The 57,671-nt window shown below is 55.7% G+C and carries 49 protein-coding genes (2 of these 49 running past the window's edge); 33 read left to right on the forward strand and 16 right to left on the reverse strand.

Annotated elements, in window-relative coordinates; genetic code table 11:
- From panC to thpR, 8 genes are all read right to left on the reverse strand, one after another.
- A protein-coding gene (panC, locus tag AC0TOY_RS20980) for a pantoate--beta-alanine ligase (protein ID WP_024907496.1) crosses the window boundary here: on the reverse strand, positions 1-364 show its beginning. The gene continues 488 nt to the left of window position 1, outside the view; 364 of the gene's 852 nt are visible here — the first part of the coding sequence; it begins with the start codon at positions 362-364; its stop codon lies off the left edge, out of view.
- Positions 365-375: 11 nt separating this feature from the next.
- The gene (gene panB / locus AC0TOY_RS20985; RefSeq protein ID WP_008501941.1) at positions 376-1,167 is read right to left on the reverse strand and encodes a 3-methyl-2-oxobutanoate hydroxymethyltransferase; all 792 of its coding nucleotides are present in this window, start codon (positions 1,165-1,167) and stop codon (positions 376-378) included.
- 123 nt (positions 1,168-1,290) lie between these two features.
- Positions 1,291-1,770, reverse strand: coding sequence for a 2-amino-4-hydroxy-6-hydroxymethyldihydropteridine diphosphokinase (folK, locus tag AC0TOY_RS20990; protein ID WP_473722493.1), 480 nt, complete (start codon positions 1,768-1,770; stop codon positions 1,291-1,293).
- Positions 1,767-3,164 carry a polynucleotide adenylyltransferase PcnB gene (pcnB, locus tag AC0TOY_RS20995; protein ID WP_073961632.1) on the reverse strand — a complete coding sequence of 466 codons (1,398 nt, stop codon included), beginning with the start codon at positions 3,162-3,164 and terminating at the stop codon, positions 1,767-1,769. Before pcnB ends, folK begins: the two co-directional genes overlap by 4 nt.
- A gap of 42 nt (positions 3,165-3,206) precedes the next feature.
- Positions 3,207-4,097 (reverse strand): tRNA glutamyl-Q(34) synthetase GluQRS, encoded by an 891-nt coding sequence (gene gluQRS / locus AC0TOY_RS21000; RefSeq protein ID WP_370884236.1) that lies wholly within the window; start codon positions 4,095-4,097, stop codon positions 3,207-3,209.
- A 59-nt stretch (positions 4,098-4,156) separates the two neighbouring features.
- Positions 4,157-4,612, reverse strand: coding sequence for an RNA polymerase-binding protein DksA (gene dksA, locus AC0TOY_RS21005; protein ID WP_001155232.1), 456 nt, complete (start codon positions 4,610-4,612; stop codon positions 4,157-4,159).
- Positions 4,613-4,788: 176 nt separating this feature from the next.
- On the reverse strand, positions 4,789-5,493 hold the full coding sequence (sfsA, locus tag AC0TOY_RS21010; protein ID WP_024907500.1) for a DNA/RNA nuclease SfsA: 705 nt from the start codon (positions 5,491-5,493) through the stop codon (positions 4,789-4,791).
- Complete coding sequence (gene thpR, locus AC0TOY_RS21015; RefSeq protein WP_032649754.1) at positions 5,483-6,037, reverse strand: RNA 2',3'-cyclic phosphodiesterase; 555 nt, start codon at positions 6,035-6,037, stop codon at positions 5,483-5,485. Before thpR ends, sfsA begins: the two co-directional genes overlap by 11 nt.
- Positions 6,038-6,110: 73 nt before the next feature.
- Between thpR and hrpB the strand changes: the two genes are divergently transcribed.
- From hrpB to fhuB, 10 genes are all read left to right on the forward strand, one after another.
- Positions 6,111-8,540 (forward strand): ATP-dependent helicase HrpB, encoded by a 2,430-nt coding sequence (gene hrpB / locus AC0TOY_RS21020; RefSeq protein WP_473722495.1) that lies wholly within the window; start codon positions 6,111-6,113, stop codon positions 8,538-8,540.
- Positions 8,541-8,684: 144 nt separating this feature from the next.
- A complete protein-coding gene (gene mrcB, locus AC0TOY_RS21025; protein WP_024907503.1) occupies positions 8,685-11,210 on the forward strand; it encodes a bifunctional glycosyl transferase/transpeptidase in 2,526 nt (841 codons plus the stop codon).
- A gap of 347 nt (positions 11,211-11,557) precedes the next feature.
- Positions 11,558-12,130, forward strand: a complete 573-nt coding sequence (locus tag AC0TOY_RS21030) for a fimbrial protein (RefSeq protein WP_175557801.1) — start codon at positions 11,558-11,560, stop codon at positions 12,128-12,130.
- Between the two features lie 42 nt (positions 12,131-12,172).
- Positions 12,173-12,886 (forward strand): fimbrial biogenesis chaperone, encoded by a 714-nt coding sequence (locus AC0TOY_RS21035; protein WP_048990247.1) that lies wholly within the window; start codon positions 12,173-12,175, stop codon positions 12,884-12,886.
- Positions 12,887-12,906: 20 nt separating this feature from the next.
- Positions 12,907-15,384, forward strand: coding sequence for a fimbria/pilus outer membrane usher protein (locus AC0TOY_RS21040; protein WP_473722496.1), 2,478 nt, complete (start codon positions 12,907-12,909; stop codon positions 15,382-15,384).
- A gap of 12 nt (positions 15,385-15,396) precedes the next feature.
- Positions 15,397-16,401 carry a fimbrial protein gene (locus AC0TOY_RS21045; protein ID WP_473712518.1) on the forward strand — a complete coding sequence of 335 codons (1,005 nt, stop codon included), beginning with the start codon at positions 15,397-15,399 and terminating at the stop codon, positions 16,399-16,401.
- Between the two features lie 205 nt (positions 16,402-16,606).
- A complete protein-coding gene (gene fhuA, locus AC0TOY_RS21050) occupies positions 16,607-18,856 on the forward strand; it encodes a ferrichrome porin FhuA (RefSeq protein WP_473702175.1) in 2,250 nt (749 codons plus the stop codon).
- Positions 18,857-18,906: 50 nt separating this feature from the next.
- A complete protein-coding gene (gene fhuC, locus AC0TOY_RS21055) occupies positions 18,907-19,704 on the forward strand; it encodes a Fe3+-hydroxamate ABC transporter ATP-binding protein FhuC (protein ID WP_047346397.1) in 798 nt (265 codons plus the stop codon).
- A complete protein-coding gene (fhuD, locus tag AC0TOY_RS21060; RefSeq protein ID WP_473722497.1) occupies positions 19,704-20,594 on the forward strand; it encodes a Fe(3+)-hydroxamate ABC transporter substrate-binding protein FhuD in 891 nt (296 codons plus the stop codon). Before fhuC ends, fhuD begins: the two co-directional genes overlap by 1 nt.
- Positions 20,591-22,573: a Fe(3+)-hydroxamate ABC transporter permease FhuB gene (fhuB, locus tag AC0TOY_RS21065; protein WP_473722498.1), complete on the forward strand. Its 1,983-nt coding sequence runs from the start codon at positions 20,591-20,593 to the stop codon at positions 22,571-22,573. The genes fhuD and fhuB overlap by 4 nt, the downstream gene beginning before the upstream one ends.
- A 96-nt stretch (positions 22,574-22,669) precedes the next feature.
- Here fhuB and hemL read toward each other — a convergent pair whose 3' ends face one another.
- Positions 22,670-23,950: a glutamate-1-semialdehyde 2,1-aminomutase gene (gene hemL, locus AC0TOY_RS21070; RefSeq protein ID WP_473722499.1), complete on the reverse strand. Its 1,281-nt coding sequence runs from the start codon at positions 23,948-23,950 to the stop codon at positions 22,670-22,672.
- A gap of 177 nt (positions 23,951-24,127) precedes the next feature.
- Here hemL and clcA point away from each other — a divergent pair, with 177 nt between their 5' ends.
- Both clcA and erpA read left to right on the forward strand, forming a co-directional pair.
- Entirely contained in the window at positions 24,128-25,528 is a 1,401-nt protein-coding gene (gene clcA, locus AC0TOY_RS21075; protein WP_048990258.1) for a H(+)/Cl(-) exchange transporter ClcA, read from the forward strand.
- 85 nt (positions 25,529-25,613) lie between these two features.
- Positions 25,614-25,958 carry an iron-sulfur cluster insertion protein ErpA gene (gene erpA / locus AC0TOY_RS21080; RefSeq protein WP_013095643.1) on the forward strand — a complete coding sequence of 115 codons (345 nt, stop codon included), beginning with the start codon at positions 25,614-25,616 and terminating at the stop codon, positions 25,956-25,958.
- Positions 25,959-26,051: 93 nt separating this feature from the next.
- On the opposite strand, the gene AC0TOY_RS21085 is transcribed toward erpA, so the two are convergent.
- Genes AC0TOY_RS21085 through mtnN form a run of 3 tightly spaced genes read right to left on the reverse strand, consistent with a single transcriptional unit; the run spans position 26,052 to position 28,188 of the window.
- Entirely contained in the window at positions 26,052-26,669 is a 618-nt protein-coding gene (locus AC0TOY_RS21085; RefSeq protein WP_024907514.1) for a TRIC cation channel family protein, read from the reverse strand.
- A 27-nt stretch (positions 26,670-26,696) separates the two neighbouring features.
- Positions 26,697-27,497, reverse strand: coding sequence for a vitamin B12 ABC transporter substrate-binding protein BtuF (gene btuF, locus AC0TOY_RS21090; protein WP_024907515.1), 801 nt, complete (start codon positions 27,495-27,497; stop codon positions 26,697-26,699).
- Positions 27,490-28,188, reverse strand: coding sequence for a 5'-methylthioadenosine/S-adenosylhomocysteine nucleosidase (gene mtnN, locus AC0TOY_RS21095; RefSeq protein WP_024907516.1), 699 nt, complete (start codon positions 28,186-28,188; stop codon positions 27,490-27,492). The genes btuF and mtnN overlap by 8 nt, the downstream gene beginning before the upstream one ends.
- Before the next feature lie 82 nt (positions 28,189-28,270).
- On the opposite strand from mtnN, the gene dgt reads away from it, so the two are divergent.
- From dgt to cdaR, 3 genes are all read left to right on the forward strand, one after another.
- The gene (gene dgt / locus AC0TOY_RS21100) at positions 28,271-29,785 is read left to right on the forward strand and encodes a dGTPase (protein ID WP_473722500.1); all 1,515 of its coding nucleotides are present in this window, start codon (positions 28,271-28,273) and stop codon (positions 29,783-29,785) included.
- A 131-nt stretch (positions 29,786-29,916) separates the two neighbouring features.
- The gene (gene degP, locus AC0TOY_RS21105) at positions 29,917-31,353 is read left to right on the forward strand and encodes a serine endoprotease DegP (RefSeq protein WP_024907518.1); all 1,437 of its coding nucleotides are present in this window, start codon (positions 29,917-29,919) and stop codon (positions 31,351-31,353) included.
- A gap of 146 nt (positions 31,354-31,499) precedes the next feature.
- Complete coding sequence (gene cdaR / locus AC0TOY_RS21110) at positions 31,500-32,657, forward strand: DNA-binding transcriptional regulator CdaR (RefSeq protein ID WP_045327810.1); 1,158 nt, start codon at positions 31,500-31,502, stop codon at positions 32,655-32,657.
- 59 nt (positions 32,658-32,716) lie between these two features.
- On the opposite strand, the gene AC0TOY_RS21115 is transcribed toward cdaR, so the two are convergent.
- The 4 genes from AC0TOY_RS21115 to map all read right to left on the reverse strand — a co-directional run bounded on the left by AC0TOY_RS21115 (position 32,717) and on the right by map (position 37,608).
- On the reverse strand, positions 32,717-33,106 hold the full coding sequence (locus AC0TOY_RS21115) for a DUF3461 family protein (protein ID WP_202770847.1): 390 nt from the start codon (positions 33,104-33,106) through the stop codon (positions 32,717-32,719).
- Between the two features lie 111 nt (positions 33,107-33,217).
- Positions 33,218-34,042 (reverse strand): 2,3,4,5-tetrahydropyridine-2,6-dicarboxylate N-succinyltransferase, encoded by an 825-nt coding sequence (gene dapD, locus AC0TOY_RS21120; RefSeq protein ID WP_008501915.1) that lies wholly within the window; start codon positions 34,040-34,042, stop codon positions 33,218-33,220.
- 32 nt (positions 34,043-34,074) lie between these two features.
- Positions 34,075-36,750 carry a bifunctional uridylyltransferase/uridylyl-removing protein GlnD gene (gene glnD, locus AC0TOY_RS21125; RefSeq protein ID WP_024907520.1) on the reverse strand — a complete coding sequence of 892 codons (2,676 nt, stop codon included), beginning with the start codon at positions 36,748-36,750 and terminating at the stop codon, positions 34,075-34,077.
- 63 nt (positions 36,751-36,813) lie between these two features.
- Positions 36,814-37,608 (reverse strand): type I methionyl aminopeptidase, encoded by a 795-nt coding sequence (gene map / locus AC0TOY_RS21130; protein ID WP_023310454.1) that lies wholly within the window; start codon positions 37,606-37,608, stop codon positions 36,814-36,816.
- 321 nt (positions 37,609-37,929) lie between these two features.
- On the opposite strand from map, the gene rpsB reads away from it, so the two are divergent.
- The 18 genes from rpsB to AC0TOY_RS21220 all read left to right on the forward strand — a co-directional run.
- A complete protein-coding gene (gene rpsB, locus AC0TOY_RS21135; RefSeq protein WP_003856207.1) occupies positions 37,930-38,655 on the forward strand; it encodes a 30S ribosomal protein S2 in 726 nt (241 codons plus the stop codon).
- Between the two features lie 117 nt (positions 38,656-38,772).
- Entirely contained in the window at positions 38,773-39,624 is an 852-nt protein-coding gene (tsf, locus tag AC0TOY_RS21140; protein WP_014830708.1) for a translation elongation factor Ts, read from the forward strand.
- Positions 39,625-39,774: 150 nt separating this feature from the next.
- Positions 39,775-40,500 carry a UMP kinase gene (gene pyrH / locus AC0TOY_RS21145; protein ID WP_008501910.1) on the forward strand — a complete coding sequence of 242 codons (726 nt, stop codon included), beginning with the start codon at positions 39,775-39,777 and terminating at the stop codon, positions 40,498-40,500.
- Positions 40,501-40,667: 167 nt separating this feature from the next.
- Positions 40,668-41,225 carry a ribosome recycling factor gene (frr, locus tag AC0TOY_RS21150; protein WP_014882629.1) on the forward strand — a complete coding sequence of 186 codons (558 nt, stop codon included), beginning with the start codon at positions 40,668-40,670 and terminating at the stop codon, positions 41,223-41,225.
- A gap of 95 nt (positions 41,226-41,320) precedes the next feature.
- Positions 41,321-42,520 (forward strand): 1-deoxy-D-xylulose-5-phosphate reductoisomerase, encoded by a 1,200-nt coding sequence (gene ispC / locus AC0TOY_RS21155; protein WP_473722501.1) that lies wholly within the window; start codon positions 41,321-41,323, stop codon positions 42,518-42,520.
- Positions 42,521-42,706: 186 nt separating this feature from the next.
- Entirely contained in the window at positions 42,707-43,465 is a 759-nt protein-coding gene (gene ispU, locus AC0TOY_RS21160; RefSeq protein ID WP_024907522.1) for a (2E,6E)-farnesyl-diphosphate-specific ditrans,polycis-undecaprenyl-diphosphate synthase, read from the forward strand.
- A 12-nt stretch (positions 43,466-43,477) separates the two neighbouring features.
- The gene (gene cdsA / locus AC0TOY_RS21165) at positions 43,478-44,335 is read left to right on the forward strand and encodes a phosphatidate cytidylyltransferase (RefSeq protein WP_024907523.1); all 858 of its coding nucleotides are present in this window, start codon (positions 43,478-43,480) and stop codon (positions 44,333-44,335) included.
- Between the two features lie 11 nt (positions 44,336-44,346).
- Positions 44,347-45,699: a sigma E protease regulator RseP gene (gene rseP, locus AC0TOY_RS21170; protein ID WP_024907524.1), complete on the forward strand. Its 1,353-nt coding sequence runs from the start codon at positions 44,347-44,349 to the stop codon at positions 45,697-45,699.
- Positions 45,700-45,728: 29 nt separating this feature from the next.
- Positions 45,729-48,155, forward strand: a complete 2,427-nt coding sequence (gene bamA / locus AC0TOY_RS21175; protein ID WP_267215219.1) for an outer membrane protein assembly factor BamA — start codon at positions 45,729-45,731, stop codon at positions 48,153-48,155.
- A gap of 122 nt (positions 48,156-48,277) precedes the next feature.
- Entirely contained in the window at positions 48,278-48,772 is a 495-nt protein-coding gene (skp, locus tag AC0TOY_RS21180) for a molecular chaperone Skp (RefSeq protein ID WP_008501902.1), read from the forward strand.
- A gap of 3 nt (positions 48,773-48,775) precedes the next feature.
- Positions 48,776-49,801, forward strand: a complete 1,026-nt coding sequence (gene lpxD, locus AC0TOY_RS21185) for a UDP-3-O-(3-hydroxymyristoyl)glucosamine N-acyltransferase (protein WP_032644136.1) — start codon at positions 48,776-48,778, stop codon at positions 49,799-49,801.
- A gap of 102 nt (positions 49,802-49,903) precedes the next feature.
- Positions 49,904-50,359, forward strand: coding sequence for a 3-hydroxyacyl-ACP dehydratase FabZ (fabZ, locus tag AC0TOY_RS21190; protein WP_010426706.1), 456 nt, complete (start codon positions 49,904-49,906; stop codon positions 50,357-50,359).
- 3 nt (positions 50,360-50,362) lie between these two features.
- Positions 50,363-51,151 carry an acyl-ACP--UDP-N-acetylglucosamine O-acyltransferase gene (lpxA, locus tag AC0TOY_RS21195; protein WP_023310462.1) on the forward strand — a complete coding sequence of 263 codons (789 nt, stop codon included), beginning with the start codon at positions 50,363-50,365 and terminating at the stop codon, positions 51,149-51,151.
- Entirely contained in the window at positions 51,151-52,299 is a 1,149-nt protein-coding gene (gene lpxB / locus AC0TOY_RS21200; RefSeq protein WP_024907527.1) for a lipid-A-disaccharide synthase, read from the forward strand. Before lpxA ends, lpxB begins: the two co-directional genes overlap by 1 nt.
- On the forward strand, positions 52,296-52,892 hold the full coding sequence (gene rnhB / locus AC0TOY_RS21205; RefSeq protein ID WP_045907841.1) for a ribonuclease HII: 597 nt from the start codon (positions 52,296-52,298) through the stop codon (positions 52,890-52,892). Before lpxB ends, rnhB begins: the two co-directional genes overlap by 4 nt.
- A 38-nt stretch (positions 52,893-52,930) precedes the next feature.
- Positions 52,931-56,413, forward strand: a complete 3,483-nt coding sequence (gene dnaE / locus AC0TOY_RS21210; protein WP_024907529.1) for a DNA polymerase III subunit alpha — start codon at positions 52,931-52,933, stop codon at positions 56,411-56,413.
- Between the two features lie 12 nt (positions 56,414-56,425).
- Positions 56,426-57,385 carry an acetyl-CoA carboxylase carboxyl transferase subunit alpha gene (gene accA, locus AC0TOY_RS21215; RefSeq protein WP_008501895.1) on the forward strand — a complete coding sequence of 320 codons (960 nt, stop codon included), beginning with the start codon at positions 56,426-56,428 and terminating at the stop codon, positions 57,383-57,385.
- A 100-nt stretch (positions 57,386-57,485) separates the two neighbouring features.
- Positions 57,486-57,671, forward strand: the beginning of a protein-coding gene (locus tag AC0TOY_RS21220) for a lysine decarboxylase LdcC (protein WP_473722502.1). 1,947 nt of this gene lie beyond the right edge of the window; 186 of the gene's 2,133 nt are visible here — the first part of the coding sequence; its start codon is at positions 57,486-57,488; its stop codon lies beyond the right edge, outside the window.

Consider the following 57,671-nt stretch of genomic DNA (forward strand, 5'->3'; position numbering starts at 1 on the left):
TGGCACCTTCGAGCATGGTGGAAATCCCCGGGACGTCAACGTAGGTTGCCTCTTCAGTACCCTGCGGGTAAACATCCGCCGGTGCAGGTGAGAAGACGATATCCGCATGGCGTTTTTTGAGCTTCTCGCAATCTTCCTGCAGGGTGCGCGGATAGCGCGCCAGATCGTCGGCGCGGTCAAACTGCATGGGGTTCACGAAGATACTGACCACCACGATATCTGCCCGCGCGCGGGCTTCGTCGACGAGCTTCATGTGGCCGTCATGCAGATTGCCCATGGTTGGGACCAGTGCGATACGTTTACCTTCCTGACGCGCGCGGCGGATATGCTGGCGCAGCAGCGGCAGGGTTTCAATGATTAGCACAACGAGACTCCTTAATGGAAACTGTGTTCTTCACCCGGGTAAACACCGGATTCAACGTCGGCAATATACTGCCTGACCGCAGCGCGCATGTCGCCCGCTTCGGCGAGGAAATTTTTAGCAAATTTCGGGATGTGTCCGCCGGTGATACCGAAGGCGTCGTGCATCACCAGAATCTGACCGTCGGTGACGTTGCCTGCACCAATACCAATCACCGGAATGGACAGCGCGTCGGTGATGCGTTTCGCCAGCTCAACCGGCACGCACTCCAGCACCAGCAGCTGGGCACCTGCGGCTTCCAGCGCCAGGGCATCATCCAGCAGCGTCTGGGCTGCATCGCCGCGGCCCTGCACCTTATAGCCGCCGAAGATATTCACGGACTGCGGCGTCAGGCCTAAATGGCCGCAGACCGGCACGGCGCGCTCGGTGAGCATCTTCACCGTATCAACCAGCCAGGCGCCGCCTTCAATTTTGACCATATTGGCACCGGCGCGCATCACTGCCGCCGCGTTTTCGAATGCCTGTTCCGGGGTGGCATAGGCCATGAACGGCAGATCGGAAAGCAGCAGGCAGGCTGGGGCGCCACGGCGCACGGCGCGGGTATGGTAAGCGATATCCTCAACCGTCACCGGCAGGGTGGAATCATGTCCTTGTACCGTCATCCCTAACGAATCTCCGACCAGCATGACGTTGATCCCCTCTTCGGCAAACAGTTTGGCGAAGCTGTAGTCATACGCGGTGATGGTGGCGAAGCGTTTTTTTTCCTGTTTGCATTTCTGCAGTAAGGAGATGGTGGTTGGTTTCATACTGTTTCCTGATAGCCCAAAAGCGAATCTTTGCGCATTCTAACAGTAACATTCGAGGGAACAATGATTTTAGGTAAACGATTAGCCACAATTATTTTGAGGCTAACTGACAGGGGAACCCGATCACCAGCAAGCGGGTTTTTCCGCGTTGAGGTTGTCCAGAATGGACTTAAGTGAGGTGCCATCCGGGAAGATGAGATCGGGGGCGACTTCAAACAGCGGCCAGAGCATAAACCCGCGATTTTTCATGTCGTAATGCGGAACGGTGAGACGTTCAGTGTTAATCGTCTCGTGACCAAACAGCATAATGTCGAGGTCCAGCGTGCGCGGTCCCCAGCGTTCGGCTTTGCGTACGCGGCCCTGCTGCAGTTCGATGCGCTGGGTATTGTCCAGCAGTGTTTCGGCATCAAGGGCAGTTTCCAGTACCACGGCGGCGTTGAGGTAATCGGGCTGATCCTGCGGCCCCAGCGGCGGCGTGCGGTAGAACGAGGAGACCGCCACGATCTTGCTTTGCGGAATCTCGCCCAGCGCCTGTACGGCAGCATTCACCTGCTCCAGCGGAGAGGCTAAATTGCTGCCGATGGCGATATACGCGAGGGTCATGCTGTCCCTTCACGACGCGGCGCGCGTTTGCGCGGACGACGATGACGGCGACGCGGTTCCGGCTCTTCATCCAGCCCGGTAAGCATATCTTTCTGCTCCGGCGGGGCGGAGACCTGGAATTCAGCCCACCACTGCGCCAGACGCTGCAGCTCCTGGTTGCGTTCAATTTCCGCACGCAGCGACAGGAGATCGAAGGCAGCGCGGAATTTAGGATGCTCCATCAGCTTCCAGGCGCGTTTGCCCTGACGACGGGACATGCGCAGCTGAAGCTGCCAGATGTCGCGCACCAGGGTGGTAATACGTTTCGGAATGGCGAGCGTGCGGCAGCCTTCGTCCAGCACGTCGTTGGCGGCCAGCGCGAAGGCATCGTAATAGGCGAGCCCGCTCTCCTGGGTGATGCGCTGGGCCGTTTCCAGCAGCGGATACCAGAACATCGCGGCAAACAGGAACGCCGGATTGACGCGCATGTCGTTGCGGATACGGGTATCGGTATTCTTCAGCACCTGCGCAATCATCCGCTCCATTGGGCTGTCACCGTTTTCGGTGAAGTAGCGGGTAATGGTCGGGAACAGCGGCTGGAACAGGTTGTATTCGCGCAGCAGATTATAGGTTTCAAAGCCGTGGCCGGCCTGCAGCAGCTTCAGCGCCTCTTCAAACAGGCGAGCAGGCGGCACGTCGTTAATCAGCGTCGCCAGCCGCGGGATCGGCTCTGCCGTTTCCGGGCTGATGCGCATATCCAGCTTGGCGGCGAAACGCACGGCGCGCAGCATACGCACGGGATCTTCACGGTAGCGCGTTTCCGGCGTGCCGATCAGACGGATCAGACCTTCTTTCAGGTCCTGCATGCCGCCGACGTAATCGCGCACGGTGAAATCCGCCACGCTGTAATAAAGGCTATTGATGGTGAAGTCGCGACGCTGGGCATCTTCTTCGATAGAGCCGAAGATATTGTCGCGCAGCAGCATACCGTTCTGGCCGCGCTGTGACGTGGTGCGATCGGACGCGCCCGCTTCGTGGTGGCCGCGGAAGGTCGCCACTTCGATAATTTCCGGCCCAAACATCACGTGAGCCAGACGGAAACGGCGGCCAACGAGACGACAGTTACGGAATAATTTGCGCACCTGCTCAGGCGTGGCGCTGGTCGTCACGTCGAAATCTTTTGGTTTTTTGCCCAGCAGTAAATCACGCACTCCACCGCCCACGAGATAGGCCTCGTAGCCCGCTTTATTCAGTCGATAGAGCACCTTGAGGGCATTTTCACTGATATCTTTGCGGGAAATAGTGTGCTGCTCACGCGGAATAACCGACATGTGTGGCTGTGCAATAGCATCGTTCGCCATGCTCTCTTCGCGGCTTAGCACTTTACGGCAAAAATTAGCGACTCGGGTAAAAATGGTACACCTCGTAGTGTGTTTTGTTATGAAAAAAGCGGCTAATCATAGCTCAGCGCAACGCATTTGAGAATGCTGGATTTTTGGCACTGCCGCGAGCGTCCAGTTGGCAACGGCCATTTTCAGCAGTTCGTCAATACGCAGATCCTGCCATTCGTTGGTTACATTCTGGTTGAGAAATCGCAGCGCGTCGATCAAAACAGGACGCGGATCGCCGTCTGGCAGGGCCGGGGCGTGGTTCTGCTTTGACAATTTAAAGCCTTGCGCATTGACCGCCAGCGGCAGATGAATGTAGTCCGGCGCCGTCCAGCCAAACTGGTGATACAGCGAGATTTGTCGAACGGTCGGCTCGACCAGATCCGCCCCGCGCACAATTTCCGTCACGCCCTGGAAATGATCGTCCACCACAACGGCCAGGTTATAGGCGAACAGGCCATCGCGACGGTGAATAATAAAATCCTCACGCGCCAGACGTTCATCGGCATGAATCTCACCGGAGAGTAAATCGGTAAAGCGCGTCACCGGGGAGCGCTGATTGATACGCACGGCGGCATTTTCCGGAGGGAGATTAAGCGTGCGGCAGTGGCCGTCATAGACGCCGCCTGCGCTCTGGATACGCGCGCGGGTGCAGGTGCAGTTATAGGAAAGTCCCTGTGCGCGAAGCCAGGCCAGACGTTCCCGATACGCCTCGTGACGTTTTGACTGCCACAGAACCTCATCATCCCAGTGAAGACCGTAATGTTCCAGCTGACGCAGAATCGTCTCTGCAGCACCGGGAACTTCACGCGGAGGGTCAATATCTTCTATGCGGACGAGCCATTTTCCCTGGCGGGCGTGAGCCTGCAGGTAGCTGCCGAGCGCGGCAATTAATGAGCCGAAGTGTAATTCACCGGAAGGAGATGGCGCGAAGCGCCCAATATAGTGTGATTCAGACATATCAACAGTAACAAGGCGGGAGAGACTCCCGCCTTTAGAGTGTGTAAACAGCGCTGGTATTAACCGGCCATCTGTTTTTCGCGGATTTCGGCCAGCGTTTTACAGTCGATGCACAGATCGGCGGTTGGACGCGCTTCCAGGCGACGAATACCGATTTCAACACCGCAGGATTCGCAGTAGCCAAAATCTTCGTCTTCGACTTTTTTCAGCGTTTTCTCGATCTTTTTGATCAGTTTGCGTTCGCGGTCACGGTTACGCAGTTCGAGGCTGAACTCTTCTTCCTGAGCGGCACGGTCTACCGGATCCGGGAAGTTAGCAGCTTCATCCTGCATATGAGTAACGGTGCGATCGACTTCATCCCTGAGTTGATTACGCCATGCTTCAAGAATACGCTTGAAGTGCGACAGCTGGGCTTCGTTCATATACTCTTCGCCCGGCTTCTCTTGATACGGCTCCACCCCAGCGATGGCGAGAATACTCAGGGACGATGTTTTACGGTTTTGCCCTTCTTGCATGTTGCTTCTCCTTAACACGCACTATCGATCCCCGTGTTGGGGGAAAAATCAGGTCGCTATAAATAGCAGATGCTTTTCCGGATGGCAATTATCTAAACGTAACACTTGACAAGCCTGTGAGGAAAAGCGTATTTGCGCACGCGGCCAGAACACTTAATCGTCAATCGTCTAATCCCTTATAAGACAATGGGAAGAGAGGATCTCAGAGTCATATTATCGGCAGAAAGTTCCGCTTTATAAGCGAAAACCTCTACCCCCTGCTTTTGTGCCTCATTCAACAATTGCGCGTATTTAGGATCAATATGGCGGGCAGGGGAGAAACGCTCAATGGCTGAATGCAACACCGCAAACAGCAATACGGCGCGTTTGCCCGCCGCCGCAACACTCATTAGCTCTCGCAGATGCTTCTGGCCACGTAGCGTTACCGCATCCGGGAAGTAGCCATTTTCCTGCTCCGCTAACGTCACTGATTTCACTTCAATATAGCACTCCGGCCTGTCTTCCGCCTGTAACATGAAGTCAATTCTGCTGCTTTCATCGCCATATTTCACTTCACTTTTATGCGTACCATAACCGACCAGTTCAGGAATGGTGCCATGGGTCAGCGCTTCCTTAACCAGTTGATTTGCGCGCAGGGTGTTAACGCAAATAAATGCCCCATTTTGGGTTTCGGTCATTTCCCAGGTATGGGCATATTTGCGTTTAGTATTTTCTGATGTGGAATACCAGACCCTGTCACCCGGCGTCGCACAGCCCGTCATGGCACCGGTATTGGGACAGTGCAGGGTGAGCTGTATCCCTTCGGGGGTGATCACGTCGGCGAGGAAGCGTTTGTAGCGTTGGATAAGCGTTGCGTGCTGCAGGGGAGGACTAAACTTCATCAGAATTCCTTTCGGTGTTGCCCAGCGTCCAGCGCTGTAGCGGCGTATAGCGGGTGCGTCCCTGTGCAAAGACGGATTCGTAAAGCGCGAATCCGTTGACCGGAAAAGCCCAGTGAAAACCCGGCGGCGGGATGGCAACGGCCTGACCGGCATCGCGCAGCAGCGTGATATGTGGATGAAACGGCTGCGGGCTCTGATAACAGCCGCTGCGCGCCGCCTGCGCGCGCAGCATGTTCGCAAGCTGCAATAATCCGCGCGGTGGCTGGCGCGTGCCCAGCCAGACCACGCGCGAACGCAGCCACTGACCCGCATCGTCGAGGTGCAGCGTAAATTCCGGCTGGGCAATACGCCCGGCCATTGCGGCTAACGCCCGCTGCTTTTCGGCACTGACGTCGCCCAAAAAGGCCAGCGTCAGGTGCAGGTTAGCCGCCGCGACAGGGCGACCGGCTTCCGGCGGGAAGCGATCGGCGCGCCAGCGAACAATTTGACGCTGTATCGCGGTGGGCAATTCAATGGCAAAAAACAGCCGTTTCGACTCAGGCATACGGAGGACTCGGTAATGATATGCGCCGATGCTACAATGTACGCCGACTAATGTTAACCCTCTGGAGCTGTTAGTGTCCTCATTGCCGGTTGCCGTCGTTCTTCCTGACCTTCTCGCTGCCTTACATCATGCCCCGCAGGTTTTGCTGAATGCCCCGACGGGTGCGGGGAAGTCCACCTGGCTGCCGCTGCAGATTCTGAAAGACGGGAACATCAGCGGAAAAATTATCCTGCTGGAGCCGCGCAGGCTTGCCGCGCGCAACGTGGCGCAGCGTCTGGCGGAACTGCTGAATGAAAAACCGGGCGAAACGGTAGGTTACCGGATGCGCGCCGAGACCTGCGTGGGGCCGAGCACGCGCCTCGAAGTGGTCACCGAGGGTATTCTCACCCGCATGCTGCAAAACGATCCGGAGCTCACCGGCGTCGGGCTGGTGATCCTGGATGAATTCCACGAGCGTAGCCTGCAGGCGGATCTGGCCCTCGCGCTGTTGCTGGACGTTCAGCAAGGACTGCGTGACGATCTCCGGCTGCTGATTATGTCGGCCACGCTGGATAACGAGCGGCTACGGCAGGCGCTACCCGATGCACCGGTCATCAGCTCTGAAGGGCGGGCGTTTCCGGTAGAACGCCGCTATCAACCGCTTCCCTCCCACCAGCGTTTTGACGAGGCGGTCGCCATTGCTACCGCTGAGCTGCTGCGCCAGGAGCCCGGTTCCCTGCTGCTGTTTTTGCCGGGTGTCGGTGAGATCCAGCGCGTGCAGGACCAGCTTTCCTCTCGCGTAGGCGGCGATGTGCTGCTTTGCCCGCTCTACGGCGCGCTGTCGCTCCAGGATCAGCGTAAAGCCATCCTTCCGGCCCCGGTGGGGCAGCGCAAGGTGGTGCTGGCAACCAACATTGCTGAAACCAGTTTGACCATTGAAGGGATTCGCCTGGTGGTGGATAGCGCCCAGGAGAGGGTGGCAAGCTTTGACCCGCGCACCGGGCTGACTAAACTTCTGACGCAGCGCATTAGCCAGGCGTCGATGGTGCAGCGCGCGGGCCGCGCGGGGCGTCTTGAGCCAGGTATCTGCCTGCATTTGACCAGCGCGGAACAGGCTGAACGCGCTGCACAGCAAAGCACGCCGGAAATTTTACAAAGTGATTTGTCGGGCCTGGTGATGGATCTGCTTCAGTGGGGCTGTCCGGATCCTGGACAGCTTACCTGGCTTGATTCTCCGCCTGCCGTGAATCTCGCCGCTGCGCGCAATCTGCTGACCCAGCTTGGCGCGCTGGAAAGCGAACGTCTGACGGCGCGCGGCCAGAAAATGGCGGCACTTGGCAACGATCCGCGTCTGGCCGCAATGCTGGTGGCCGCGCTGGGGGACGATGAAATAGCCACGGCGGCTAAACTGGCGGCTATCCTTGAGGAGCCGCCGCGCGGTAGCAGCAGCGATCTGGGGCAGGCGTTTTCGCGCAACCAGGGGAACTGGCAGCAGCGGGCGCAGCAGCTCGGTAAACGGCTTAACAGCCGCGGCGGCGTACCAGACAGTGAGAGTATTCCCCGGCTGCTGGCGCAGGCCTTCCCGGACAGGATTGCGCGTCGGCGCGGGCTGGACGGTCGCTACCAGCTGGCAAACGGCATGGGGGCGATGCTGGACAGCGATGATGCGCTGACGCGTCACGAGTGGCTGATTGCGCCGCTCCTGCTGCAGGGGAGTCACTCCCCGGATGCGCGTATCCTGCAGGCGATTGCCATAGATATTGACGCCCTGACCCGTACCTGTCCGCAGCTGCTTCAGCAATCGGACATCGTCGAGTGGGATGATGCCCAGGGTACGCTGAAGGCGTTTCGTCGTAGCCAGATTGGGAAACTGACGCTCGGGACGAAGCCGCTGGCGAAGCCGTCGGAAGAAGAGCTTCATCAGGCTATGCTGAACGGCATTCGGGAAAAAGGATTAGGCGTGCTGAACTGGTCACCAGAGGCTGAACAGTATCGTCTTCGCCTGCATTGTGCTGCACGTTGGCTGCCGGAGTATGACTGGCCCGCAGTCGATGATGAGACATTGCTGGGCTCTCTGGAGCGCTGGCTGCTGCCGCAAATGCACGGTGTTCACTCGCTTCGGGCGCTGAAAGCCCTTGATGTTAAGGTCGCGTTACAGAATTTACTGGACTGGTCATTACGTCAACGTCTGGATAGTGAACTGCCAGGGCATTACACTGTGCCCACCGGAAGCCGGATTGCCATCCGTTATCATGAGGATAATCCGCCGGCGCTGGCGGTTCGGATGCAGGAGATGTTTGGTGAGGCCACCACGCCGTCCATTGCGGAAGGGCGTGTGCCGTTAGTGCTTGAGCTGCTGTCGCCTGCGCATCGTCCATTACAAATCACCCGAGATTTGGGGGCGTTCTGGGCGGGAAGCTACCGTGAAGTGCAAAAAGAGATGAAGGGGCGATACCCCAAACATGTCTGGCCGGACGATCCGGCGAATACGGCGCCGACGAGGCGGACGAAGAAATATTCCTGAAAGGGATGTGCGGCCTGATGCCCTCACCCCAGCCCTCTCCCACAGGGAGAGGGAGAAAACAAATTTTGAGAGATTTCTTCTTTCACAGGCCTGTGAAAGAAAAGAAAATCTGGCCTTTGCGCCTGAAAGTTGCGGAGAAAAAGCATGGCGGGGAATGACCGCGAGCCAATAGGACGTAAGGGAAAACCAACGCGTCCGGCGAAAGAAAAGGTAAGCCGTCGTCGCCTCAGAGATGAGGACTATGACGATGACTATGAAGACGATTATGAGGATGAAGAACCGATGCCGCGTAATGGAAAAGGCAAAGGGCGTAAGCCTCGGGGCAAGCGCGGCTGGTTCTGGCTGCTGCTGAAGCTGTTCATTGTTTTTGTCGTGCTGATGGCGATTTACGGCGTGTATCTGGATCAGAAGATCCGCAGCCGTATCGACGGTAAAGTCTGGCAGTTACCTGCGGCAGTATATGGCCGTATGGTGAACCTTGAGCCAGATATGTCCATCACGAAGAACGAGATGGTTAAACTGCTCGAAGCCACCCAGTATCGTCAGGTGTCAAAAATGACGCGGCCTGGCGAATTTACCGTGCAGTCCAACAGCATTGAGATGATCCGTCGTCCGTTTGATTTCCCGGACAGCAAAGAGGGGCAGGTGCGCGCGCGTCTGACCTTTGACGGCGATCGTCTGGATACCATCGAGAACATGGATAACAACCGTCAGTTCGGTTTCTTCCGTCTCGATCCGCGTCTGATCACCATGCTTTCGTCAGCAAACGGCGAGCAGCGCCTGTTCGTGGCGCGTAACGGCTTCCCGGATCTGCTGGTCGATACCCTGCTGGCGACTGAAGACCGCCACTTCTACGAGCATGATGGCATCAGCCTCTACTCGATTGGTCGTGCGGTGTTGGCTAACCTGACTGCCGGCCGTACCGTACAGGGCGCGAGTACGCTGACCCAGCAGCTGGTGAAGAACCTGTTCCTCTCCAGCGAACGCTCTTACTGGCGTAAAGCGAACGAAGCCTACATGGCCGTGCTGATGGATGCGCGCTACAGCAAGGATCGCATCCTTGAGCTGTACATGAACGAGGTGTACCTCGGTCAGAGCGGCGATAACGAAATCCGCGGCTTCCCGCTGGCGAGCCTGTACTACTTTGGTCGTCCGGTGGAGGAGCTGAGCCTGGATCAGCAGGCGCTGCTGGTGGGCATGGTGAAAGGGGCGTCCATCTATAACCCGTGGCGTAACCCGAAACTGGCGCTGGAGCGTCGTAACCTGGTGCTGCGTCTGCTGCAACAACAGCAGGTGATTGATCAGGAGCTGTACGACATGCTGAGCGCACGTCCGCTTGGCGTTCAGCCGCGCGGCGGTGTGATTTCGCCTCAGCCTGCGTTTATGCAGCTGGTGCGTCAGGAGCTGCAAAGCAAGCTTGGCGATAAGGTCAAAGATCTCTCCGGCGTGAAGATCTTCACCACCTTTGACTCCGTGGCGCAGGATGCGGCAGAAAAAGCGGCGGTGGAAGGCATTCCGGCGCTGAAGAAACAGCGTAAGCTCTCCGATCTTGAAACCGCGATGGTAGTGGTTGATCGCAACTCCGGCGAAGTGCGTGCGATGGTGGGCGGTGCCGAGCCGCAGTTTGCAGGCTACAACCGTGCCATGCAGGCGCGTCGCTCGATCGGTTCTCTGGCAAAACCGGCGACCTATCTCACTGCCCTGAGTCAGCCAAACCAGTATCGTCTGAATACCTGGATTGCGGATGCGCCTATCTCCCTGCGCCAGCCTAACGGCCAGGTGTGGTCACCGCAGAACGATGATAAACAGTTCAGCGGTCAGGTGATGCTGGTGGATGCGTTAACGCGTTCCATGAACGTACCAACCGTTAACTTGGGCATGTCGCTGGGACTGCCAGCGATTGTCGACACCTGGCAAAAACTGGGCGTATCGAAAGATCAGCTGCACCCGGTGCCGGCAATGATCCTCGGCGCGCTTAACCTGACGCCGATCGAAGTCGCCCAGGCTTTCCAGACCATTGCCAGCGGGGGTAACCGCGCACCGCTGTCTGCCCTGCGTTCGGTGATTGCCGAAGATGGCTCCGTGCTGTATCAGAGCTTCCCGCAGGCAGAGCGTGCCGTTCCTGCTCAGGCCGCCTACATGACGCTGTGGACCATGCAGCAGGTGGTGCAGCGTGGTACCGGGCGTCAGCTGGGGGCGAAGTATCCGGGTCTGCATCTGGCGGGTAAAACCGGGACCACCAACAACAACGTTGATACCTGGTTTGCCGGTATTGATGGCCGCGAAGTGGTGATCACCTGGGTAGGCCGCGACAACAACCAGCCGACCAAACTGTACGGGGCGAGCGGGGCGATGTCGATTTACCAGCGCTATCTGGCCAATCAGTCACCGGTGCCGCTGAACCTCGTTGCACCGGAAGATATCGTGGATATGGGCGTGGACAGCTCCGGTAACTTTGTCTGCGGTGGCGGAATGCGTACCCTGCCGGTCTGGACAACCAACCCGGATTCCCTGTGCCAGCAGAGCCAGCCTGAACAGCCGACGGGCAACCCGTTCGATCAGTCTTCTCAGCCACAGCAGCCGCAGCAGCAACAGCCGCAGCAGCAGAATGAGAAGAAAGACAGCGATGGCGTAGCCGGCTGGATTAAGGACATGTTTGGCGGAAACTGATTAGTTTCCTGAATAAAAAAGCCGCTTAGTGATAAGCGGCTTTTTTTTGTCTTAACATTTATTCTTATTTTAATTTTAGTAAATGTCTAATTAAGAATTATTAATGCGTGATTTTTCTTTTTTTAATCAGTGCGTTGGTATCACTTTAAACTATTTTATTCGCCATCCTGCTGGACACGGTAAAGATTAATCTGATGTAATTAAGTTCGTGAATTTCACTTTCCTCATGGGATGTTCTTATTAATGGTTTTTCGGGGCTAAGTGACGTCCAATTTTAAATGGCATTCTGGCGAAAAGTATTTTTCCCAGGAATGGATTCCATTATAAACATATATAAGGATGTTGTTATGAATAAGATAATTATTTCTTCTTTATTGGCCGGAAGCATTATGGCGGCTTTGTCGCTGCCGGTCTTTGCAGCGAATGATTCAGGTACGGTAAATTTCGCCGGAAAAATTGTGGCGGATACCTGCGAGATCAATGTTGATGGTACGGGGACCAATGAATCCACCGTCACATTCGCAGATACTTATCCTTCAGATTTTGGCATCGACGGTCAGGTCGGGACGTCTAAAGCTTTTAAGATTGAAGTAAAAAAATGTGACCCGCTGGTCGCCAAACTGAACCTCAAGTTCAGCGGCACAACGACAGACGCCGCGTACAAGCGTTTGAAGAACGATCTCTCCGGCGCAGGCAACGCCACTAACGTTGGCATCATTGTCAGCAACGACAACGGCTCCAAAGGCGATGTGGTCTTCGACGGTTCAGTACCGGATGCGGGCACCGACGTGGCTAACGATCCGACCGGCGCAGCGGCTTCTGTCTTTAACTACACCGCGAAAGTGATTCAGGTCGGTGATGCCGCGCCAACCGCGGGTCATTACTCCTCCTCAGCCACATTTGAGGTTGTCTATCGCTAAGCAATTATTGGCAGCCTGAACGGCTGCCTCCTGGAACGCTGTATGAAGACGTTATTTAAATTGTTATGTGGTTGTTTAATTATCTCTTGCTTTTCAGTGCAGGCAAGCGTTGTTCTCGGTGGTACGCGAATTATTTATCCATCGAATAAATCTGAAGTACAAATCGCACTTAAAAATAAAGATCCTCATACGCGTTATCTGGTGCAAAGCTGGGTCAGTTATCCCAATGATGCAAAGGCTCCCTTTATTATTACGCCGCCTGTCTATAAGTTGCAGGAAAATCGTCAGACGCTATTACACGTTATTTTTACCGGCGATAAAAACAGCCTGCCGGCAGACCGCGAATCACTTTTTCTGGCGAATGTGAAATCCGTCTCTGCTCTGTCGCCCGATCTGAAAGAGAAAAACACGCTGCAGTTCGCGATGAAAACGCGCCTGAAGCTTTTCTGGCGTCCTGCTCAACTGAAGGAAACCGATGCCCTGGGAGCCTATGAAAAAATCACGTTCCATCGTCAGGGTGAGACGCTAATTGCAAACAACCCCACCCCTTTTTACGTCTCTTTTGGCGAACTGGCCGTTGGCGGGAAAAGTGTACCGGTGAAAGAGACCAAAACCACGCCGGGTGCCATTTCAATGATGGTTGCACCGTTTAGCAAGCAGAGTTTCGCGCTACCAAAAGCGGCAAATGGCGCGGTGACCTGGACGGCTATTAATGATTTCGGCGCCCAGACTCCTCTACGCAAGCAGGCTCTTTAAATCGATCATGTTGGTAAGTTATGTCGTCATCTTTACTTCACAAACAGGTACTGTCCGGGATCGCGCTGGCGCTGCTCGCCGCGATCCAGCCTGCAAGTGCGGATGACGAATTCAACCTGCGGATCCTTGAACTGGATACCCCTCTCGAAAATACCTCCACGCTCAAAAAATTCATCAATGATAATGGCTTACTTGCGGGGAGCTACCCCACGACGATTATGTGGGATCGGGACGTGCTGGATACACGTACGCTCACCTATGTGCTTTCTGACGACAAACAGCATCTGCTGCCGGAGCTGACCAAAGCGGACCTGCGCGAATACGGCGTGAAAGTTGACACGATCCCTGACTTAAAGGGTCTTGACGACGAGGCTTACGTTCGGGACATCTCTCATTTCATTGAAAATGCACGCTACGATTACGATCAGGATAACCAGACCCTGAAGCTGGTCATTCCGCAGATCTATCGCGATCGCGCCGCCGCCGGAGCGATTAACCCGAAATTCTGGGATGACGGCGCGCCTGCCGCCTGGACAAGCTATCAGCTCAGCGGCTCTCAGCAACACTATAGCTCGGGCAAAGCCTCTTCAACCTGGCTGGGTCTGGAGTCGGGGATGAATCTTGGCGCGTGGCGACTGCGTAATAACAGCACCTGGAGCGATGCTTCCGGCTGGGAGGCTATCGCCAGCACTTTACAGCGTGACATCAAAGCGTTGAAAAGCCAGCTTGAGATGGGGCAGACGTATACCAATGGCGAGCTTTTTGACAGCGTCCAGATGACCGGCGTGAAGCTGGAAACGGACACCGCTATGCTGCCCGTCAGCCAGCAAGGCTTTGCGCCCGTTGTGCGAGGTATTGCGAATAGCGACGCGAAAGTCACCATCAAGCAAAACGGCTATACCATCTATCAGACAAACGTCTCGCCAGGGCCTTTTGAGATCCGCGACTTGAGCCAGGTGACTTCCGGAGCCGATCTGGAAGTGACCGTCGAAGAGGCGGATGGCAGCGAGCATAGCTTCATTCAGGCCAGCGCGTCGGTGCCGGTGTTACAGCGAGAAGGTGGTTTTAAGTACTCGCTGGCAGCAGGGCGCTATCGCGGTAATGAAGGTGAAGATGAACCCATCTTTGCGCAAGGTACGGCTATCTATGGTCTGCCTTACGGCGTCACGGCCTATACCGGCGCGCTGGGGGCGTCACTGTATCATGCGCTGCTGCTGGGGCTTGGTGCCGACCTGAGGCACTTCGGCTCCGCATCTGTCGACTTCACCGCCGCGCGTACCGCGTTTGATGACGGGCTTGACGATGCCAGCGGTTTATCGTGGCGGGCCCAGTACTCCAAAGATATCCCTGACACGGATACGACCGTCACGCTTGCCAGCTACCGCTACTCTACCTCGGGGTTTTATACCTTTCAGGAAGCTATCGATCGGCGTGACGGCGAGATCGATGACGGCATTTATACCTATCGCAGAACCAACAACCGCCGTAGCCGCATGCAGCTAAACCTTTCCCAGCGTATTTCAGACTGGGGCTCGGCTTATCTCAACGGCTATCAGCAGGATTACTGGGATATGGACGGCCATGAGCGCAGCGTCAGCGCGGGGCTGAGCTCCAGCTGGCGCAATATCACCTGGTCGATAAGCTACAACCTGACCCGCACCCCGGACGCCAATACCGACCGGCAGATGGCGTTGACGGTCAACATTCCGTTCTCAAAGTGGCTGCCTGACTCCTGGGCAACCTACAGCGCTAACACCGCCAGCGGTGGGTTTGTTTCACATCAGGTCGGGCTCGGCGGCACCGCGCTGGAGGACAATAAGCTGAGCTACAACCTCCAGCAGAGCTATGCCAATCAGAATACCGGCTACGGCGGCAGCCTGTCCGGGCGTTACCGTGGCGCTTCCGGTGAGGTCGGGATGGGCTACAGCTACAGCGGTGATAATAGACAGTGGAACTACAGCGCGCAGGGGTCGATCGTTGCCCACGAGCATGGCGTGACGCTGGGGCAACCCGTACGCGACGCTTTTGCCATTGTGCACATTAAGGATGGCGATAACGTTAAAGTGCAAAACGGGCGCGGCATCTCTACAGACCGTTTTGGTAACGCCATAGTGCCCTCTATGACGGCCTATCGGCACAACGTCATCACCGTAAATACCCAGGATCGGGAAGATATTGATATCGATGCGGCAACGCTCGATCTCGTGCCGACGAAAGGGGCGGCTCTGCACGCGACCTTCGATGCTCGCGTTGGACGACGCGCGCTGGTGACCTTGCTCTACGCAGGTAAGCCCGTTCCGTTTGGGGCTGTGGTAGCGCTGGAGAGTACCACCGCCATCGTCGGGGATGACGGTGAGGTTTACCTCACGGGGCTGTCCGGCAAAACAACGTTTAGCGTGCAGTGGGGGGAAGAACACGTTCATCAGTGTCATGGAGAGCTGGAGCTTCCCTCCCAGGGCTCAGCAGGGATCGTGAAAGCCACGGTCAACTGTCATTAAAAGAGGTATTTCATGAATCTACACTTTTCCATGAAAACGTTTTTCTTACCCGTGCTGATGTTGCTGGCGACCGCCTTTTTCCATTCAGCTCGAGCAGACTGTACTTTTAACGGCAGCTCTGGCGTGGATGCTGTGGTGACGTTTCAACTTCCGCCGGTGATTATTGTTGCTCCTGATACCCCGAAAGGCACAATCATTTACGATGACAGCGTTGAAAGTAAAGAAGTGGCCATAGACTGCATCGGTGAAGCGCAAATACGGCGAGGCTATCTCTCCTTGACGGAAAGCGATGCGCGTGAAGATGTTATGCCTGGCGTTTATCAAACTAATGTCCCGGGGATTGGAATTCGGGCCGCTTCCTCGAATGAGCAGTTACCAAACTATAATGACGAGGATCTTGTCAGGCCAATGCACTATATTGGCTCAACACATGGCTATTCGCATGGAGTATCTACCTTTCGCGCCACTGCGCAGCTGGTGGTAACGGGCGATATTCAGGAAGGATATCTCGATACCTCACGATTAACCTCAATGGATATCCTGGGGAACGCGGTGATCGGTGAAATGCGCTTTTCGCCCACCAGCGTTCGCATTACGACCAACACCTGTAACCTGGTCGACCGTAACATTTATGTGCCTCTTAAAACGGTTAACGTTCAGGATTTTGACGGGCAATACTCAGAGATACTTACCGACAGCAGTTTTAAGATTGAAATCACCGACTGTTCTGCGGGGACAAAGATCGATTATCAGTTCACCAGCGCAGGCTCAACGGGCGTGAAGAACGGCAATATCCTCGGCATCGCTGCCGGAGATTCCGCCGCCGCGGGTGTCGGCATCCAAATTCTTGATAAGAATAATACGGTGCTGCAGTTTGATCAGAACTACACGGCGATAACCAGTACGCAGGACAAGATCCCAGTTGAAATCCCTCTCAAGGCGCGCTACGTCAAAACGGGGGAGGTTAAAGCGGGCAAAGTCGATTCCGTCGCCACGTTCGAGGTATTTTACCGTTAACCCTCTCTGCCCGTTTTGGCGGGCTTTAGCGATCATTTCGCTATCCTTATTAACCCACTCTTTTCATCTGGTTAATTCTTAAACCCTTAAATCTTGTAGGGCTGCTTACTGCTTGCTATGCAACCCGCGTTTCGCATATTATTCTGGCGCTCATAATAATAATTCTCGTTTACGTTATCATTCACTTTTCCATCAGAGAAACATCATGGCGCTTTCCAATACTGCTCAGCCAATGAACACGTCGCTGCGTAAACTCGCGGTCGTCGTCGCCACAGCGGTTGCCGGCATGTCCGCGTATGCTCATGCGGCCGAAACCCCGAAAAAAGAAGAAACTATCACGGTAACCGCAGCACCTGCGGCACAGGAAAGTGCCTGGGGACCGGCGGCGACCATCGCTGCACGGCAATCGGCGACCGGGACCAAAACGGATACTCCGATTCAAAAGGTTCCACAGTCTATTTCCGTGGTGACCGCTGAAGAGATGGCGCTGCACCAGCCACGCTCGGTGAAAGAAGCCCTGAGCTACACGCCGGGTGTTGCGGTGGGTACGCGTGGCGCGTCTAACACCTATGACTACCTGGTCATTCGCGGTTTCGCGGCCGACGGTCAGACCCAGAATAACTACCTCGACGGTATGAAGATGCAAGGCAACTTCTATAACGACGCGGTGATTGACCCTTATATGCTGGAGCGCGCCGAGATCATGCGCGGTCCGGTTTCGGTTCTGTACGGCAAAAGCAGCCCTGGCGGCTTGCTGAACATGGTCAGCAAGCGCCCAACCACCGAGCCGCTGAAAGAAGTTCAGTTCAAAATGGGCACTGACAGCCTGTTCCAGACCGGCTTTGACTTCAGCGATGCGATCGACGATGACGGCGTTTACTCTTACCGCTTAACGGGCGTTGCACGTTCGAACAACTCGCAGCAGGAAGGCAAAGGTGAGCAGCGTTATGCCATCGCGCCTTCTTTCTCCTGGCGTCCGGATGATAAAACCACCTTCACGTTCCTCTCATACTTCCAGAACGAGCCTGAGACAGGCTACTACGGCTGGCTGCCAAAAGAGGGAACGGTTGATCCGCTGCCAAATGGCGATCGTCTTCCGACGAACTTCAACGAAGGCGCGAAGAACAACACCTACTCCCGTAACCAGAAAATGGTGGGATACAGCTTCGACCACGCATTCAACGATACCTTTACCGTGCGCCAGAACCTGCGCTTTGCTGAGAACAAAACCTCGCAAAACAGCGTATACGGCTATGGTGTCTGTACCGACCCGGCGAACAGCGGCAACAAGCAGTGCGCGGCGTTAGCGCCATCGGACAAAGGCCATTATCTGGCGCGTAAATACGTTGTCGATAATGAAAAACTGCAGAACTTCACCGTTGATACTCAGCTGCAGAGCAAATTCGCTACGGGTGATGTGGACCACATCCTGCTGACCGGCGTTGACTTTATGCGTATGCGTAACGACATCAACTCCTGGTTTGGCTATGACGACTCTGTTCCGCTGCTGGATCTCTACCATCCGGTGAACAGCGATTTTGATTTTGGTGCAAAAGACCCAGCAAACTCCGGCCCGTATCAGATCCTTAACCGTCAGAAACAGACGGGACTCTACGTTCAGGATCAGGCGCAGTGGGATAAGGTCCTGGTAACCCTGGGCGGTCGTTATGACTGGGCCGATCAGGAATCCTACAACCGCGTGACGAACACCACTTCCAAACGTGATGACACCCAGTTCACCTGGCGCGGCGGCGTTAACTACCTGTTTGATAACGGTGTCACCCCGTACTTTAGCTACAGCGAATCGTTTGAACCGGCTTCGCAGACCGATGCCCAGGGTAAACTGTTCTCGCCTTCCAAAGGCAAACAGTACGAAGCGGGCGTGAAATACGTACCGAACGATCGTCCGATCGTTGTTACCGGTGCGGTATACCAGCTGACCAAAACCAACAACCTGATGGCGGACCCGGCGGGCTCCTTCTTCTCCGTTGAAGGCGGTGAAATCCGCGCGCGTGGCGTAGAGCTGGAAGCGAAAGCGGCCCTCTCTGCAAGCGTGAACGTCGTCGGCTCCTATACCTATACCGATGCGGAATACACCACCGATACGAACTACAAAGGCAACACGCCAGCTCAGGTGCCAAAACACATGGCATCCGTTTGGGGTGATTACACGATGTTTGATGGCCCACTGTCTGGCCTGACGCTGGGTACCGGCGTGCGTTACACGGGTTCCAGCTATGGCGATCCGGCGAACTCCTTCAAGGTTGGCAGCTACACCGTTGTCGATGCGCTGGTCAGATACGATCTGGCACGCGTTGGCATGGCAGGCTCGAACGTGGCGCTGCACGTGAACAACCTGTTCGATCGTGAGTACGTTGCCAGCTGCTTCAACACCTACGGCTGCTTCTGGGGTGCTGAACGTCAGGTTGTTGCTACCGCGACCTTCCGCTTCTAATCTCTGTCCGGGCACGGTTCGCCGTGCCCTTTTTATTTAAGTTGGCTGATATGCAGGATAATCAAACGCAACCCGACACCACCTTTACGCTCAACCATCTCTCCTTTCGCGTACCCGGGCGCACCTTGCTGCATCCGCTCTCTCTGACGTTCCCCGCAGGTAAAGTCACTGGCCTGATTGGTCACAACGGTTCCGGTAAGTCCACGCTGCTCAAGATGCTGGGGCGCCATCAGCCGCCTTCAGAAGGCGATATTCTGCTGGATGACCAACCGCTGGAGAGCTGGAGCAGTAAAGCCTTTGCCCGCAAAGTGGCCTATCTGCCGCAGCAGCTGCCGCAGGCGGAAGGAATGACGGTGCGTGAGCTGGTGGCGATTGGGCGTTATCCGTGGCACGGGGCGCTTGGGCGCTTCGGCGTGGCCGACAGAGAGAAAGTGGAAGAGGCGATTGCGCTGGTCGGGCTAAAACCGCTGGCGCACCGTCTGGTGGATAGCCTGTCCGGCGGCGAACGTCAGCGCGCGTGGATTGCTATGCTGGTGGCGCAGGACAGCCGCTGCCTGCTGCTGGATGAACCGACCTCTGCGCTGGATATAGCGCATCAGGTCGACGTTCTGGCGCTGGTGCATCGCTTGAGCCAGCAGCGCGGTCTGACGGTCATTGCGGTTCTGCACGATATCAACATGGCCGCGCGTTATTGTGACTACCTCGTCGCGCTGCGCGGGGGCGAGATGATTGCCCAGGGAACGCCGTCAGAGCTGATGCGCAGCGAAACGCTGGAACATATTTACGGTATTCCGATGGGTATTCTGCCTCACCCGGCCGGGGCTGCACCGGTGAGCTTTGTCTACTGATGCTCGATAACACACGCATTAGCCGCCGTCGCCTGCTGACGGCGATGGCGCTCTCACCGCTGCTGTTAAAAATGAATACGGCGCGTGCTGCCGCCGTCGATCCGCACCGCATAGTCGCTCTGGAGTGGCTGCCGGTCGAGCTGATGATGGCGCTCGGCGTCACGCCCTACGGCGTGGCGGACATTCCTAACTATAACCTCTGGGTGAACGAGCCGAAGCTGCCGGACTCGGTGATCGACATCGGCCTGCGGACGGAGCCAAACCTCGAGCTGCTCACCCAGATGAAACCCTCGTTCATGTTCTGGTCAGCGGGCTACGGTCCGTCAGAGGAGACCATGGCGCGCATCGCGCCCGGACGTGGATTCGCCTTCAGTGACGGTAAAAAACCGCTGTCCATGGCTAAAAATTCGATTAACGAGATGGCGCGTTTCCTCAACCGCGAGGTCGAGGCCAAAAAACATCTCGACGAATTTGATGCCCTGATCGACTCCCTGAAGCCCCGCTTTGCTCACCGGGGCGATCGTCCGCTGCTGATGGTGACGCTGCTGGATGCCCGCCATATGCTGGTTTTCGGTAAAAACTGCCTCTTCCAGGAAGTGCTCGACAGCTTCGGCATTCGCAATGCCTGGGAAGGGGAGATGACGTTCTGGGGCAGTACCGCCGTGGGTATCGATCGTCTCGCGGCGTTTCGCGATGTGGATGTGCTGTGCTTCGATCACGGCAACGAGCGCGCCATGCAGACCCTGATGGCGACGCCGCTCTGGCAGGCGATGCCGTTTGTGCGTGAGCAACGCTTCCAGCGCGCCCCGGCGGTCTGGTTCTACGGCGCGACGCTGTCGGCCATGCATTTTGCCCGCGTGCTGGATAACGCGCTGGGAGGGAAAGCATGAATACGCGTATCTCCCGCTTCCCGGCGCTGCTGCTATCCCTGCTTTTTCTGGTTGCGCTGGTATTAACCGGGTTCAACCTCTCGACGGCGTTACCCCGCACGCAGTGGGGGGCCGCGCTGGCCTCGCCGGATATCGACAATATTCAACAGATGCTGTTCCACTACAGCCTGCTGCCGCGTCTGGCGATCTCCCTGTTAGTCGGCGCCGGTTTAGGGCTGGTGGGCGTGCTGTTCCAGCAGGTTTTGCGTAACCCGCTGGCAGAGCCAACCACGCTCGGCGTCGCAACCGGCGCACAGCTTGGGATCACCATTACCACGCTGTGGGCGCTGCCGGGTGCGTTAACCTCGCAGTTTGCGGCACTCGCGGGGGCGTGCGTGGTGGGTGCGCTGGTCTTTGGCGTGGCCTGGGGCAAGCGTCTTTCGCCGGTAACGCTTATCCTGGCCGGGCTGGTGGTGAGCCTCTACTGTGGGGCGATCAACCAGCTGCTGGTGCTGTTCCACCACGATCAGCTGCAAAGCATGTTCCTGTGGAGCACCGGCACGCTGACCCAGACCGACTGGAGCGTGGTGCAGCGCCTCTGGCCGCAGCTGGCTGGCGGTGTTGTGCTGACGCTGCTGCTCCTGCGTCCTCTTACGCTGATGGGACTGGATGACGGCGTGGCGCGCAACCTGGGGCTGGCGCTGTCGCTGGCTCGCCTGGCGGCGCTGACGCTGGCAATTGTATTGAGCGCCCTGCTGGTGAACGCGGTCGGCATCATCGGGTTTATCGGCCTGTTTGCGCCGCTGCTGGCGAAAATGCTTGGGGCGCGTCGTTTATTGACGCGTCTGATGCTGGCGCCGCTGATTGGGGCGCTGATCCTCTGGCTTTCCGATCAGCTTATTCTCTGGCTGGCGCAGGTCTGGCGGGAAGTCTCCACCGGCTCTGTGACCGCGCTTATCGGGGCGCCGCTGCTGCTGTGGCTGCTCCCGCGGCTGCGCAGCATGAGTGCACCGGCGATGGACGCGGGCGATAAAGTCTACGCTGAACGTCGGTCGGTGCTTTGGTTTAGCCTTGCCGGTCTGGCGGTGCTGATTATCGCCTCGTTCGCGGCGCTCTCATTTGGACGCGATGCCGCGGGCTGGCACTGGGCAACGGGTGATTTACTCAATGAACTGCTGCAGTGGCGCTGGCCGCGTATCGTCGCTGCGCTGATCGCCGGGGTGATGCTGGCGGTGGCGGGGTGCATCATTCAGCGTCTGACCGGCAACCCGATGGCGAGCCCGGAAGTGCTCGGGATCAGCTCTGGCGCCGCCTTTGGCGTGGTGCTGATGCTCTTCTTCGTGCCGGGCAATGCGTTTGGCTGGCTGATGCCTGCCGGCAGTATCGGCGCGGCAGCCACGCTGATGATTATCCTGATAGCCGCCGGTCGCGGCGGCTTTTCGCCGCACCGCATGCTGCTGGCCGGGATGGCGCTCAGCACCGCGTTTACGATGCTGCTGATGATGCTGCAGGCAAGCGGCGATCCGCGTATGGCGAAGATACTGACCTGGATTTCCGGCTCGACCTACAACGCCACCGGAAGCCAGGTGGTCTGGTCCGGGATGGCGATGCTCGTGCTGCTGGCGATGGTGCCGCTGTGCCGCCGCTGGATGACCATTCTGCCGCTCGGCGGCGAAACCGCGCGTGCGGTGGGGATGGCGCTGACCCCAGCGCGTGTCGCGCTGCTGCTGCTGGCGGCGTGCCTGACGGCGACGGCAACCCTGACGATTGGACCGCTGAGTTTTGTGGGGTTAATGGCGCCGCACATTGCCAGAATGATGGGCTTCCGCAGAACGATGCCGCATATCGTCATGTCGGCCCTGACGGGTGGGGTGATGCTGGTGTTTGCGGACTGGTGCGGAAGAATGGTGCTGTTCCCGTATCAGATCCCGGCGGGTCTGCTGTCGACCTTTATCGGTGCGCCGTATTTTATTTATCTGTTGAGAAAGCAGAGCCGGTAGTCAGGTGCGGCCTGATGCCCTCACCCCAGCCCTCTCCCACAGGGAGAGGGAGAACATCGTAGGCCGGGTAAGCGTTAGCGCCACCCGGCAATGACCTTAGAGCTTCGCAAACACCTTACGCGCCGCGTCGATGGTGTTATTGATATCTTCTTCGCTGTGCGCCACGGACATAAAGCCCGCTTCGAACGCTGACGGTGCCAGGTACACGCCTTCTTCCAGCATCAGGTGGAAGAAGCGCTTGAAGCGCTCAACGTCGCACTTCACCACGTCCTGATAGCAGGTCACGGTTTTCGCATCGGTGAAGAAGATCCCGAACATGCCGCCCACATGGTTAACCACCAGCGGAATACCGGCTTCCTCTGCCGCTTCAAGCAGTCCGTTTGCCAGCTGCGTGGTCAGGTCGGTCAGGGTTTCGTGAATGCCAGGCTGGGCCACTTCGGTCAGGCAGGCAAAGCCCGCGGCCATGGCGATGGGGTTACCGGAGAGCGTGCCCGCCTGGTAAACCGGGCCGGTTGGCGCCAGGGCTTCCATCACGTCCTTACGACCACCGAATGCGCCGACCGGCATGCCGCCGCCGATGATTTTACCGAGGCAGGTGAGGTCCGGCTCAACGCCGTAGTAAGACTGGGCACCCGCCAGCGCTACGCGGAAGCCGGTCATGACTTCATCGATGATGAGCAGCGCGCCGAACTCGTCGCACAGGGCGCGCAGGCCCGGCAGGAACTCAGGCTGCGGTGGGATGCAGTTCATGTTGCCCGCAACCGGCTCAACGATGATGCAGGCGATCTCCTGCGGATACTGCTCGAACGCCGCGCGAACGGTGTCCAGATCGTTGTAGGTGCAGGTGAGGGTATGCTTAGCGAAATCGGCCGGTACGCCAGGTGAGTTTGGCTGGCCGAGCGTCAGTGCGCCGGAACCGGCTTTCACCAGCAGGCAGTCCGCATGGCCGTGGTAGCAGCCTTCGAATTTGATGATTTTATCGCGACCGGTAAAACCGCGCGCCAGGCGGATGGCGCTCATGGTGGCTTCGGTACCGGAGTTCACCATACGCACCATGTCCATGGTCGGCACCAGTTCGGTCACCAGCTCCGCCATTTTCACTTCCATTTCGGTTGGCGCGCCGAAACTCAGGCCGCGCTGGGCAGCTTCAATCACCGCATTACGAATAGCCGGGTGGTTGTGCCCCAGCACCATCGGGCCCCAGGAGCCGACATAATCGATATAGGCTTTGCCATCGACATCATACAGATACGCGCTGTCAGCACGTTCGATAAACAGCGGCGTACCGCCCACGCCGGTGAAGGCGCGCACAGGTGAGTTCACGCCACCCGGAATAAGCTCTCGGGCTGCACTGTAGAGGTTTTCAGACTTGCTCATGGCGTCGTTCCTGGTTCGTATAAAATGATTAAGCCCACTATTCTAAGTGATTCGGGGAAGGTTATGAAATTTTTAGCCGGGTAATGCTTTAAGATTTGTTAAGTAATTTTCAGGAGACGGTGGGGCAGTCTCTGGTAAAATCCTCGCGGCTTTTTGTATGACGAATAAGAACAGGACATGAAATCAGATTCTCCGTCTTTTGAAGAACAACAGTTTACGCGCGCCCGGCACCGGGTCAGTATTCGGCGGCTGCTCAATCGCGATAAAACGCCGCTGGCGATCCTGCTGGCCGCTGCCGTGGTGGGGACTCTCGCGGGGTTGATTGGCGTGGCGTTTGAAAAAGCGGTTAATGCCGTACTCAACTGGCGAGTGGGCACCGTGGCCGGTTTCGCCGATAGCGAATGGCTGGTCTGGGTTTGGGCATTCGGGCTGTCTGCGCTGTTTGCCATGGTGGGGTATTTTCTGGTGCGTAAATTCGCGCCGGAGGCGGGCGGGTCTGGCATCCCGGAAATTGAAGGTGCACTGGAGGAGCTGCGTCCGGTGCGCTGGTGGCGGGTGATTCCGGTTAAATTCATCGGCGGCATGGGTACGCTGGGCGCAGGCATGGTACTTGGCCGGGAAGGGCCCACGGTACAGCTGGGGGGGAACGTCGGCCGCATGGTGGGCGATCTGTTTCGGATGCGCAGCGCCGAAGCGCGCCATACGCTGCTGGCTACCGGTGCGGCGGCGGGGCTGTCGGCGGCGTTTAACGCGCCGCTGGCGGGCATTTTGTTCATTATCGAAGAGATGCGCGCGCAGTTTCGCTACAACCTGATCTCCATTAAAGCGGTGTTTACCGGCGTCATTATGTCGAGCATCGTCTTTCGCCTCTTTAACGGCGAAGGGGCGGTCATTGAGGTGGGTAAACTGACCAACGCACCGGTTAACACCCTGTGGCTTTACCTGATCCTCGGCATGATTTTTGGCGTGGTGGGGCCGCTGTTTAACACCTTTATCCTGCGCGCTCAGGATATGTTCCAGCGCATTCACGGCGGGAACACCACGAAATGGGTGCTGATGGGCGGTCTGCTGGGCGGAATGTGTGGCGTGCTCGGGTTTATCGAGCCGAATGCCGCAGGCGGCGGGTTCGGGCTGATTCCCATTGCGGCGGCGGGGAATTTCAGCGTGGGTCTGCTGCTGTTCATGTTTATCTCCCGCGTCATCACGACGGTACTCTGTTTTTCCTCCGGCGCGCCCGGCGGGATATTTGCCCCGATGCTGGCGCTGGGGACCTTGCTGGGCACCGCGTTTGGTATGGCGGCTGAAGTGGGTTTTCCCGCCTATCATCTTGACGCCGGGACCTTTGCCATCGCCGGAATGGGAGCGCTGCTGGCCGCATCCCTGCGTGCGCCGTTGACCGGGATCGTGCTGGTGTTGGAGATGACGGACAATTACCAGCTCATTTTGCCAATGATCATTACCTGTCTCGGCGCGACACTATTAGCCCAGTTCCTGGGTGGAAAGCCGCTATACTCCACCATCCTAGCGCGTACTCTGGCAAAACAAGAGGCTGAACGGGCCGCAGCGCAGAATACTTGAATGAATTACCAGGGTATTAGATAATGACACAAAGAATTGGGTGAATTTTACCCAATCGCAGTAGCAGTATTCATGGGAGCATATGATGAGTGATGATGTAGCGTTGCCGCTGGAATTTACCGAAGCAGCAGCCAACAAAGTGAAAACCCTGATTGCAGACGAAGACAATCCGGATCTGAAACTGCGCGTCTATATTACCGGTGGCGGCTGCAGCGGCTTCCAGTATGGTTTTACCTTTGACGATCAGGTTAACGATGGCGATATGACTATCGAGAAACAGGGCGTTGCGCTGGTGGTTGACCCGATGAGCCTGCAATATCTGGTGGGCGGTTCGGTGGATTACACCGAAGGTCTGGAAGGTTCGCGCTTTGTGGTGACCAACCCGAACGCAACAAGCACCTGCGGGTGTGGTTCTTCGTTCAGTATTTAAGAGGGTGCGGGCTGTTGCCCTCACCCTGGCCCTCTCCCACAGGGAGAGGGAGAAAAGACTAAAAACGGTAACCGTCAGGTTACCGTTTTGCTTTTACCGGTCATCCAGCGCAAACGTCGGCAGCTTCAGGTGCCAGCGTATCGCCGCTAAACGTATCACCAGCGTCACGACCATCCCCAGCATCGCGGCGTTTTCCAGCGGAAGTGCAAACGTGTAGTACGCGGTCGCGTGGACAATGCCCCCCGCGATACAGGCCGTTGCGTAAATTTCAGTACGCAGGATCATCGGTACTTCACGCGCCAGAATGTCGCGAATGATCCCACCGCCCACGCCGGTTAATACGCCCATACAGATTGCCACCATTGGACCGGTACCCGCATTAAACGCCTTATTGACGCCAATACCGACAAACACGGCCAGGCCGACGGCATCCAGTACCGGCAATATCCATTTGGGTAATCTGCGGGGCTGGCGAACCAGCACAATGGTTAACAGACAGGTGACCATCGCGACCACCAGATCGGTAGGATCTTTCACCCAAAACACCGGGCCATTCGCCAGCGCCATATCGCGGATTGTCCCGCCACCGACGGCGGTCACGACCCCAAGCACCAGCACGCCAAAAGGATCCATGCGTAGTTTTCCGGCGAGCAGGACGCCGGAGATAGCAAAAACGGCTGTGCCAAGAATATCCAGCCAATAAACGAGCATCGTTAAATCCTCGAAAAGGGTCTTATGTTAGTGACTCTCTGCCAGCGCGGCACAGAGCTGTTTTGCGGCGAGGATAATACGCGGGCTGGCGCGTTCAAACCAGTCGCTGTTAAGGGGAATTACCGGTATTTTTAGCTGCCGTTGCCAGAATTGTTCAATTTTGGGAATTTCGCTCGCATTTCCGACCACGACGATAGCCTGCGGCTGGCGCGCCAGGACCTGTTCACGGCTAACCTGGGGCCACGGCACCCGGCTGGCTGCAAAGATGTTTTCACCGCCACAGACTTCCAGCACCTGGTTCTGAATCGACCCTTTTCCGGTGGTGAACAGCGGCTGGCTGCCAAACTGCAGGAAGATGCGCTTTTTAACAGGGGTATCGTATCGGGATTTCAGCGCGGCATAGTCGCTCAGCATCTGTTTCGCCGCCGCCTCGGCTTTTTTGGGCGTAGGGCTATAGGGTGCCAGGGCGCGTAGCGCCTGAGCGACTTGCTCAATGCTGACGGCATCAATCCACATCACTTTTATGCCAAGCGAGGTGAGCTGGTTGACCTGCCGCTCGGCGTTACCGCCGCGCCAGGCCAGCACGAGATCCGGTTTAAGCGCCACGATGCGCTCAAGGTTCATCCCTTGCCAGGTGGCGACTTGTTCAATTCCCGCGGCCTGCGGCGGATAATCCGAATAGCTACTCACGCCAACGGGCGTGATCCCGGCGGCAAACGCCAGTTCCGTATTTGCGGGAGAGAGTGTAATCACGCGCGGTACAGCATAGAGCCACAGCGGTGCGAGAAGAAGCAGGGCGGCCAGCGCCCTGACGGTATGTTTAGCCACGTGCCAGATTCTGCACCAGGCGTTCCACCATCACGGTGGACTGTTTTGCCGCAACGGTCAGGAACTCGTCGAAGCTGATGTGGGACTGCTGGTCTGCCACGTCAGAGATGGCGCGAACCACCACGAACGGTACGCTGAAGTTATGGCAAACGTGCGCAATCGCGGTCGCTTCCATCTCAACGGCAACCGCCTGAGGGAAGTTATGACGGATTTTCGCCAGCCCAACGGAGCCGTTGATGAAAGCATCACCGCTGACAATCAGACCGCGTACCGCGTTGAGGTTGAGTTCTGCGATGCAGGTCTCCGCCGCCGCAATCAGTTTGTCGTCAGCTTTAAAAGCAGCAGGGCAGCCCGGGAGCTGACCGTACTCGTAACCGAACGCGGTGACGTCAGCATCGTGGTAACGCGCTTCGTCGGAGACAACGATATCACCCACCTTCAGCGTCGGCGCCAGGCCGCCCGCAGAGCCGGTATTCACGATCACATCCGGCTTGCAGCGCTCAAGCAGCAGGGTTGCACCCAGCGCAGCTGCCACTTTACCGATGCCTGATTTCAGCAGAGCCACGTCAACACCGTTCAGCTGGCCGGTGTAGATCTCACAACCACCAAGAGAGAGGGTCTGACGGTTCTCAATTTTGTCACGCAGCAGCGTAACTTCTTCTTCCATTGCACCAATAATGCCGATTTTCATAGATTTACTCGCGATGTGCCTTGTTAAGATGCATAGTCTATCATGCGGTTAAGGGGAAACGCATTCTCACGCGGGGGAGCACATGGCACCAATCGATTTTCGCACCAAAATTAACTGGCACCGACGTTTCCGTTCGCCGCAGGGCGACAAGAGCGAACATGAGATCCTGCGTATCTTCGAAAGCGATCGCGGGCGGATCATTAACTCGCCAGCCATCCGCCGTCTGCAGCAAAAGACCCAGGTCTTTCCTCTTGAGCGTAACGCCGCGGTGCGCACGCGCTTAACCCACTCCATGGAGGTGCAGCAGGTCGGGCGCTACATTGCCAAAGAGATTTTAAGCCGTCTCAAAGAGCAGCGCTTACTGGAAACCTATGGTCTGGACGAGCTGACGGGGCCTTTTGAGAGCATCGTTGAGATGGCCTGCCTGATGCATGACATCGGCAACCCGCCTTTCGGCCACTTTGGTGAGGCGGCAATCAATGACTGGTTTAAACAACGGCTTTACCCTTCGGATGCGGTAAGCCAGCCGCTGAGCGACGACCGCTGTATCGTACGCGATTTACGCCTGCGTGAAGGCGAAGAGGGGCTGAACGATCTGCGACGCAAAGTGCGCCAGGATTTGTGTCACTTTGAGGGCAACGCGCAGGGGATCCGGCTGGTCCACTCCCTGATGCGCATGAACCTGACCTGGGCACAGGTCGGCTGCATTCTGAAATATACCCGCCCCGCGTGGTGGATGGGAGATACGCCCGCGTCCCACAGCTATTTAATGAAAAAACCAGGCTATTACCTTTCCGAAGAGGCCTATATTGAACGGCTACGTAAAGAACTTTCATTGACGCCAAACGGCCGCTTTCCATTGACCTGGATTATGGAAGCCGCCGATGATATTTCCTATTGCGTGGCCGATCTGGAAGATGCCGTTGAGAAAAGAATCTTCAGCGTTGAGGAGCTTTATCAGCATCTTTATGCGGCCTGGGGTACCCATGAAAAAGGCTCGCTGTTTGCGCAGGTTGTCGAAAATGCCTGGGAAAAATCGCGCTCAAATACATTAAGCCGTAGTACAGAAGACCAGTTCTTTATGTATTTGCGGGTCAATACATTAAATAAACTGGTGCCGTATGCGGCGTCGCGCTTTATTGATAATTTACCGCTTATCTTCAGCGGGGAATTCAACCACGCGCTGCTGGAAGATGACAGCAGTTTCAGTCAACTCCTTGAGCTTTATAAACATGTGGCGATGCGGCATGTATTTAGCCATCCGGATGTCGAGCAGTTAGAGCTGCAGGGTTATCGGGTAATCAGTGGGTTACTGGAAATTTATTCCCCGTTGCTCCAGCTGTCGGTCGACGAGTTCAGCGAGCTGGTGGAACACGAGCGCGTGCGCAGAATACCTATCGAATCGCGGCTTTATCAGAAACTCTCTACCCGGCATCGTCTGGCGTATGTCGAAGCGATTGGCAAGCTGGATCGCCACTCTTCCCAATGGCCGGTGATGGAATATTATTATCGCAGCCGTCTAATCCAGGACTATATCAGCGGCATGACGGATTTGTATGCCAGGGATGAATACCGCAAGCTTATGGCGGTGGAATAATCCCGGAGTTTTGTAAAGACGGCCAATAAATTTTTACCTTTTCCATAAACTTATCGCCGGAACTAAGCGGTATAAAACGAATCTGAGTTACACAGCAATTTTGCGTTACCTGTAAATCGAGATTGAGAAACATGAAAAAAACCACATTAGCAATGAGTGCACTGGCTCTGAGTTTAGGTTTAGCGCTGTCTCCTCTGACTGCTACTGCAGCCGAGACCGCGTCGTCGGCAGCAACCGCGCAGCAGATGCCAAGCCTGGCACCGATGCTCGAAAAAGTGATGCCATCGGTGGTGAGTATTAACGTTGAGGGCAGTACGACCGTCAATACGCCGCGTATGCCGCGTAACTTCCAGCAGTTCTTCGGTGACAACTCGCCGTTCTGCCAGGACGGTTCGCCATTCCAGAGCTCTCCGTTCTGTCAGGGCGGTGGTGCCGGGGATGACAGCCAGGGCGGCGGCCAGCAGCAGAAATTCATGGCGCTTGGCTCGGGGGTAATCATTGATGCAGCGAAAGGCTATGTCGTCACAAACAACCACGTTGTTGATAACGCGAACAGCATTAAGGTTCAGCTGAGCGATGGCCGTAAGTTCGACGCCAAAGTGGTGGGTAAAGACCCGCGCTCCGATATCGCGCTGATCCAGATCCAGGATCCGAAAAACCTGACGGCGATTAAAATTGCCGACTCCGACGCGCTGCGCGTGGGCGACTATACCGTGGCGATCGGTAACCCGTTCGGTCTTGGTGAAACCGTGACCTCGGGTATCGTCTCAGCGCTGGGCCGTAGCGGCCTCAATGCCGAGAACTATGAAAACTTCATCCAGACGGATGCGGCGATCAACCGCGGTAACTCCGGCGGCGCGCTGGTGAACCTGAACGGTGAGCTGATCGGTATCAACACCGCGATCCTGGCACCGGACGGCGGCAACATTGGGATCGGCTTTGCTATCCCAAGTAACATGGTGAAAAACCTGACCGCGCAGATGGTGCAGTATGGCCAGGTGAAACGCGGCGAGCTGGGTATCCTCGGGACCGAGCTGAACTCCGAACTGGCTAAGGCGATGAAAGTTGACGCCCAGCGCGGGGCATTCGTCAGCCAGGTGATGCCGAACTCCTCCGCGGCGAAAGCGGGTATTAAAGCGGGTGATGTCATCACCTCCCTGAACGGTAAGCCGATCAGCAGCTTTGCCGCCCTGCGTGCCGAAGTGGGCTCTATGCCGATTGGCAGCAAAGTGACCCTGGGCCTGCTGCGCGACGGTAAGCCGGTTAACGTGAGCCTGGAGCTGCAGCAGAGCAGCCAGAATCAGGTGGATTCCAGCACGATCTTCAGCGGCATTGAAGGTGCCGAGATGAGCAATAAAGGCGCAGACAAAGGCGTGGTGGTGAACAACGTGAAAGCGAATTCACCGGCAGCCCGTATCGGCCTCAAAAAAGGCGATGTGATCATGGGCGCTAACCAGCAGCCGGTGAAAAATATCGCTGAACTGCGCAAGATCCTCGACAGCAAGCCTTCCGTGCTGGCGCTGAATATCCAGCGTGGTGATACTTCGCTTTATCTGCTGATGCAGTAATCCTTTGAAGCCCCTGTTCGCAGGGGCTTTTTCGTTTCTGTGATTCTTGCCACAACTCCATACATCTCCCTCTCTCTTTGTGCATTCGCACAATGCAGCCGCCGCTGAACTTCCCTATGCTTGAGCTCTGCTCACGGGAGGGTTCTATGGCTGGCTGGCATCTTGATACCAAAATGGCGCAGGATATCGTGGCGCGCACCATGCGCATCATTGATACCAATATCAACGTGATGGATGCCCGCGGGCGCATTATTGGCAGCGGCGATCGCGAGCGTATTGGGGAATTGCACGAAGGCGCGCTGCTGGTGCTTTCCCAGGGGCGGGTCGTGGATATCGACGATGCGGTAGCGAAACACCTGCACGGCGTCCGTCAGGGCATCAATTTACCGCTGCGCCTTGAAGGCGAGATTGTGGGGGTCATCGGCCTGACCGGCGAGCCCGAGTCACTGCGAAAATACGGTGAGCTGGTCTGTATGACGGCAGAGATGATGCTGGAGCAGTCGCGCCTGATGCACCTGCTTGCCCAGGACAGCCGCCTGCGTGAAGAGCTGGTGATGAACCTTATTCAGGCGGAAGAGCACACGCCCGCGCTCAGCGAATGGGCGCAGCGTCTGGGGATCGATCTGAACCAGCCGCGCGTGGTGGCGGTGATTGAGGTCGATAGCGGCCAGCTTGGCGTAGACAGCGCGATGGCCGAGCTGCAGCAGCTGCAAAATGCGCTGGCGACGCCGGAGCGCGACAACCTGGTGGCGATCGTTTCTCTGACGGAAATGGTGGTGCTCAAACCAGCGCTCAACGCGTTCGGCCGCTGGGATGCGGACGATCATCGTCGTCGCGTGGAGCTGCTGATCTCCCGGATGAAGGAGAATGGTCAGCTGCGTTTTCGCGTTGCGCTGGGCAACTACTTTACCGGGCCGGGCAGTATCGCCCGCTCCTGGCGTACCGCGCGCACCACCATGATGGTGGGCAAGCAGCGGATGCCGGAGAGCCGCAGTTATTTCTATCAGGACCTGATGCTGCCGGTGCTGCTCGACAGCCTGCGCGGGGGTTGGCAGGCCAATGAGCTGGCGCGACCATTAGCGCGTCTGAAAGCCATGGACAATAACGGCCTGCTGCGCCGGACGCTGCAGGCGTGGTTCCGTCATAACGTGCAGCCGCTGGCGACGTCAAAAGCACTGTTTATTCACCGCAATACCCTGGAGTATCGGTTAAACCGAATTTCAGAGCTGACGGGGCTGGATCTGGGGAATTTCGACGACAGGCTGCTGCTGTATGTGGCGCTGCAGCTGGATGAACAGCGATAAGGGTTTCACCCTCTCCCTGTGGGAGAGGGTCGGGGTGAGGGCATCAGGCCGCACTCAACTTATTTGTTGCGGGTTAACTTCTCAAGATCCGCTTCAATCTCGCTGATCTTATTGGTCACAACGCTTTCAAGGTGACGCAGATCGTCAAGGATCTTACGCTTGAGATCGACTTCGGTGCGGTCGCGCTGGCAGATCTGATCGAGTTCATCGATCACATAGCGCAGGTTAGGGCTGATTTCCTGTACTTCTTTGTATCCCTGTCCTTCACCGTCAGCAACAACGGTCTTACGCTGGCGTGGATATTTAAACTTCACGCTTTTGGCGAAAAACTCTCCTTTGTCCTTGTGAAAATAGATTTTCAGAATATCGTTATTGGCTTCCTGACGGAGGCTGTAACGATCAATTTCATCAGGATTGGTAATGCCCAGACTTTTCAGATTATCGTACATAGCGGTACCCTTGATCTCAACATAACCTTTGAATAATTAACGAAAAAATCTATTTTCGCCACCCTCAGATACAAAAAAAGCGGGGTTGCCCCCGCTTTTTGTTATACCCGATTAATCGATGGTGCGCAGCAACTCGTTGATGCCCACTTTACCGCGCGTTTTCGCATCCACTTTCTTCACGATAACCGCACAGTACAGGCTGTATTTGCCATCTTTAGACGGCAGGTTGCCGGAAACCACCACGGAGCCCGCCGGAACGCGACCGTAGTGAACTTCGCCGGTTTCACGGTCATAAATACGGGTGCTCTGACCAATGTAAACGCCCATGGAGATCACGGAGCCTTCTTCAACGATCACGCCTTCAACCACTTCAGAGCGCGCGCCGATGAAGCAGTTGTCTTCGATGATGGTCGGGTTAGCCTGCAGTGGCTCCAGAACACCACCGATGCCTACGCCGCCGGACAGGTGAACGTTTTTACCGATCTGCGCGCATGAGCCAACAGTCGCCCAGGTGTCAACCATGGTGCCTTCGTCAACGTAGGCACCGATGTTCACGTAGGATGGCATCAGCACGGTATTACGTGCAATGAAAGCGCCCTGACGCACTGCCGCAGGTGGCACCACGCGGAAGCCTTCTTTCTGGAAACGCGCTTCGTCGTAGTCAGCGAATTTCATAGGGACTTTATCGAAGTAGCGGCTTTCAGCTCCGTCGATAACCTGGTTATCGTTGATACGGAAAGAGAGCAGCACGGCTTTCTTCAGCCATTGATGAGTGACCCACTGACCGTCGATTTTTTCTGCCACGCGCAGCGCGCCGGAATCCAGCAGGGAAATCACCTGGTTTACCGCTTCACGGGTCACGGTATCCACATTTGCCGGGGTAATCTCGGCGCGACGCTCAAAAGCGGACTCAATAACGTTCTGTAACTGCTGCATTGTTTACTCTTTCCATTTCACTAAAAAACATATCACCCTTTATCGTTTGGATTGAGGGCTGCTGTCAACCGTTGTTGCACTTCAAGCTGCAGGTCATTATTAAGGGCACGCCGGTCCGCTGTCGCGATTATAAATAAATCTTCTACTCGCTCGCCAATCGTTGTAATTCGGGCGCCATGGAGCGAAATTCCCAGATCGGCAAAAACCTGGCCGACGCGGGCGAGCAGCCCCGGCTGGTCGAGCGCGATCAGCTCCAGGAACGATTTACGGTCGGTGTGGGTCGGCAGGAAGTTGACCTCGGTATCGACGGTAAAGTGGCGCAATTTCGCCGGCTGGCGACGCGGCTGCGGGGGCTGCCAGCTGCGCTGGGTAATCGCCTGTTCCAGACCAAAACGTATCCCTTCATGCCTGTCCGACGACAGCGGGCTGCCGTCCGGCTCCAGCACGATAAAGGTGTCCATTGCCATGCCGTCGCGGGTGGTGAAAATCTGCGCGTCGTGAACGCTCAGGTTTCGCCTGTCCAGCTCGGCGCAGACCGCAGCAAACAGATAAGGCCGGTCCGGGCTCCAGATGAAAATCTCCGTTCCGCCGCGGGTGGCCTGAGGGCTCAGCAGAATCATTGGCTGGGACAGGTCGTGCTTCAGCAGGTGCCGCGCGTGCCACGCAAGCTGGTTTGGGCTGTGGCGGACAAAATAGTTGGCACGGCAGCGGGCCCATATCTGGTGTAGCGCCTCTTCATCAATGTTATCCATCCGCAGCAGCGCCAGCGCCTGCAGCTGGTGATGACGCACGCGCTCGCGCATGTCCGGGGTGTTTTGCATCCCGCGACGCAGCTGTTTTTCGGTAGCGAAGTACAGCTCGCGCAGCAGGCTCTGCTTCCAGCTGTTCCACAGCGTTTCGTTGGTGGCGCAGATATCGGCCACCGTCAGGCAGACCAGATAGCGCAGACGGTTTTCCGTCTGAACCGCTTCCGCGAACTGCTTGATCACCTCAGGATCCTGAATGTCACGACGCTGCGCGGTAACCGACATCAGAAGATGATGGCGTACCAGCCAGGCCACCAGCTGCGTTTCACGTGAGTTCAGGCCGTGCAGCTCGGCAAATTTCAGTACGTCCTGTGCACCCAGTACCGAATGATCGCCGCCGCGACCTTTGGCGATATCGTGGAACAGGGCAGCAATCAGGATCAGTTCCGGGTGGGTCAGGCGCGGCCATAGCTCCACGCACAGCGGATGGCGGGAGCGCGTCTCTTCTTTTGCAAAGCTTTCCAGCTTGAGCATCACGCGGATCGTGTGTTCATCCACCGTGTAGGCGTGGAACAGATCGAACTGCATCTGTCCGACAATGTGCGACCACTGCGGCATATAGGCCCACAGCACGCTGTGGCGGTGCATCGGCAGCAGCCCACGGCTGACGGCGCCCGGGTGGCGGAGCATGCTCAGGAACAGCGAGCGCGCTTCCGGGATATAGCACAGCGGCTCCGTCAGATGACGGCGCGCATGGCGCAGATGGCGCAGGGTGGTGGAGTAGATCCCGGTGATGGTGCTGTTGCGCACCATGGTATAGAACATCCGCAGAATCGCTTCCGGCTCGCGGATGAACAGCGTTTCGTCGCGCAGATCGATAAGCGTGCCGCGCAGCTGGAATTCGTCATCAATCGGGCGCGGTTTCTCATCCGCCGTCAGGGCCAGAATGGCCTCGTCGAACAGCTGCAGCAGCATCTGGTTCAGCTCGGTCACCCGGCGGGTGACGCGGAAGAAATCCTTCATCATGTGCTCAACCGGCTCGTTGCCTTCGCCCTGATAATTCAGGCGCTGCGCCACGCTGAGCTGGCGGTCAAACAGCAGACGGTTATCGTAGCGGGTGACTTCCAGATGCAGGGCAAATCGAATGCGCCACAGCAGGTGCAGGCACTCGTTCAGCTCGTTACGCTCTGCCTCGGTTAAGAAGCCGAAGCCGACCATCTCGTCCATCGAGGTGGCGCCAAAATGGCGGCGAGCGACCCACTGCAGGGTATGGATGTCGCGCAGGCCGCCGGGGCTGCTTTTAATATCGGGCTCAAGATTATAGCTGGTGCCGTGGTAGCGCTGGTGACGCTGGTTTTGCTCCTCGACCTTCGCGGCGAAGAACTTTTCTGACGGCCAGAAGCCGTCGCTGAAGATGTGCTTTTGCAGCTCCAGAAACAGCGCGACGTCGCCAATCAGCAGACGGGTTTCAATCAGGTTGGTGGCGACGGTCAGGTCGGATAACCCTTCCAGCAGACACTCTTCCAGGGTGCGCACGCTGTGGCCGACCTCCAGCTTCACGTCCCAGAGGAGCGTCAGCAGTTCGCCAATTTTTTGCGCCTGTTCGTCCGGCAGCTTTTTGCGGCTTAAGATCAGGAGATCGATATCGGAAAGCGGATGCAGCTCACCGCGGCCATAGCCCCCGACGGCAACCAGAGCAACATCACTGATTTGCCCAAACCCGTAATCGATCCACAGGCGCTGCAGAAGCTGGTCGATAAATTCGGTGCGCGCTTCAATGAGCTGCTCGGCCGACACGCCTGCGTCGAACGCGCTGCCCAGCCAGCGATGGAAAACATCCATATGGGCTTTAATATGCGCGCAGGTCAACTCGTGCGACGGCCAGACGCCCGGGTTATCGGGCTGGTCGGGAAGGGTGGGAAGTGCTGTGTTAGCATACTGTTCGGGTAAAAGATTACTCATCGTGCGCCACCCATAAGAAAAAGCTATAGCCATTAAAAAAGCCGGCATTTGCCGGCTTTTTTATCATTCGTCGTGCGTCAGTATCGCCGGGATGGTGTCATCCTTGCGCAACGTCATAATTTCGCAGCCGTTGTCTGTTACCACAATAGTATGCTCGTACTGCGCAGACAAGCTTCTGTCTTTGGTTTTCACCGTCCAGCCGTCTTTCATGGTACGGATGCGGTAGTCACCCGCGTTGACCATCGGCTCAATGGTAAAGGTCATGCCTTTTTGCAGCACCACGCCGCCGTCATCTGCATCATAGTGCAGAACCTGCGGTTCTTCATGGAAGACGCGACCAATGCCGTGACCGCAGTACTCGCGCACCACGGAGAAACCTTCTGCTTCCACAAACTTCTGGATTGCCGCACCGATGGTACGCAGGCGAATACCCGGTTTAACCATTTTCAGTGCCAGGTAGAGGCTCTCTTGCGTCACTTTGCACAGACGCTCGCCAAGAATAGTCGGCTTGCCAACGATGAACATTTTTGAGGTGTCACCGTGGTACTCGTCTTTAATGACGGTCACGTCAATGTTGACGATGTCGCCATCTTTCAGCAGTTTTTCATCGTCCGGAATGCCGTGACACACCACTTCATTAATAGAGATGCAGACGGATTTCGGGAAACCGTGGTAGCCGAGGCAGGCGGAAACCGCGTGCTGCTCGTTCACGATATAGTCGTTACAGATACGGTCCAGTTCACCGGTGCTGACGCCCGGCTTCACGAACGGCTCGATCATTTCCAGCACTTCCGCGGCCAGACGACCGGCGACGCGCATCTTTTCAATTTCTTCAGGTGTCTTAATAGAGATAGCCATGTAATCTGTCCATCGGTGTCGATTTTTTCGACAATACTAGTCTAAGTGTTGTCAATGGTATCAGTCAGGCACACCCCGTGCCAAATTGAGAATCATTAACAGCACACTCCGCCAACAACTGTTGGTTTCTGGTCGTGTTTTGTGGTATAAAGCGCGCCGGACTTCCGATCCATCTCAGATACACAGGCTGGACGGAAGCGACAAATCTCACTTTGTGTAACAACACACACGTATCGGCACATATTCCGGGGTGCCCTTTGGGGTCGGTAATATGGGATACGTGGAGGCATAACCCCAACTTTCAATATAGAGGTTTTAAACATGGCAACTGTTTCCATGCGCGACATGCTCAAGGCTGGTGTTCACTTTGGTCACCAGACCCGTTACTGGAACCCGAAAATGAAGCCTTTCATCTTCGGCGCGCGTAACAAAGTTCACATCATCAACCTTGAGAAAACTGTACCAATGTTCAACGAAGCCCTGGCTGAGCTGAACAAGATCTCTTCCCGTAAAGGTAAGATTCTGTTCGTTGGTACTAAGCGCGCTGCAAGCGAAGCTGTGAAAGATGCTGCTAACAGCTGCGACCAGTTCTTCGTGAACCATCGCTGGTTGGGCGGCATGCTGACCAACTGGAAAACTGTTCGTCAGTCCATCAAACGCCTGAAAGATCTGGAAACCCAGTCTCAGGACGGTACTTTCGACAAGCTGACTAAGAAAGAAGCGCTGATGCGCACTCGTGAACTGGACAAGCTGGAAAACAGCCTGGGCGGTATCAAAGATATGGGCGGCCTGCCAGACGCGCTGTTCGTAATCGATGCAGACCACGAGCACATCGCAATCAAAGAAGCTAACAACCTGGGTATCCCGGTATTCGCTATCGTTGATACCAACTCCGATCCGGACGGTGTTGACTTCGTTATCCCGGGTAACGACGACGCAATCCGTGCTGTTAGCCTGTACCTGAGCGCTGTAGCTGCTACCGTTCGTGAAGGCCGTTCCCAGGATCTGGCTTCTCAGGCGGAAGAAAGCTTCGTAGAAGCTGAATAATAAGGTTTTACCCCTTATTAGTACCGTGTATGAATAGGGGCCCATTACCGGCCCCTTTTTTCAATTTACACTGTTTGGCCCCCGGCCGGGCAGTTCACATCTCCCGAGGATTTAAGAATGGCTGAAATTACCGCATCCCTGGTAAAAGAGCTGCGCGAGCGTACTGGCGCAGGCATGATGGATTGCAAAAAAGCGCTGACTGAAGCGAACGGCGACATCGAGCTGGCAATCGAAAACATGCGTAAATCCGGTGCGATCAAAGCAGCTAAAAAAGCAGGCAACGTTGCTGCTGACGGCGTGATCATCACTAAAATCGACGGCACCTACGGCATCATTCTGGAAGTTAACTGCCAGACTGACTTCGTTGCTAAAGATGGTGGTTTCCAGGCATTTGCTAACAAAGTTCTGGACGCAGCTGTTGCTGGCAAAATCACTGACGTTGAAGTTCTGAAAGCACAGTTCGAAGAAGAACGTGTTGCGCTGGTTGCTAAAATCGGTGAGAACATCAACATCCGTCGCGTTGCTTCTCTGGAAGGCGACGTTCTGGGCTCTTACCAGCACGGTGCACGTATCGGTGTTCTGGTTGCGGCTAAAGGCGCTGACGAAGAGCTGGTTAAACAGCTGGCTATGCACATCGCTGCAAGCAAACCAGAATTCGTTAAGCCAGAAGACGTGTCTGCTGAAGTGGTAGAAAAAGAGTACCAGGTTCAGCTGGACATCGCGATGCAGTCTGGTAAACCAAAAGAAATCGCAGAGAAAATGGTTGAAGGCCGCATGAAGAAATTCACCGGCGAAGTTTCTCTGACTGGCCAGCCATTCGTTATGGATCCAAGCAAGTCTGTTGCGCAGCTGCTGAAAGAGCACAACGCTGACGTAACTGGCTTCATCCGCTTCGAAGTGGGCGAAGGCATCGAGAAAGTTGAGACTGACTTCGCAGCAGAAGTTGCTGCAATGTCCAAGCAGTCTTAATGATTGAAAAGGAGCCGCCTGAGGGCGGCTTCTTTTTGTCACCCGTCACAGGAAATCAGACAGGCTCCAGTATCGCTGTGCTGATTTGCGGCATATCATGTCGCCAGAATTAACCCCCATCTTAATCGTTGACAGTCTCAGGAAAGAAACATGGCTACCAATGCAAAACCCGTGTACAAACGCATTCTGCTTAAGCTGAGTGGCGAAGCGCTGCAGGGATCGGAAGGCTTCGGTATTGACGCAAGCATCCTTGATCGCATGGCACAGGAAATCAAAGAACTGGTCGAACTGGGTATCCAGGTTGGCGTGGTCATTGGCGGTGGCAACCTTTTCCGTGGTGCTGGTCTGGCGAAAGCGGGGATGAACCGCGTAGTGGGCGACCACATGGGTATGCTGGCAACCGTGATGAATGGCCTGGCAATGCGTGATGCGCTCCATCGCGCCTATGTGAATGCCCGCCTGATGTCCGCGATTCCCCTGAATGGCGTTTGCGATAATTACAGCTGGGCAGAAGCTATCAGCCTGCTGCGCAATAACCGCGTGGTGATCCTCTCCGCCGGTACGGGTAACCCGTTCTTTACAACCGATTCCGCTGCCTGCCTGCGCGGTATCGAGATCGAAGCCGATGTGGTACTGAAAGCGACCAAAGTAGACGGCGTGTTTACTGCCGACCCGGCAAAAGATCCTTCTGCCACCATGTACGATCAGCTGAGCTACAGCGAAGTGCTGGATAAAGAGCTGAAAGTGATGGATCTTGCCGCCTTCACGCTGGCTCGCGACCACAAACTGCCGATCCGTGTCTTCAACATGAACAAGCCTGGCGCACTGCGTCGCGTGGTCATGGGCGAAAAAGAAGGCACTTTGATCACGGAATAATTTCCGTTGACGATAAATACAGGTAAGATTCCGCTTTATTTTGTAGTGGTATCTTACCCGGGCGCGCCTTTGGCGTTGTCATGAATTAAACGCGACTATACTTAGCACACCTGTAGCGCTGTGCTGGCGGATAGTCTGCCTGAGACAAGTTTTCAAGGATTCGTAACGTGATTAACGACATCAGAAAAGATGCTGAAGTACGCATGGAAAAATGCGTAGAAGCGTTCAAAACCCAAATCAGCAAAATCCGTACTGGCCGTGCTTCCCCAAGCCTGCTGGATGGCATCATCGTAGAATACTACGGTACGCCAACCCCTCTGCGTCAGCTGGCGAGCGTCACGGTAGAAGATACCCGTACGCTGAAAATCAACGTGTTCGATCGTTCTATGAGCCCGGCCGTTGAGAAAGCGATCATGGCCTCTGACCTCGGACTGAACCCAAGCTCTGCGGGTTCTGACATCCGCGTTCCACTGCCTCCACTGACGGAAGAGCGTCGTAAAGATCTGATCAAAGTGGTTCGTGGCGAAGCTGAGCAGGGTCGTGTATCCGTGCGTAACGTCCGTCGCGATGCGAACGATAAAGTAAAAGCGCTGCTGAAAGAAAAAGAGATCAGTGAAGATGACGATCGTCGTTCTCAGGACGACATTCAGAAAATGACCGACGCTGCCATCAAGAAAATTGATGCGGCGCTGGCAGATAAAGAAGCGGAACTGATGCAGTTCTGATTTCTGTCGTACACTGATAAACGCCGTTCAGAGGGACTTTGGGTCTTGCTGGCGGCGTTTTGCTTTTATCTGGTCTAACTTTTTTCGGGCATCTCATGAAGCATTTAACACTCCTTGGCTCAACCGGCTCTATCGGTTGCAGCACTCTCGACGTCGTTCGCCATAATCCTGAACTCTACACCGTGACAGCGCTGGTGGCCGGTAAGAATGTGCAGCGAATGGTCGAGCAGTGCCTGGAGTTTGCGCCCCGCTATGCGGTGATGGATGACGAAGAGAGCGCGCGTCTGCTGAAAGCACAGCTGCTTGAACAGGGCAGTCGAACCGAGGTGCTGAGTGGCCAACAGGCGGCCTGCGAGATGGCGGCGCTGGATGAGGTGGATCAGGTGATGGCGGCCATCGTCGGGGCGGCAGGGTTATTGCCCACGCTTGCCGCGATTGATGCCGGGAAGGATGTTCTGCTGGCCAATAAAGAGTCGCTGGTCACCTGTGGACGCCTGTTTATGGATGCGGTGAAGCAGCGCGGCGCGCGTCTTTTGCCGGTCGACAGCGAGCACAACGCGATTTTTCAGAGTTTACCGCAACCTTTTCAACAGAACCTGGGGTACGCTGACCTGGAGCAGAATGGCGTGGTGTCTATTCTGCTTACCGGGTCTGGTGGCCCGTTCCGTGAAACGCCACTGTCTGAACTGTGCGCCATGACGCCGGATCAGGCGTGCCGTCATCCGAACTGGTCGATGGGGCGTAAAATCTCCGTTGACTCTGCCACCATGATGAACAAAGGTCTGGAATACATTGAAGCGCGCTGGCTGTTTAATGCGTCAGCGAAACAGATGGAAGTACTGATTCACCCGCAATCGGTGATTCACTCGATGGTGCGTTATCAGGATGGCAGCGTGCTGGCACAACTGGGCGAGCCGGACATGCGTACGCCGATTGCCCATTCCATGGCGTGGCCAAATCGAGTGAAATCCGGCGTGAAGCCGCTTGATTTCTGCAAGCTAAGTTCCCTGACGTTCAGTGAACCGGACTATGACCGCTATCCTTGTCTGAAGCTTGCGATGACTGCCTTTGACCAGGGGCAGGCGGCGACGACGGCACTTAATGCAGCCAATGAAATTACCGTTGAGGCATTTCTGAATCAGCAAATTCGTTTTACCGATATCGCGTCGTTAAATTTATCGGTACTGGAGATGATGGATTTGCGCGAACCACAAAGCGTGGAAGAGGTGCTGGCGGTGGATGCAACTGCGCGTAATATTGCGCGTCAACAGGTGACACGTCTCGCAAGCTGGTGATAAAGCAACCACTAGTCGTCGTGCTATTTGTTAGCGTTGGGCTTCAGTGATATAGTCTGCGCCACCTGATCGCAGGTATTTGACTTAATGTGGTCAGGTGAGCCGTGGTTTGACACGGCTTTTTTATGTATAGGCTTCAGTATTCCTGAGTACCGTTAAATCCTTTTCAGGGACAAAAAACGCGTTATGTTGTCTGCGAATCAACCAATAAGCGAAAATTTGCCAGCTCATGGCTGCCGTCATGTAGCAATCATTATGGATGGCAATGGCCGCTGGGCGAAAAGACAAGGGAAGATACGAGCCTTTGGGCATAAAGCGGGGGCGAAATCCGTTCGTCGCGCCGTTTCTTTTGCCGCCAACAACGGCATTGATGCGTTAACGCTCTATGCTTTTAGCAGTGAAAACTGGAATCGACCTCTGCAGGAAGTGACTGCGTTGATGGAATTGTTTGTGTGGGCGCTAGACAGCGAAGTAAAAAGCCTGCACCGCCACAACGTCCGCCTGCGTATCATTGGCGATACCAGTCGTTTTAACTCACGTTTGCAGGAACGGATTCGTAAAGCAGAAGCGCTGACGGAAAATAATACCGGTCTGACGCTGAATATTGCGGCGAATTACGGCGGACGCTGGGATATTATCCAGGGCGTTCGGCATCTGGCCGAACAGGTTCAGGAAGGGCTGTTGAGACCCGACCAAATTGATGAAGAGGCGCTGAGCAAGCAAATCTGCATGAATGAACAGGCGCCTGTGGATTTGGTAATTAGGACAGGGGGGGAACATCGCATAAGTAACTTTTTGATATGGCAAATTGCCTATGCCGAACTTTACTTTACGGATGTTCTTTGGCCCGATTTTGATGAACAAGACTTTGAAGGTGCGCTGCATGCCTTTGCCAATCGAGAGCGTCGTTTCGGCGGCACCGAGCCTGGTGGCGACAAAGCCTGATGGGGGTAGCTTTTGCTGAAGTATCGCCTGATTTCCGCTTTTGTATTAATACCCATTGTCATTGCGGCGCTGTTTTTACTGCCCCCGGTGGGATTCGCTATTGTCACGCTGGTGGTGTGCATGCTCGCCGCGTGGGAATGGGGACAGTTCAGCGGCTTTACCTCGCGCACTCAGCGGGTATGGCTCGCGGTACTTTGTGGCTTTATCCTGGCCATAATGCTGTTTACGTTGCCTGAATATCACCATGATATTCATCAGCCCCTGGTTGCCGGCTCCTTGTGGATATCGTTGGTCTGGTGGGTTGCCGCGCTGTTGCTGGTCCTTTTTTATCCAGGTTCCGCGGCATTATGGCGTAATTCAAAAGTGCTACGACTGATTTTTGGTTTGCTCACCATTATTCCTTTTTTCTGGGGTATGGTTGCGCTGCGCGCCTGGCACTACGACGAAAACCACTACAGCGGCGCGATCTGGCTGCTTTATGTAATGATTCTGGTCTGGGGGGCTGACTCCGGGGCCTATATGTTTGGTAAACTGTTTGGCAAACATAAGCTGGCACCGAAGGTCTCCCCGGGTAAAACCTGGCAAGGATTCATCGGCGGCCTGTTTACGGCAGCGATCATCTCCTGGGGCTACGGCGTCTGGGCGAATCTTGAAGTGGCACCGTCAATACTGCTGGTGTGCTCGATTTTTGCTGCGCTTGCCTCCGTGCTCGGTGATTTAACCGAAAGTATGTTTAAGCGTGAAGCAGGGATTAAGGACAGCGGACACCTGATTCCAGGGCATGGCGGTATACTGGATCGCATTGATAGCCTGACAGCGGCTGTTCCAGTGTTTGCATGTTTGCTTTTACTGGTATTCGGGACGATTTAACGGAAGGTTTTATGCTGAGCATTCTCTGGAATCTGGCGGCGTTCATTGTTGCACTGGGTGTACTGATTACCGTGCATGAATTTGGCCATTTCTGGGTTGCTCGCCGCTGTGGCGTGCGCGTAGAGCGGTTTTCCATCGGTTTTGGCAAATCACTCTGGACGCGCACCGACCGCCACGGCACGGAATTTGTCATCGCCCTTATCCCGCTGGGCGGCTACGTCAAAATGCTCGACGAACGCGTCGAGCCTGTCGCACCTGAGCTGCGACACAGCGCTTTCAACAATAAAACCGTTGGACAACGCGCCGCCATCATTGCTGCCGGACCGGTAGCCAACTTCATTTTTGCGATTTTCGCTTACTGGCTGGTGTTTATCATCGGCGTCCCGGGCGTGCGTCCGGTGGTGGGGGAAATTGCTCCCAACTCCATCGCGGCGAGTGCGCAAATTACATCCGGGATGGAACTTAAAGCGATTGATGGCATCGAAACCCCTGATTGGGATGCCGTGCGACTGCAGCTGGTTGCCAAAATTGGCGATCCGCAGACCACCATCAGCGTATCGCCGTTTGGTTCCGATGCGCGTCAGGACAAAGTGCTCGATTTACGTCACTGGCGTTTCGAGCCAGACAAAGAAGATCCCGTCGCTGCGCTGGGTATTCGTCCACGCGGTGCGCAGATCGAGCCGGTATTAGCCGAAGTACAGGCAAATTCGGCGGCGAGCAAAGCGGGTTTGCAAGCGGGCGACAGGATCGTTAAAGTCGATGGTCAACCATTAACAGAGTGGATGACCTTTGTTACTCTGGTGCGCGATAATCCGGGAACGTCTCTCGCGCTGGAAGTTGAAAGGCAGGGCAGTCCACTTTCGCTGACGCTGATCCCGGATACGAAGTCGGTTGGCAAAAAGGCAGAAGGGTTTGCAGGCGTTGTGCCAAAAGTGATCCCGCTGCCAGATGAGTACAAGACAATACGCCAGTATGGGCCGTTCAGCGCCATCCTTGAAGCCACGGATAAAACATGGCAACTGATGAAGCTGACGGTCAACATGTTGGGAAAATTGATAACCGGTGATGTGAAACTGAACAACCTCAGTGGGCCAATTTCGATTGCCCAGGGGGCTGGGATGTCAGCGGAGTTCGGGGTAATTTACTATCTCATGTTCCTCGCGCTCATTAGCGTGAACCTTGGGATAATCAACCTGTTCCCGCTTCCCGTTTTAGACGGGGGTCATCTGCTGTTTTTAGCGATTGAAAAGCTAAAAGGCGGACCGGTATCCGAGCGAGTTCAAGACTTTAGTTATCGCATTGGCTCGATTTTGCTGGTGCTGTTAATGGGGCTTGCACTTTTCAATGATTTCTCTCGGTTGTAAGAGAGTGTTAGGAAGAACGCATAATAACGATGGCGATGAAAAAGTTGCTCATAGCGTCGCTGCTGTTTAGCAGCGCCACCGTATACGGTGCTGACGGGTTCGTAGTGAAAGACATTCATTTCGAAGGCCTCCAGCGTGTCGCCGTTGGTGCGGCCCTCCTCAGTATGCCTGTACGCCCCGGCGATACGGTTAATGATGATGATATCAGTAACACCATCCGTGCTCTGTTTGCCACCGGCAACTTCGAGGATGTCCGCGTCCTGCGCGATGGTGATACGCTGCTGGTACAGGTAAAAGAACGTCCAACGATCGCCAGTATCACTTTCTCCGGTAACAAGTCGGTGAAAGATGACATGCTCAAGCAAAACCTTGAAGCATCCGGTGTTCGTGTGGGTGAATCCCTGGACCGCACAACCCTTTCAGACATTGAAAAAGGTCTGGAAGACTTCTACTACAGCGTCGGTAAATACAGTGCCAGCGTGAAAGCGGTTGTCACTCCGCTGCCGCGTAACCGTGTTGACCTGAAGCTGGTCTTCCAGGAAGGTGTTTCTGCGAAGATCCAGCAGATCAACATTGTCGGCAACCACGCGTTCAGCACCGACGAACTGATCTCCACCTTCCAGCTGCGCGATGAAGTGCCATGGTGGAACGTGGTAGGCGATCGCAAATACCAGAAACAGAAACTGGCGGGCGACCTTGAAACTCTGCGCAGCTACTATCTCGATCGTGGCTATGCGCGTTTCAACATCGACTCGACTCAGGTAAGCCTGACGCCGGACAAGAAAGGGATCTACATCACGGTCAACATCACTGAAGGCGAGCAGTACAAGCTTTCGGGTGTTGAGGTGAGTGGTAACCTGGCCGGGCATTCTGCTGAAATCGAATCGCTGACCAAAATTCAGCCAGGCGACCTGTATAGCGGTTCCAAGGTAACCAAAATGGAAGACAGCATTAAGAAGCTGCTCGGCCGCTATGGTTATGCCTATCCGCGCGTACAGACTCAGCCTGAAATCAATGACGCGGATAAAACCGTTAAGCTGCACGTGAATGTTGACGCGGGCAACCGTTTCTACGTGCGTAAGATCCGCTTCGTCGGTAACGACACCTCCAAAGATTCCGTTCTGCGTCGCGAAATGCGTCAGATGGAAGGCGCATGGTTGGGTAGCGACCTCGTTGATCAGGGTAAAGAGCGTCTGAACCGTCTGGGCTATTTTGAAACGGTGGATACCGATACCCAGCGCGTACCGGGCAGCCCGGATCAGGTTGATGTCGTTTATAAAGTGAAAGAGCGCAACACCGGTAGCTTCAACTTCGGTGTGGGCTACGGTACCGAGAGCGGCGTCAGCTTCCAGGTCGGCGTGCAGCAGGATAACTGGCTGGGTACGGGTTACTCTGTCGGGATTAACGGCACCAAAAACGACTACCAGACCTACTCTGAGTTCTCTGTAACGAACCCATACTTCACCGTTGACGGTGTGAGCCTGGGCGGTCGTATCTTCTATAACGACTTTAAAGCAGACGATGCGGATCTGTCTTCTTACACCAACAAGAGTTACGGTGTGGACGGTACGCTTGGCTTCCCGGTTAACGAATACAACACCCTGCGTGCGGGCTTAGGTTACGTGCATAACGACCTGTCCAATATGCAACCGCAGGTGGCGATGTGGCGTTACCTGGACTCCATTGGTCAGTCAACCAGCAAAACTGGTCATGACAATGGCTTCGCTGCGGATGACTTCACCTTTAACTACGGCTGGACCTACAACCGTCTTGACCGTGGTTACTTCCCAACGGAAGGTTCTCGCGTCAACCTGAACGGTAAAGTGACCGTGCCGGGCTCCGATAACGAGTTCTATAAGGTCACGCTGGATACCGCGTCCTACTTCCCGATCGATGACGATCATAAGTGGGTGGTTCTGGGTCGTACCCGCTGGGGCTACGGCGACGGTTTAGGCGGCAAAGAACTGCCGTTCTATGAAAACTTCTATGCCGGTGGTTCCAGTACCGTTCGTGGCTTCCAGTCCAACAACATTGGTCCGAAAGCGGTTTACTACGGCGGGAACGACAAAGATAACTGTGATAAACCAGCTACGGATAGTAAAGGCCAGCCAAACGTCTGTAGCTCCAATGATGCAGTGGGCGGTAACGCCATGGCCGTTGCCAGCCTGGAGTTCATCACGCCAACGCCGTTTATCAGCGATAAATATGCGAACTCGGTGCGTACGTCCTTCTTCTGGGATGCAGGTACTGTGTGGGATACAAACTGGAGCACGAAAGGTATGCCTAGCGATATTCCTGACTACAGCGATCCGAGCAATATTCGCATGTCTGCCGGTATCGCATTACAATGGATGTCACCGCTGGGGCCGTTGGTCTTCTCTTACGCCCAGCCGTTTAAGAAATATGATGGAGATAAGTCGGAGCAATTCCAGTTTAACATTGGTAAAACCTGGTAATAATCCGCTGCAAAGGAATGCGTTGGCAGTGTAGCGCTGACAACTGGCGATCGGTAACACGGTCGCCTTGCCACGCAAAGAACGGTACCTTCTGGTGCCAATGGGATGGTAAGGAGTTAATTGTGAAAAAGTGGTTATTAGCTGCAGGTCTCGGTTTAGCGATGGCAACTTCTGCTCAGGCAGCAGACAAAATTGCAATCGTCAACATGGGTAATTTGTTCCAGCAGGTTGCACAGAAAACAGGTGTTTCTGCGACTCTGGAAAACGAATTCAAAGGCCGTGCAAGCGAACTGCAGGGTATGGAAAACGATCTTCAGTCCAAAATGCAGCGTCTGCAGCGTGATGGTTCTACCATGAAGGCAAGCGACCGCAGCAAGCTGGAAAAAGACGTAATGGCTCAGCGCCAGGCGTTCTCTCAGAAAGCGCAGGCTTTCGAGCAGGATCGTCAGCGTCGTTCTAACGAAGAACGCGGCAAGCTGGTGACTCGCATTCAGACCGCTGTTAAAGCAGTGGCTGCCGATCAGAGCATCGATCTGGTTGTTGATGCGAACGCCGTCGCTTTCAACAGCAAAGATGTTAAAGACATCACTGCTGATGTTCTGAAACAGGTTAAATAAGTAATGCCTTCAATTCGACTGGCTGATTTAGCTCAGCAGTTGGATGCAGAATTACACGGTGATGGCGATATCGTCATCACCGCTGTTGCGTCCATGCAATCTGCTAAAGCTGGCACGATTACCTTCATGGTAAGCCCTAAGTACCGTGAGCAACTGGCTCAATGCCAGGCGTCAGCTGTTGTACTGACGCAGGACGATCTTCCATTTGCCACTGTAAGCGCGCTGGTAGTGAAAAACCCCTACCTGACGTATGCACGCATGGCTCAAATTCTTGATACCACGCCGCAACCGGCCCAAAACATTGCTGCCAGCGCAGCGATTGATGCGACGGCCAGGCTGGGTAACAACGTCGCCGTTGGGGCGAATGCGGTTATCGAATCCGGCGTTGTGCTGGGCGATAACGTCGTCATTGGCCCAGGCTGCTTCGTTGGGAAAAATACGAAAATCGGCGCAGGGACCCGTTTGTGGGCCAATGTGTCCGTTTATCATGACGTTGAAATTGGCGAAAACTGCCTCGTCCAGTCCAGCACCGTGATTGGTTCTGATGGCTTTGGTTACGCTAACGATCGCGGTAACTGGGTGAAGATCCCACAGCTTGGTCGCGTTATTATTGGCGATCGCGTGGAGATCGGCGCCTGTACCACCATTGACCGTGGCGCGCTTGACGACACGATCATTGGCAATGGTGTTATCATCGATAACCAGTGCCAGATTGCGCATAACGTTGTGATTGGCGACAATACCGCGGTTGCGGGTGGCGTCATCATGGCGGGCAGCCTGAAAATTGGCCGTTATTGCATGATTGGCGGTGCGAGCGTGATTAATGGCCATATGGAAATCTGCGACAAGGTGACCGTGACGGGAATGGGCATGGTAATGCGTCCTATCACTGAACCTGGCGTTTATTCCTCAGGCATTCCGCTACAGCCCAACAAGGTATGGCGTAAAACAGCAGCTCTGGTGATGAACATTGATGATATGAGCAAGCGCCTCAAGTCTCTTGAGCGTAAGATCGATCAACAAGACTAAGCGTCATCCGTTTAACGCTATTTTTCCCGGCCTGTCGGCTTTCTAATAAACCGGCAGGCCGTGTTATTATTGTTATCAGTACATTTTGACAGGAAGAGTATTTTGACTACTGACACTCATACTCTGCATATTGAAGAGATTTTAGAACTTCTGCCGCACCGCTACCCGTTTCTGCTGGTAGACCGCGTGCTGGATTTTGAAGAAGGTCGTTTTCTGCGCGCAGTGAAAAATGTTTCCGTGAACGAGCCGTTCTTCCAGGGGCACTTCCCTGGTAAGCCTATCTTCCCGGGTGTGTTGATTCTGGAAGCGATGGCTCAGGCTACCGGTATTCTGGCGTTTAAAAGCGTCGGTAAACTGGAGCCAGGTGAGCTGTATTACTTCGCGGGTATTGATGAAGCGCGCTTTAAGCGCCCTGTCGTGCCTGGTGATCAGATGATCATGGAAGTCACTTTTGAAAAAACGCGTCGTGGCCTGACTCGCTTCAAAGGCGTAGCACTGGTTGACGGCAAAGTTGTTTGCGAAGCGACGATGATGTGTGCTCGTAGCCGGGAGTCCTGATACGTGATTGATAAATCCGCCTTTATTCATCCTACCGCGATTGTGGAAACCGGTGCCATCATTGGTGCTAACGTCCACATTGGCCCGTTTTGTATTGTTGGACCCCATGTCGAAATTGGTGAGGGTACAGTACTGAAATCTCACGTTGTCGTGAATGGTCATACGACCATTGGCTGCAATAACGAGATCTATCAGTTCGCCTCCATCGGCGAAGTTAACCAGGATCTGAAATATGCTGGTGAGTCGACCCGTCTGGAAATTGGCGATCGTAACCGTATTCGCGAAAGCGTCACCATTCATCGTGGAACAGTACAGGGTGGTGGGTTGACGAAGGTGGGCAGCGATAACCTGTTTATGGTTAATGCGCATATCGCGCACGACTGTACCGTGGGTGACCGCTGTATTCTTGCCAACAACGCAACGCTGGCAGGACACGTATCGGTTGATGACTTCGCAATTATTGGCGGCATGACCGCAGTCCATCAGTTCTGCATCATTGGTGCGCACGTGATGGTTGGCGGCTGCTCCGGTGTGGCGCAGGACGTCCCACCGTATGTGATTGCGCAGGGCAACCATGCCACGCCGTTTGGCGTGAACATCGAAGGCCTCAAGCGTCGTGGTTTTAGCCGCGAAGCGATTACTGCCATTCGCAACGCGTACAAACTGCTGTACCGTAGCGGTAAAACGCTGGAAGAGGCGAAGCCGGAAATTGCCGAGCTGGCGAATAAGCACCCGGAAGTGAACGCGTTCATGGAATTCTTTGACCGTTCAACAAGGGGTCTGATTCGTTAATGGTCGACAGTCGTCCGCTTACGATAGCCCTGGTCGCCGGAGAAACCTCCGGCGATATTCTTGGTGCAGGTCTCATCCGCGCGCTTAAGGCGCGTGTACCCAACGCTCGCTTTGTCGGCGTTGCTGGCCCGCTGATGCAGGCCGAAGGCTGTGAAGCCTGGTATGAAATGGAAGAGCTGGCCGTGATGGGCATCGTTGAGGTGCTGGGACGGCTCCGCCGTTTGCTGCACATTCGTGCCGATCTCACCCGCCGTTTTACCGAACTCAAACCCGATGTGTTTGTCGGTATCGATGCACCTGATTTCAACATTACCCTCGAAGGGAATCTGAAAAAGCAGGGCATAAAAACCATTCACTACGTCAGTCCGTCCGTCTGGGCGTGGCGACAGAAACGCGTTTTCAAAATTGGACGGTCCACCAACCTGGTGCTGGCTTTTCTGCCTTTCGAAAAAGCGTTTTACGACAGATTTAATGTTCCGTGCCGTTTTATCGGTCATACCATGGCGGATGCGATGCCATTGGATCCGGATAAAAACGCGGCGCGCGACGTGCTGGGCATCCCCCATGATGTGCATTGTCTGGCACTGCTGCCAGGCAGCCGTGGTGCAGAAGTGGAGATGCTGAGCGCCGATTTCCTCAAAACAGCGCAAATTCTTCGCCAGAGCTATCCCGACCTTGAAGTGGTTGTTCCGCTGGTGAATGCCAAACGCCGCGAGCAGTTTGAGCGCATCAAAGCGGAAGTCGCCCCGGATCTCCACGTCCGTCTTCTGGACGGGAAAGGGCGAGAAGCGATGTATGCGAGCGATGCCGCGCTGTTGGCCTCCGGCACGGCGGCGCTGGAATGTATGCTGGCGAAATGCCCGATGGTGGTCGGTTACCGCATGAAGCCGTTCACCTTCTGGCTGGCAAAACGTCTGGTGAAAACGGATTATGTCTCCCTGCCAAACCTGCTTGCCGGTCGCGAGCTGGTGAAAGAGCTGTTGCAGGATGAGTGCCAGCCGCAGGCGCTTGCCGATGCACTGCTGCCGCTGCTGGCAAACGGCAAGACCAGCCACCAGATGCACGACACCTTCCGCGAACTGCATCAACTGATCCGCTGTAATGCTGATGAGCAAGCGGCTGATGCGGTGCTGGAGCTAGCAAAATGATGGAATTTGTTTATCCTCACACCCACCTTGTGGCGGGCGTGGATGAAGTGGGTCGTGGTCCGTTAGTCGGGGCAGTGGTGACCGCTGCGGTGATCCTCGATCCGGCTCGGCCGATCGTCGGGCTGAACGACTCTAAAAAATTGTCTGAAAAGCGCCGGCTGGCGCTGTTTAGTGAGATTCAGGAGAAAGCGCTGGCCTGGAGCCTGGGGCGCGCTGAACCGCATGAGATAGACGAGCTGAATATTTTGCACGCCACGATGCTGGCGATGCAGCGTGCGGTAGCGGGGCTGAAAATCGCCCCTGAATATGTCCTGATTGACGGCAACCGCTGTCCGGCACTACCCATGCCTTCAATGGCGGTCGTCAAAGGCGATAGCCGGGTCGCAGAAATCAGCGCAGCTTCTATTATTGCCAAAGTGACGCGCGACGCTGAAATGGCCGCGCTGGACCTCACTTACCCTCAGTATGGTTTCGCCCAGCATAAGGGGTATCCCACACCTTTCCATCTGGAAAGGCTGGCTGAACATGGCGCAACCGAACACCACCGTCGCAGCTTTGGCCCGGTGAAGCGCGCCCTGGGACGGGTGTCCTGAATCAATACGCAAGCAATTAAGTAACGCGGAATCTGAAGATGGCTGAACCACGTTTCGTACACCTGCGGGTGCATAGCGACTACTCCATGATCGATGGGCTGGCGAAGACCGGGCCGCTGGTAAAAAAGGCGGCCTCCCTTGGCATGCCCGCGCTGGCGATAACCGATTTTACCAACCTGTGTGGCCTGGTGAAGTTCTACGGAACGGCGCATGGCGCGGGGATGAAGCCTATCGTTGGCGCAGATTTTCATGTGCAGAGCGATCTCATCGGCGATGAAATGACGCAAATCTCCGTGCTGGCGATGAACAACACGGGCTATCAAAACCTCACTCTGCTTATCTCAAAAGCCTACCAGCGTGGATACGGTGCGCTGGGGCCGTGGATCGACCGTGACTGGCTGGCTGAGCTGAACGAAGGGCTGCTGCTGATCTCCGGCGGCCGTATGGGCGATGTCGGCAAATGCCTGCTGCGCGGCAATAGCGCGCTGGTGGATCAATGCCTCTCGTTCTATGAAGAGTATTTCCCGGATCGTTATTATCTGGAGCTGATCCGCACCGGCCGTCAGGACGAAGAGAACTATCTTCATGCCGCTGTGGCACTTGCAGAAGAGCGTGGGTTGCCCGTGGTGGCTACCAACGATGTGCGGTTCCTTGAGCCCGGGGATTTTGACGCGCACGAAATTCGCGTGGCGATCCACGATGGCTTCACGCTGGACGATCCTAAACGACCGCGCAACTACTCATCGCAGCAGTACATGCGCAGCGAAGAGGAGATGTGTGAGCTCTTCTCCGATATCCCGGAAGCGCTGGAAAACAGCGTAGAGATTGCAAAGCGCTGTAACGTTACCGTCCGCCTTGGCGAGTACTTCCTGCCGCAGTTCCCGACAGGAGACATGACCACGGAAGATTTCCTGGTCGCAAAATCAAAAGAAGGTCTGGAAGAGCGTCTGGAGTTTCTGTTCCCGGATGAGGCCGTTCGCAAAGAGAAGCGGCCGCCGTACGATGAACGCCTGGATATTGAACTCCAGGTGATCAACCAGATGGGCTTCCCGGGCTACTTCCTGATCGTCATGGAGTTTATCCAGTGGTCGAAGGATAACGGCGTACCGGTCGGACCGGGCCGAGGCTCCGGTGCTGGGTCGCTTGTGGCCTATGCGCTTAAAATTACCGACCTCGATCCGCTGGAATTCGACCTGCTGTTCGAACGTTTCCTCAACCCGGAACGTGTTTCCATGCCCGACTTTGACGTCGACTTCTGCATGGAGAAACGTGACCAGGTGATCGAGCACGTCGCCGATATGTACGGCCGTGATGCGGTATCGCAGATTATTACGTTCGGTACGATGGCGGCGAAAGCGGTTATCCGTGACGTCGGCCGCGTGCTGGGCCACCCGTACGGGTTTGTCGATCGCATCTCTAAACTGGTACCGCCCGATCCAGGCATGACGCTGGCAAAAGCCTTTGAGGCTGAACCACAGCTGCCGGAAATCTACGAAGCGGACGAAGAAGTCAAAGCGCTGATCGACATGGCGCGCAAGCTGGAAGGCGTCACGCGTAACGCCGGTAAGCATGCGGGGGGCGTGGTTATCGCCCCGACCAAAATTACCGACTTTGCGCCGCTCTACTGCGACGAAGCGGGCCAGCACCCGGTTACCCAGTTCGATAAGAACGACGTAGAATACGCCGGGCTGGTGAAGTTCGACTTCCTTGGTCTGCGTACGTTGACCATCATTAACTGGGCGCTGGAGATGATCAACGCCCGCCGCGAGAAGAACGGCGAGCCGCCGTTGGATATCGCGGCCATCCCGCTGGATGACAAGAAAAGTTTCGACATGCTGCAGCGCTCGGAGACCACCGCCGTCTTCCAGCTGGAATCGCGCGGCATGAAAGATCTGATTAAGCGCCTGCAGCCCGACTGCTTCGAAGATATGATCGCGCTGGTAGCCCTGTTCCGTCCGGGCCCGCTACAGTCAGGGATGGTAGATAACTTTATCGACCGTAAGCACGGGCGCGAAGAGATTTCCTACCCGGACGTTCAGTGGCAGCACGAAAGCCTGAAGCCGGTGCTGGAGCCCACCTACGGCATCATCCTGTACCAGGAACAAGTTATGCAGATCGCCCAGGTGCTTTCCGGCTATACCCTCGGCGGCGCGGACATGCTGCGTCGTGCGATGGGTAAGAAAAAGCCGGAAGAGATGGCCAAGCAGCGAGGTACTTTCGAAGAAGGCGCGAGAAAAAACGGCGTTGATGGTGAACTGGCGATTAAGATCTTTGACCTGGTTGAGAAATTCGCCGGGTACGGATTTAACAAATCCCACTCCGCCGCCTATGCTTTGGTGTCGTACCAAACGCTGTGGCTGAAAGCGCACTATCCTGCTGAATTTATGGCGGCGGTAATGACGGCCGATATGGATAACACCGAGAAGGTGGTGGGCCTGGTGGACGAGTGCTGGCGCATGGGGCTTAAGATCCTGCCGCCGGACATTAACTCAGGGCTCTACCACTTCCACGTCAATGACGACGGGGAGATCGTTTACGGGATCGGCGCGATCAAAGGCGTGGGTGAAGGTCCGATCGAGGCGATCATCGAAGCGCGTAACAACGGCGGGTATTTCCGCGAGCTGTTCGATCTTTGCGCCCGCACCGATACCAAAAAACTGAACCGTCGCGTGCTGGAAAAACTGATCATGTCCGGCGCGTTTGACCGGCTGGGGCCGCACCGCGCCGCGCTGATGAATTCCCTCGGCGATGCGCTGAAAGCGGCGGATCAGCATGCAAAAGCGGAAGCCATTGGTCAGGCGGATATGTTCGGGGTGCTGGCGGAAGAGCCGGAGCAGATCGAGCAATCTTACTCCAACTGCCAGCCGTGGCCTGAACAGGTGGTACTGGATGGGGAGCGTGAGACGTTAGGCTTGTACCTGACGGGGCACCCGATCAACCAGTACATCAAAGAAATTGAGCGCTATGTCGGCGGCCACAGGCTTAAAGACATGCATCCGACAGAACGTGGTAAAATCACCACGGCTGCGGGGCTCGTGATTGCTGCAAGGGTTATGGTCACCAAGCGCGGCAATCGTATCGGCATCTGTACGTTGGATGACCGTTCCGGGCGTCTGGAGGTGATGTTGTTCACCGACGCGCTGGATAAATACCAGCAATTGCTGGAAAAAGACCGCATACTTATCGTCAGCGGACAGGTCAGCTTTGATGACTTCAGTGGGGGGCTTAAAATGACCGCCCGCGAAGTGATGGACATTGACGAAGCCCGGGAAAAATATGCTCGCGGGCTTGCTATCTCGCTGACGGACAGGCAAATTGATGACCAGCTTTTAAACCGACTCCGTCAGTCTCTGGAACCCCACCGCTCGGGGACAATTCCAGTACATCTCTACTATCAGAGGGCGGATGCACGCGCGCGGTTGCGCTTTGGTGCAACGTGGCGTGTCTCTCCGAGCGATCGTTTACTGAACGATCTCCGTGGCCTCATTGGTTCGGAGCAGGTGGAACTGGAGTTTGACTAATACAGGAATACTATGAGTCTGAATTTCCTTGATTTCGAACAGCCGATTGCTGAGCTGGAAGCGAAAATCGATTCTCTGACAGCGGTAAGCCGTCAGGATGAAAAACTGGATATTAACATCGACGAAGAAGTGCATCGTCTGCGCGAGAAAAGCGTAGAGCTGACGCGCAAAATCTTTGCCGATCTCGGCGCATGGCAGGTGGCCCAGCTGGCTCGCCATCCACAGCGTCCGTACACCCTGGATTATGTCCGCCTGGCGTTTGACGAATTTGACGAACTGGCAGGCGATCGCGCATACGCTGACGATAAAGCTATCGTTGGCGGTATCGCGCGTCTGGACGGACGCCCGGTGATGATCATTGGTCATCAGAAAGGCCGTGAAACCAAAGAGAAAATCCGTCGTAACTTTGGTATGCCAGCCCCAGAAGGCTACCGCAAAGCCCTGCGTCTGATGGAGATGGCTGAGCGTTTCAACATGCCAATCATCACCTTCATCGATACCCCGGGTGCCTACCCTGGCGTGGGCGCGGAAGAGCGCGGTCAGTCTGAAGCCATCGCGCGCAACCTGCGCGAGATGTCTCGTCTGAAGGTGCCGGTCATCTGTACCGTTATTGGCGAGGGTGGTTCCGGCGGTGCGCTGGCGATTGGCGTGGGCGATAAAGTGAATATGCTGCAGTACAGCACCTATTCCGTTATCTCCCCTGAAGGCTGCGCGTCCATTCTGTGGAAAAGCGCCGACAAAGCACCGCTGGCTGCAGAAGCAATGGGCATCATTGCGCCACGCCTGAAAGAGCTTAAGCTGATCGATTCCATCATCCCGGAACCGCTGGGTGGTGCACATCGTAAGCCGGAAGTGATGGCGGCTTCTCTGAAAGCGCAGCTGCTGGCTGACCTGGCGGATCTGGACGTGCTGAGCAAAGAGGATCTGCTCAACCGCCGTTACCAGCGTCTGATGACCTACGGTTACGCGTAAGCTTCACAATTATCTGAAAAGCCGCACACTGTTGCGGCTTTTTTTATACCTGCGGTTTAGCCGGACTATGCTTAGCTAATGTTTTTTAAGGAGGAAGCCCATGAATATCATTGCCGTTATGGGGCCACACGGCGTCTTTTATAAAGATGAGCCGATTAAGGAGCTGGAGCAATCCCTGCAGTCGCGCGGGTATCAGCTAATCTGGCCGCACAACAGCGCCGACCTGCTGAAGTTCATCGAGCATAACCCACGTATCTGCGGCGTGATCTTCGACTGGGATGAATAT

The organism is Enterobacter sp. PL_is379, from assembly GCF_055817355.1.

Bases quoted from the DNA above. Each gene is read 5' to 3' on its own strand.
- panB (WP_008501941.1), bottom strand. From the start codon at position 1,167: ATGAAACCAACCACCATCTCCTTACTGCAGAAATGCAAACAGGAAAAA.
- folK (WP_473722493.1), bottom strand. From the start codon at position 1,770: ATGACCCTCGCGTATATCGCCATCGGCAGCAATTTAGCCTCTCCGCTG.
- gluQRS (WP_370884236.1), bottom strand. From the start codon at position 4,097: ATGTCTGAATCACACTATATTGGGCGCTTCGCGCCATCTCCTTCCGGT.
- dksA (WP_001155232.1), bottom strand. From the start codon at position 4,612: ATGCAAGAAGGGCAAAACCGTAAAACATCGTCCCTGAGTATTCTCGCC.
- sfsA (WP_024907500.1), bottom strand. From the start codon at position 5,493: ATGAAGTTTAGTCCTCCCCTGCAGCACGCAACGCTTATCCAACGCTAC.
- thpR (WP_032649754.1), bottom strand. From the start codon at position 6,037: ATGCCTGAGTCGAAACGGCTGTTTTTTGCCATTGAATTGCCCACCGCG.
- mrcB (WP_024907503.1), top strand. From the start codon at position 8,685: ATGGCGGGGAATGACCGCGAGCCAATAGGACGTAAGGGAAAACCAACG.
- AC0TOY_RS21030 (WP_175557801.1), top strand. From the start codon at position 11,558: ATGAATAAGATAATTATTTCTTCTTTATTGGCCGGAAGCATTATGGCG.
- AC0TOY_RS21035 (WP_048990247.1), top strand. From the start codon at position 12,173: ATGAAGACGTTATTTAAATTGTTATGTGGTTGTTTAATTATCTCTTGC.
- AC0TOY_RS21040 (WP_473722496.1), top strand. From the start codon at position 12,907: ATGTCGTCATCTTTACTTCACAAACAGGTACTGTCCGGGATCGCGCTG.
- AC0TOY_RS21045 (WP_473712518.1), top strand. From the start codon at position 15,397: ATGAATCTACACTTTTCCATGAAAACGTTTTTCTTACCCGTGCTGATG.
- fhuA (WP_473702175.1), top strand. From the start codon at position 16,607: ATGGCGCTTTCCAATACTGCTCAGCCAATGAACACGTCGCTGCGTAAA.
- fhuC (WP_047346397.1), top strand. From the start codon at position 18,907: ATGCAGGATAATCAAACGCAACCCGACACCACCTTTACGCTCAACCAT.
- fhuD (WP_473722497.1), top strand. From the start codon at position 19,704: ATGCTCGATAACACACGCATTAGCCGCCGTCGCCTGCTGACGGCGATG.
- fhuB (WP_473722498.1), top strand. From the start codon at position 20,591: ATGAATACGCGTATCTCCCGCTTCCCGGCGCTGCTGCTATCCCTGCTT.
- hemL (WP_473722499.1), bottom strand. From the start codon at position 23,950: ATGAGCAAGTCTGAAAACCTCTACAGTGCAGCCCGAGAGCTTATTCCG.
- clcA (WP_048990258.1), top strand. From the start codon at position 24,128: ATGAAATCAGATTCTCCGTCTTTTGAAGAACAACAGTTTACGCGCGCC.
- erpA (WP_013095643.1), top strand. From the start codon at position 25,614: ATGAGTGATGATGTAGCGTTGCCGCTGGAATTTACCGAAGCAGCAGCC.
- AC0TOY_RS21085 (WP_024907514.1), bottom strand. From the start codon at position 26,669: ATGCTCGTTTATTGGCTGGATATTCTTGGCACAGCCGTTTTTGCTATC.
- mtnN (WP_024907516.1), bottom strand. From the start codon at position 28,188: ATGAAAATCGGCATTATTGGTGCAATGGAAGAAGAAGTTACGCTGCTG.
- dgt (WP_473722500.1), top strand. From the start codon at position 28,271: ATGGCACCAATCGATTTTCGCACCAAAATTAACTGGCACCGACGTTTC.
- degP (WP_024907518.1), top strand. From the start codon at position 29,917: ATGAAAAAAACCACATTAGCAATGAGTGCACTGGCTCTGAGTTTAGGT.
- cdaR (WP_045327810.1), top strand. From the start codon at position 31,500: ATGGCTGGCTGGCATCTTGATACCAAAATGGCGCAGGATATCGTGGCG.
- AC0TOY_RS21115 (WP_202770847.1), bottom strand. From the start codon at position 33,106: ATGTACGATAATCTGAAAAGTCTGGGCATTACCAATCCTGATGAAATT.
- dapD (WP_008501915.1), bottom strand. From the start codon at position 34,042: ATGCAGCAGTTACAGAACGTTATTGAGTCCGCTTTTGAGCGTCGCGCC.
- glnD (WP_024907520.1), bottom strand. From the start codon at position 36,750: ATGAGTAATCTTTTACCCGAACAGTATGCTAACACAGCACTTCCCACC.
- map (WP_023310454.1), bottom strand. From the start codon at position 37,608: ATGGCTATCTCTATTAAGACACCTGAAGAAATTGAAAAGATGCGCGTC.
- rpsB (WP_003856207.1), top strand. From the start codon at position 37,930: ATGGCAACTGTTTCCATGCGCGACATGCTCAAGGCTGGTGTTCACTTT.
- tsf (WP_014830708.1), top strand. From the start codon at position 38,773: ATGGCTGAAATTACCGCATCCCTGGTAAAAGAGCTGCGCGAGCGTACT.
- pyrH (WP_008501910.1), top strand. From the start codon at position 39,775: ATGGCTACCAATGCAAAACCCGTGTACAAACGCATTCTGCTTAAGCTG.
- ispC (WP_473722501.1), top strand. From the start codon at position 41,321: ATGAAGCATTTAACACTCCTTGGCTCAACCGGCTCTATCGGTTGCAGC.
- ispU (WP_024907522.1), top strand. From the start codon at position 42,707: ATGTTGTCTGCGAATCAACCAATAAGCGAAAATTTGCCAGCTCATGGC.
- rseP (WP_024907524.1), top strand. From the start codon at position 44,347: ATGCTGAGCATTCTCTGGAATCTGGCGGCGTTCATTGTTGCACTGGGT.
- bamA (WP_267215219.1), top strand. From the start codon at position 45,729: ATGGCGATGAAAAAGTTGCTCATAGCGTCGCTGCTGTTTAGCAGCGCC.
- lpxD (WP_032644136.1), top strand. From the start codon at position 48,776: ATGCCTTCAATTCGACTGGCTGATTTAGCTCAGCAGTTGGATGCAGAA.
- lpxB (WP_024907527.1), top strand. From the start codon at position 51,151: ATGGTCGACAGTCGTCCGCTTACGATAGCCCTGGTCGCCGGAGAAACC.
- rnhB (WP_045907841.1), top strand. From the start codon at position 52,296: ATGATGGAATTTGTTTATCCTCACACCCACCTTGTGGCGGGCGTGGAT.
- dnaE (WP_024907529.1), top strand. From the start codon at position 52,931: ATGGCTGAACCACGTTTCGTACACCTGCGGGTGCATAGCGACTACTCC.
- accA (WP_008501895.1), top strand. From the start codon at position 56,426: ATGAGTCTGAATTTCCTTGATTTCGAACAGCCGATTGCTGAGCTGGAA.